Raw genomic sequence first — 57,671 nt, 5'->3', positions numbered from 1 at the left:
GCGGTCCAGCTCACCTGCCAGATAGCGGGTCAGCGCTTGGTTCACGTCATTGATGGTCAGCGCGGTGATCGTTTCCATCACCACGTTGTCGGCATCCCAATAGGTGTCGCTCTTCTCCATCACGACACGTTCGCCCAACTGATGCTCGACCAGTTTATAGGCGCCGTTGCCGACCAATGTGCCCGCATCGGTCCAGTCATCGCCATGTTCTTCGACCGCACTTTGCAGCACGGGGAAGATTGAGCCATGCACCAACATTTGCGGGAAATAGGGCAGCGGCGTGGTGATCTTGACCTCAAGAGTGTGATCGTCGACCGCGCGGATGCCCAGATCTTCGGCGGATGTGTCGCCTGCGATGATTTCAGGCGCGTTTTCGACCTGCATCAGCTCCATGTACCAGGCGTATTCCGACGCGGTCGCTGGGTCAGCCAAGCGGCGCCAAGAATAGACGAAATCGTTTGCGGTGACCGGCTCACCGTTCGACCACTTGGCATCCTTGCGCAGGTTGAAGGTATAGGTTTTACCGTCTTCGGAAACCTCATGATCCAGCGCCACACCCGGCACCAGTTCGCCGTTGCCGTCTTCGTTATACAGCCCCTCAAAAAGGTTGCGCAGCACGTCAGAACCTTCGACATCGGTGTTGATCTGCGGGTCCATCGACTTGATCGCGTCGAGCAGCCAGAAGGTGTAGTTTTGATCTTCGGCAAGGTTCACGCCCTCAGGCACATCGGCGGCCTGCGCCTGAAAGGCAAGGCCGAGCGCCAGTGCAGAGGATGCAAGTGTGGTGCGAAATTTCATGGTGACTCTCCGTTGTTTGGAAGTTCGTGTTCTGATTGAAAAGTAATCAATCGAAAACAGAGAGTACATGCAAGACGTTGCCTCGCGTAAGCCAAAGACGGCGGCATAGCGCCGAGCAAGAAACTCAGCACCAGCCTTATCGTCAATAATTTTTACCTGTCAGACCCAGACTTGATCCGGGTCAGGCAACGGAATCGCATCCAGCAATTTGCGTGTGTATTCCGCCTGTGGCGCGGCAAAGAGATCTGCGGTTTGCGCCTGCTCCACAATCTCCCCCTGATAGAGCACGATGATCTGATCACAAAGCCGCCGGATCACCGACATATCATGGCTGATAAAGGCCAAGGTCAGCCCCAGTTCGCGCACCAGTTCCTGCAAGAGGTTCAGCACCTGCGCCTGCGAGGATACATCAAGCCCTGAGACGATCTCATCCGCGAGAATGAACTCGGGCCTGAGCGCAATGGCGCGCGCGATGCCGACACGTTGCCGCTGCCCGCCTGAGAGTTCATGGGGATAGCGATTGGCGAAACTGCGCGGCAGCCCCACCATGTCCAGCGCCTCTGTCACCTTGGCGGGGATGCCGTCATGCCCCTGCACCCGCAGCGGACCGGCGATGATGCCCCCCACCTGCCGACGCGGGTTGAGCGAGGACATCGGGTCTTGAAAAATCATCTGCATCTGCGCACGCATCGGGCGCATGGCGTCCTCCTCCAAATGGGTAATGTCGCGCCCGTTGAAGATGATGCTGCCGCCCGTCGGCTCCAACAGCCGCAGCATGGCGCGGCCCAATGTGGATTTGCCCGAACCCGATCCGCCGACGATGCCAAGTACGGCACCTTTCGGCACATCGAAACTGAGCCCGCGCAGGATTTCGATCCGTGGGGCCGCGCCGAACAACGGTTTGCGGGTCATGTCGGGAAAAGACAGCCGCAAGTCTCTCACTTGGTACATCAAAGGCCCGCCCTCCGGTCGTGGTCCGTCACTTCGCGCTCAACCTGATCAATCACCGATTGCTGCACCGGGGTCAGCGACCCTTCGGGGTCTTTGTAACTTGGTGTCGCCGCCAAGAGTGCCGCGGAATAGGGATGTATCGGATGCATGAAAAACCGCCGCATCTGCGCCTCTTCCACGACCTTGCCTGCATAAAGCACGCTGAGCGTGTCGCAGACCTTGGACACGACGCCAAGGTCGTGGGTCACGAACAAAAGCGCCGTCCCATGGCGCGTCTGCATGTCGGCTATCAATCGGAGGATCTGCTTTTGCACCGTCACATCCAAGGCCGTGGTCGGCTCATCTGCGATAATGAGCTTCGGCTCGGCAGCAAAGGCGGCGGCAATCAGGATGCGCTGGCGCATGCCGCCCGATAGCTCATGCGGGTAGCTGCGCATCACGCGCGCCGGGTCGGGGATCTGGACCTCTGCCAACAGCTCCAGCGCACGCGCCTCAGCATCCACGCGGGACCAACCGAGGATATCCACCAACCGCCGGGTGATCTGCGGCCCAATGCGCCGCGCGGGGTTGAGTGCGGTCAGCGGATCTTGTGGGATCAGCGCCGCCGATGCGCCGATACGGCGGCGACGTTCAGCCGGGCGCAGGGTTTGCAGATCGACCCCATCAAGCCAAATCTCGCCCCGCGTCACCGCAAGCGCACGCGGCAAAGTGCCCAGCACGGCCTTGCCGATCATCGACTTGCCCGCGCCGCTTTCGCCCACCAGCCCATGCACCTGCCCCGCCGAGACGCTGAGCGAGACATTGCGCAGGATCGGCGCGCCGCCTTTCAGCGTGACGCAGAGGTTGCGGATTTCCAGAAAGGCATTCATCGCAGCACCGGATCAAAGCGGTCTTTCAACCCTTCGCCTAGTTGAGAGAAGCTGAGCACCGTCAGAAACAACGTGACCAACGGAAAGACCAACACCCACCACGCCTGATGGACCGAGGTGCGCCCTTCGGAGATCATGCCCCCCCACGTGGGGCTATCGGTCGAGATCGACAGGTTCACGAAGCTCAGGATTGCTTCGACGATTACGGCAATGCCCATCTCTAGCGTCAGAAGCGCAATGATCGTGGGCAGCACGTTCGGCAAGATCTCGGTTAGCATCGTTCCCATCCGTTTGCGCCCCGCGACTTGGGCAGAGGCGACATAATCCATCGCGCCTTGGGTCATCGCTTCGGCCCGGATCACGCGGGCGAAACGGGTCCAGTCGATCACCACGATGGCGATAATGATTGAGGTGAGGCCGGTGCCCAGTACCGCGATCAGCAGAATGGCGAAAAGTACCGGCGGGAAGGCCATCCAGATGTCGACAAAGCGGCTGATGATCCGATCCGGCCAGCCGCGATAGTAGCCCGCGATCAACCCCAACCCCGTGCCGATCACGCAGGTCAGCGTGCCCGCCACCAGCGCCACAATCAGCGCCAGACGCGCGCCATGAATGATACGGCTCAGCACATCGCGGCCCAGTGAGTCCGACCCCAGCCAATAGCCCGGCTCGGCCCCTGCCTCCCAAAATGGCGGCAGGCGTGAAGTGAAGAGATCCTGCGCCAGCGGATCCTGCGGGGCGATCCACGGTGCCAGCAAAGCTGCCAACACCAGCAGGATCAGCCAACCGCCCGATAGCCAAAGCCGCAGCCCGATGGGGCGTTTTACATCACCTCTCGCATCACGCATGGCGCAACCTCGGGTTCAGCACGACATAGAGCATGTCGACCGCTAGGTTCACGAGGGTGAAAATCAGCGCAAAAAGGATCACGATGCCTTGGATCAGCGGCAGGTCGCGGTTGATCACAGCGTCGATTGCCATATTGCCCAGGCCTTCGTAGCTGAACAGCCGCTCGATGATGACAGTGCCGCCGATCAGAAAGGTAAACTGCACCCCCACCAAGGTCAGCGTCGGCAGAATTGCATTGGGCAGCGCATCGCGGGTGATGACATGGTGTTCGCCATAGCCATGGGTGCGCGACAGGGTAACGTAATCAAGATGCATGGTTTCTTTCAGGCTTTGCTTGAGCAGCTGCGCGATGATCGCCGACAATGGGATTGCCAGCGCCAGCGCGGGCATGAACATGTGGCCGATCAGGTCGCCCAGCACGTCAAAACGCAACCGCAGCAGGGCTTCGAAAAGGTAGAAATTGGTGGTGAAATCAATGTTGAGTGCCGGGGAAATGCGGCCAGAAATATGAAACACCGGCCAGAGCACGCCAAAGAGCAGGATCAACACCAGCCCCCAAAGGAAATCCGGGATCGACAGCGCCATGCCGGACGATACGTCAATGGCCCCCTCTTTGCGGGTATTGCGCCAGCGCGTGCCAGTCAGCGCCATCGTCCCTCCGATCACCACCGCAATCAGCAAAGCGACAATGCTTAGCTCCAGCGTTGCGGGCAGACGGTTTAACACTAACGAACTCACCGGTTGTCGCAGCGAGATCGATGTGCCGAAATCACCCTGAACCACCCCGCCCAGCCAGATCATGAACTGCTCAAAGATCGACTTATCAAACCCATATTGCGCCTGAAGCCGGGCGATATCGGCCTCTGTCGCGCCGGGGGGGAGCATCATGGCAATGGGGTTGCCCGGCACGACACGGATCACCACAAAGATGATCACGGCCACACCAAAGAGCGTGATGGCGGTGCTGAGCAGCCGCATCAATATATTACGCAATAGGGTCATTTTGCCTCTGAAGGTTGGGGGGACGGGGCGACAAACGCCGCCCTGTCAAATCCAGCTTGCGTTAGGCGCGGGTCATCAGATGCGGCAGCAGCGCGCCTGAGCGGTGCGGCACCACATTCACGCCCGCGACATGCAGGATCGGCTGGACATATTGCAGCAGCGGGATCACCTCCGCGTTCTCCGCGATATGACGGTCAACGGCTTTCCAACCTTCGATGCGCTTGGCCTCGTCCTTCTCGCCCCAAAGCGGCAGGATCATGTTAAAGGTCTCTTCCCCATCCCAAACCGAATGCGGTGAAGGCCCGAACATGGCAAATCCGGTCGAGGTTGTCGGATCACCCACCGAGTTGCCCCAGTTATAAAAGGCTGCCGGTGCCAGCGTATCCGCCGCGCGCAGTTCATAGTGTTTGGCGATCTCATAGACCTCGATCTCGGCCTCGATCCCGACCTTGCGCCAGAGCCCGACAATGGCCTGCACCATCTCGTAATCCTTAGGCTTGAAGCCCTTAGTGGTCTGGATTTTGAACTTCACCGGATTATCGACGCTATAGCCCGACTCTGCCAGTAGTTCCTTGGCCTTTTCCATGTCGTGACCGACGGTGATGGTCTCATCATAGGCGGCATAGTCTGGGGTCTGCATCGTGTCGATTGCCACACCGTAGCCCGACAGCAGCCGTTCAATGATAAGACCCTTGTCGATCGCCAGCGCTGCTGCTTTGCGCACGTTCGGGTCGGTCATCACATCGATGTCATTAAGGAAGATCATCCCGATGTCGGAAATCGGCTCGGCCACACCTTCGATACCGTCTTTGGCTTTCAAGCGGTCGAACTCTTCGTAAGGCACTTCGAGCGTGACATGGCTGTTGCCCGATTCAATCTCTGCCACGCGAGAGGCCGCGTCGGTCACGAATTTGATCGTCACATTCTTGAACGCAGGCGCGCCGCCCCAGTAATTCTCGTTAGCCTTGAGCCGGACAAACGCATTGCGCTCGAATTTCTCGACCATATAGGGGCCGGTGCCAATGGGCGCGGCCTCAAACCCGTCTGCGCCGACTTCTTCATAGTATTTCTTGGGCAGAACATAGCCAGTCAGGAATGACATCCACTTAAAGAACGTCGGCTCATATTCCTTCACATCGGCGGTAACGCGGTTGCCCTCGGCGGTGATGTTTTCGACCTTGCCCCAGATAAATTGGATCGGGTTGCCTGTCTCGGCATTGGCGGCACGCTCAAGCGACCATGCAACATCTTCGGCGGTGAAAGGATCGCCGTTGTGCCATGTCACCCCGTCGCGGATCTCCATCCAAATTTTGGTCTGATCGTCGTTCCAGCCATAATCGGTGATTAAGCCTTGGCCAAACGACAGGTCGGGGTTCTGCGGGATGTAGAGATCAAAGATCGACTGATAGAAGCCTTGGATCGTCGGGTTCACAGCCGAAGGGCCAACGGTCGGATCCCAGCTGGGCAGGTTGACATTATAGGCGATGACCAATTCATTGATCTCTTGGGCCAAGCTGGGCAGGCCGACAGTGGCAAAGGTTGCCGCCGCGGCGCTGGTCTTGAGTAGGCTACGTCTGGATAGTTTCATTGTCTTTCTCTCCCTGAGAATTGGTTATTTTTAGTTTTTTGTTATTTTCCGGCGAGTTTTCGGGCGAGCAGGGTGCCGGGCCCCGCCCCCGTGCCACCTCCGGGCCAGACAGCGGCACCGGTGTGGTAAAGCCCTCTGATCGGCGTGCTGCCATCGGCAAAGCCGCGCGCGGGGCGGTTCATGAAATGTTGATGCAGGTGGTGGCTGCCGCAGACCTGATCGCCGCCAATGAGGTTGGGGTTGTCGGCCTCCAGCATCGCGGGTGTCACCACATGGCGGTCGAGGATACGGGCGCGTGTGCCGGGGGCGTAGCGCTCCAGCAGATCAAGCGCGCGCTCAGCCATCGGCGCGGCGGCGCTCTCCCAATCCCGCGCCGCGATCTCACCCTTGGCATCGCCTTGGATCTGCCCCGGCACCATGCGGACCTGAAGCCAAAGCACATGTTTCCCCTCTGGTGCACGGCCGGGGTCCACCACTGTCGGCTGACCGCAAACGATAACCGGCTCATCCGGCAGTATCCCGGCCTTGGCCTGCGCATAGGTCCGCGCCATCTGGTCCATCGACGGGGCGAGATGCACATAAGCAAAGCGGTTCAACTCAGCCGCAGGCCAGCTCGGCAGCGCGTCCATCGCCAGATGGATCATCATCGTACCCGGCGCGTGTTGGAAGAACTTCATCGCCCTATCATGCCGCGCGTCCCCGCTGCCTCCGGTCAGGCGCAGCAGAGCCGAAGGCGCGACATTGGCGATCACCGCCTTGTCGGCCCCAATAAAGCGACCATCGAAAAGTGTGATCCCGGTCGCCCGGCCACCGGCCTCTTCGATGCCCGTTACCTCTGCGTTGCAGGTGACGCTGCCGCCGCGCGCTTCGATCATCCGTACCATCGCGCGGGTTACTGTATCGGCCCCGCCTTGGCCCAACACCATGCCAAAGGCCTGTGCTGCCATAGCTTCGAGATAGGGGAAAAGCGCGCCACCGGCGATGTCAGGGGCGAAATCCAGATGCATCCCCCACGCGGCGAAAGTGGCCTTTACCCGATCATCTTCGAATGTCTGATCCAACCAAGCCCGTGGCGACATCATCAAAAACTGCGCCAAGTCAAGGCTGCCGCCCGCCCCGCGTTTACGGAGCGTCGACCAACCGAGTTTGGCGAGGGATGTTGCCCGCATCGGGCTGCCAAGCAGGGCAAAAATTGTCTCAGCCTCAGCAGGAAAATCATCGCTCAGCCGGTCCCACGCCTCGGCATCCGCCGCGCTGAAACCAGCAATCCGCGCCCGGTTTAGCGCGCGGTCATTTGAAATGCCCAGCCAACGCCCGTCCGGAAACAGGCTCGCAAAAGGGTTCGCCGTGGGCGCAAAGCCCAGCCCATGGCGTGCAAGCTCTTCGCCGTGGTCCGTATGGAACGCTGACCCCGCAAAGAGCGACAGGTTCATCGCCGCCCAGTCATGCCGAAACCCCGGTTGCGTATAGGCGCCCGACTTGACCGCACCCCCCGGTTCGCCCGCTTGCTCATAAACCGCCACACGCCAGCCCTGCGCCGCCAGATGGCAGGCGCAAGCAAGGCTATTGTGCCCCGCGCCGATGATGACGGCATCAACATTTGATGTCATTTCCCAATTCTCCCTGAGCAAGATAATTGCAAACGCATATTTTTTTGTCTAGCTTTGTTTCAAGTATCTCGAACGTCACAAAACATTTGCGGAAGGATTGGGCATGACTGATGTCGATCACATCATCATTGGATCCGGCATCAACGCGCTGGTCGCGGCGGCACTGCTCAGCCGCAAGGGCGACAGCGTGCTGGTGGTCGAGCGCGAAGACCGGATCGGTGGCTGCATGATGACCGAAGAGGTCACCCTGCCCGGCTTTCACCACGACGTCATGGCCGCGACCTTCGTTCTATTTCTAACCGGCCCCGCCTATGGTGCATTGGGCGATGATCTTGCCAAACATGGGCTGGAATTCTGCCACAGCCCGCATCCCACCGCCGCCCTGCGCCCCAATGGTCAAGCCCTACGGCTGGAGATGGACCGCGCGACGAATGTCGCAGCCTTCAACGCGCGCGCGGCGGGGGACGGGGATCAACACGCGGCGGATGTGGGCGCGATTGAGGCGGACGCGGATTTTCTTTTTGCGCTTCTGGGGCAGCCGCTCTGGTCGCGCCAGTCTGCATGGCTGCTGGCAAAACAGGCGTGGAAAAAAGGGCTCGGCCCGCTTAAATCATGGTTCGGTGAGGCGTTGGAGCCGGGCCGTGCGTGGCTTGAGACGCGCTATGAAAGTGAAGACGTTCAGGCGCTTTGGGCGCCCTGGGTCTTGCATGTAGGACTGACACCCGAGGCCAGCTATGGCGGGCAAATGAGCCGGGTCATCGCCTTCGCGCTAGAGGCCGCAGGCGCGCCCGTGGTCAAGGGCGGCGCGGGACAGATGGCGGTGGCGTTCAAGAGGTTGATTGTAGCAAACGGCGGCGAAATCCGCACCGGCGTCGAAGCCAGCCGTATCCTTGTCGAGAACGGAGAGGCGCACGGGATTGAGACGTCCTCAGGCGGGAGGATCAACGCCAAGAATGTCATCGCATCCGTCGCGCCGGGGCAGCTTTACGACAGTTTGTTAAAAGATCAACCGCGCCCCGAACATCGCCGCAAATTCCGCCACGGGCGGGGTAATTTCCAATTGCACTATGCGCTGGATGGTGACCCCGATTGGGTTGCCAAGGGGCTAGAGGATGTCGCTTTGATCCACCTGACCGACGGCATCGACGCCGTCTCGCGCGCCTGTAACGAGGCTGAGCGCGGGCTACTTCCGGCGGTGCCGACAATCTGTGTCGGGCAACCGCATCGCCTTGATCCCAGCCGCTGCCCAGAAGAGAAGGCGGTGCTCTGGCTGCAAATCCCCGACGCGCCGCGCGTCATCAAGGGCGATGCTTCGGGTGAGATCGAAACCACCCCTGAATGGACCGAGGCGATGCGCGAAGCCTTCGCTGACCGGATCGAAGATATTCTACGCAAAAGCATCCGCAACTTTGATGAAATCAAACTCGCCCGGCACGCCTATTCGCCCGCCGATCTGGCCGCGATGAACGTCAATCTGGTGGGCGGTGACCCCTATGGCGGGGCCTGCACCTTGGATCAGTTCTTTCTCTGGCGGCCTTTTGCGGAACAGAAGAACTACGCCACCCCGATCAAGGGGCTGCACCATATCGGCGCCTCGACCCACCCCGGCCCGGGTTTGAGCGGGGGGTCTGGGTTCAACTTGGCGAAAGGGATGGGCGCTTAGCCGCGCGCGCCCCAAGTGTCGGACAGGCGGTATCCGTCGGGCCACGGATCGTCGGGGTCCAGCATGTGCTGGTGAACGCCCGTAATCCATCCCCTCCCTGAGAGTTCGGGCAAGATGGCCGGGTGATCGCCGACGCGGGTCTCGCCCAAGATACGCCCAGTAAAGGTTGAGCCGATCAGCGAGACCGTGGTCAGGCTGCCCTCCAAGCCCATCTCCCCCCGTGCATGCAACAGCGCCATCCGCGCGCATAGTGCTGTGCCAGTGGGGGAGCGATCCACCTTGCCCGGCTGGATCGCCACTGCCGCCCCGGCGCGCAGGCCGGTCTCGTCACGGGTCACTGGTCCGGCGAAAAGGCAGAAAGAGAAATGCTGCCAATCGGGGTTATCGGGATGCTCAAAGCGCATCGCAGCATTTGCGGCATTCGTGATCCGCACCCCGAGACGGGCAATATCATGGGCCTCATGCGCCTCAAGCGAGAACCCCATCGCAGCAGCATCAACGACGACGAAACTGTCACCTCCATAGGCGGTATCCACGGTGAGCGTGCCCAGCCCTTCGACCTCCAGCGGAACATCAAGGCGGGCCGCGAAGCTCGGCAGGTTCTGCACAAAGATACGCTCTGCCTTGCCATTGCGACATTCCGCGCGGACCTTCACCAGCCCACCCGGCGCTTCGAGGGTCAGTTCGGTCACCGGCTCAGTCATCGGCAGGATACCCCCGTCAAGCAGGACAGTGGAAACGCAGATCGAATTTGAGCCCGACATGGGCGGCGTGTCTTCCGGCTCCATAATGATGAAGGCCGCATCGGCGCGGGGGTCTTTCGGTGGGACGAGCAGGTTCACATGACGAAACACCCCGCCACGCGGCTCGTTCAGCACGAAATTGCGCAGCGTCTGGTCCCGCGCGATCCAACGGCTTTGCTCCCACAACGTCTCGCCCGGCGGCGGGGTGACACCGCCCACGATCACATCGCCCACCTCGCCCTCGGCATGGGCCGAGATCACATGAACCGTTTTGCTGCTACGCATCTTGCGTTCCCTTCTCTGCCAACCACATAGGCGGCTCTTCCGCAGCGGCACCAGAGACCGCCGCCTCTACGCAATCGGCGATACTGCCAAAGCGCACTGCGCGGCCCGACAGGCCCGGCGCGTAATGCGCGTATTTCCCAGAGTTGGTCATCAGCACCTTGGCGGAGGGCGGGAAGACCGGCTCGGCAATTGAACACCAACAAATGTCTGGCACCACCTGTACCCCCGCCGTTTCAAGCCGCGCCACGGTGCCGTCGGCCCGCGCGGCTTTCAGAGTGTCATGGCCAAGGGTGACGATGACCGCCGTATCGGGATGACGTTTTCGCCCGGCCAAAGCTGTATCCAAAGCGTGGCATTCGGCATGAGAAAAATGCGGGCTGCCGAAGGCGATGAGGTCGACTTTCGCAGACCCTGCGTTGAACTGTTGCCAGACCCGGCGCAAATCTTTGGATGTGATGCGCAGGGTATCGGCCTCGGACACTGGGGAAAGATCAGCTTCGGGCGTAATCCCCGCCACATGAAGCATCGGCGCAGCAGAAGTCGTACCGAAAGCAGCACAAAGCCCCTTCAGGTCATCCTCATTCGGCGCGGCATTCTCTAACCCGCGCAAAACCGGGATCCGATCCGCTGCCGCTTGTCCGGCCAGCCAGCCCAGCATTGGCCAGATTGCCTCGTCATACTGCGCTGGCAGTTCTACTTCGATCACCTTACGCGGGGCACGGTGGGCGTCTAGGTAAACCCCGGAAAGCGGCGCGCGCCCGGTCAACGCGATACAGAGATCGAGGAAATCAGGATGTTTCACCGTCCGCGCGCCAAGCACGCTATTGGCATAGATCACCGCGTTGGACTCCGACCACGCGATGAACTCCCCCCGTTCGGGCGGGGCGGGCAGTTGGTAAGGCGCGCAGGTGAAACTGGGGCGTGCGCCCATGGTAACATAGGCATCGGCCAGCCGGCTGGCCGGCAGGCCAAAATCTGGCGGCACGCCTTGGGCGCGCCAGTTGCCGTGATCGACCGAGATCGCGTTCATCGTGGTCGGCACGCGCACCTGTGATCCCATATCGGCCATGGTCTGCGCGAAAAGCAGGTTGGCCGGGCTGGCGTAGATGCAGCCGTCGATATGCACGCGCGTCACGTCGACCAGCCTCTCGGCCCCCTGCCCGCGTGCCATGGTGCAGGTGATCTCCATCGCCAATTGAACTGCCGGACCGTCGGCCCCATCAAGCATTGCTTGATCCTCAGCGGTGAGATGCAGATCGCGGGCGGGATGGTCAGACAGCGGCAAATCCCACGCATCGGTGCTGAGCATCTCAGGCGTGATCCGCGCGTTTCGCGCCTTGGCAAGCAGGTCGTAGTCCTTTGCGCCGAGCCGCAGCACCGCCAGCGGCTTGTTGAACATCTTCCCCGCGATCAGCGCACCCAAGGTCAGGATATCCTCGGCCTCCCGAAAGACAAGGGCGGCGGGGGCATGGCCGTTCAGCGCCAGTTCCAACAAGACGCCACTGCCGGTACAGGAACCCCGGCTCGTGGGCATCAACACGATTTTCCCCGCCAGCGACTGCCCGCAAAGCGGGTGATGCGCGTCGATGACCTTGCCACTGGCCGGATCGACGCCGCCCCAGAAACTCAGCCCCTCGGAGGAGACGAGCACCGCGCCTTGGGCCTCGGCGGGAACGATGATTTGCGCCATGGGGAGCCCTTCCAAATCAGGTGACAACGAAGCCGTGCGCGAAGGGGTCGCGCTCGTCGATAAAGATTGTGTTAAAGCCGGTGACCCGCGCCCAACCGGCGATAGAGGGGATGATCGCGGGCTTTCCCGCTACTTCCGCGGCCGCTTCGACCCGGCCTTTGAACATCGACCCGATGATGGATTCATGCACGAAGTCGTCGCCCACCTCCAAGTTCCCCTTGGCCGCGAGTTGCGCCATCCGCGCCGAGGTGCCGGTGCCACATGGGGAACGGTCGATCGCCTTGTCGCCGTAGAAGACCGCATTGCGGGCGTGGGCCTCGGGCGCTTGGGCGTCACCGGTCCAAAGGATGTGGCTCAACCCGTTGATCGCGGGGTGTTCGGGGTGGATGAATTCGTATTTCGCATTGAGTGCTGCGCGAAGTTTTGGGCTGAGGCCGACCAATTCAGAAACCGAGAAATCCGCCAGGTCGCGAAAATTCTTCTGCGGCTCGACGATGGCATAGAAATTGCCGCCATAGGCCACATCAACCACCACTTCGCCCAAGCCGTCGACCTCGGCCGTCAGCCCTTCGGAATGGAGGAAGGCAGGCACATTGGTCAGGCGCGCCTCTTCGACGAAACGCCCCTCTTGGCGGTAGGTCACATCGACCCGCCCGGCAGGGGTCTCAAGGCGCAACTGTCCGGGGGTGGCGGGCGTGACCAACCCGTTTTCCAGCGCCATGGTGACGGTGCCGATGGTCCCGTGACCGCACATCGGCAGGCAGCCCGAGGTTTCGATGAACAGAACGGCGATGTCGCAGTCCTCGCGCGTTGGTGGGTAAAGGATCGCGCCCGACATCTGGTCATGGCCACGCGGCTCGAACATCAGGCCGGTGCGGATCCAGTCGTATTCCGCCAGAAAATGCGCGCGCTTTTCCAGCATGTTCGCGCCCTTAAGCAGAGGCGCGCCGCCGGTGACGAGCCGTACCGGATTGCCGCAGGTGTGGCCGTCGATACAAGGAAATGTGTGTTGCGTCATGTCAGCCTCTAAAAGCGCGCAGGAGAGAATGGGGTAAGGTCGATGCCGGGGTCTTGGCCGGTCATCAGGTCAGCGATGATGGCAGCGGTGCCCGCTGATTGAGTGAGGCCGAGATGGCCGTGGCCAAAGGCGCAGACCACGTCCGAGCGGTTTGGCAATGCGCCGATGGCAGGCAGGCTGTCGGGCAGCGAGGGGCGAAAACCCATCCATTGCGTGCCGCCCGAGGTGTCGAGCCCCGGCAGGAAGCGTTTGGCCTTTTTCAGCATCGCTTCGGCGCGGGCAAAGTTCGGCGGCAGGTCTAGCCCGCCGAGTTCCACCGCCCCGCCGACGCGCAGCCCGTGGCCCACCTTGCTGATGACAAAACCATGGCCGCCGAAAGTGATCTGGCGTTTGAGGTCGAAGGCCCCGGCGGGCAGTGTCGTGTTATAACCGCGCTCGGTCTCCAGCGGGATTTTCGCGCCAGCGGTCCGCGCGAGGTGATGCGAATGCGCCCCTGCGGCCAGCACCACGCGGCCCGGTATGAAGCCATCTGAGGTCTCGACCCCGCCCGCGACGAGACGTTCGGCGCGGGTGATAGTGATCTCGCCGCCCCCCGCCCGGAAGCGGTCGGCCATCGCCAACACATAGTCGCGCGGGTCCGAGATCGACTGCCATTCAGGCGTGAAGGTCGCATGGGTGAAGCTGGGCGCAAGACCGGGCTGATAGGCCGCGATCTCATCGCCCTTGAGATGGGTGAAGGCGATCCCCGCCTCTTCGCGGGCCTGCCAGCCGGGGAGCGACGCCCGGAACTCGGCCTCGCTTTCATATACCTGCAACTGTCCGTCGTGCCGCAGCATATGGGCCAGACCGCTTAACTCCAGATGCGGATCGAGTGCGGCCTGCGACAGCTTCATCAGCGCGGTCTGCGCCACGGTCGAGGCACGGACCTGCGCGGGCCAACTCGCTTTCCAAAACCGCCACATCCACGGCGCGATCCGCCCGGCATAGCGCGGCGGCACGGAAAGCGGCCCCAGAGGATCAAGCAACCATTTCGGTGCCTGCCGGATCATCCGGGGCGAGGCGAGCGGCAGGATCTCGGTGAAGGCAAAAGCACCCGCATTTCCCGCCGACGCCCCCGCTGCCGGACCTTCGCGGTCGATCACCTGCACGGGCAGCCCACGCGCCTGAAGCGCCAGCGCGATGGACAGGCCCACCACGCCCGCGCCGACAACCGTCACCGGGGTTTGGTTCATTACCGGACGCTCGACAGAAATTGACGGGTCTCTTCTTGCTGCGGATCGCCAAAGATTTGATCAGGCGCGCCAATCTCGGCCATGACGCCCTTGTGAAAGAACGCCACCCGGTCCGACACATCGCGTGCGAAACTCATCTCATGGGTGACACAGATCATCGTCATCCCCTCATCTGCCAGCAATTTAAGCGTGTCCAGCACCTCGCCCACCAGTTGCGGATCAAGCGCCGAGGTCACCTCGTCAAAGAGAATGTAATCGGGCGACATGGCCAATGCACGTGCAATCGCCATGCGCTGCTGCTGCCCGCCCGACAGGCGGCTGGGGTAAACATCGAGCTTGTCGGCCAGACCCACATGTGAAAGTTGCTGCACCGCGATTTCTTCGGCTTCCTTGCGGCCCATGCCCTTCACTTTGCGCGGGGCCAGCGTGACGTTTTCAAGCACCGTCAGATGCGGGAAGGCGTTGAACTGCTGGAACACGATGCCGATCTTGCGGCGCAGCTTGTTCAGATCGGTGTCGCGGGCGTGAACCTCGGTGCCGTCGACCACGATGCGGCCGCTGTCGATCGGCTCCAACCCGTTGATGCAGGTCAGCAGCGTCGATTTGCCCGAACCAGAGCCGCCGATCACCGAGACGACCTCGCCCTTTTGCACGGTCAGGTCGATGCCCTTGAGCACCTGTAGTGCGCCAAAGGACTTATGGACGTTTTCAATCTCAATCATTTTCTTGCCACCTTTTTTCCAAGCGGCTGCCAAGCCGGGCAATGGGGAAACTGAGCGCGAAATAGATCGCACCCGTCACGAGCAGGATGAACATCGGCTCTTGCAGGCGTGTCACCAAAATCTGCGAGGACCGCAGCAATTCGATGATGCCGAGCCACATCACCAGCGCACTGTCTTTCATCACGCCAAGCGTTAGGCCGATCCAACTGGGCAAACCAACCCGCAGCGCCATGGGAAAGACGATCTGCGTGAGATCTTGGCCCCATGTCATGCCGAGCGACCGCGCCGCACGACGGGTGACCGAGGGCACCGCCTCAATCGCGCCGCGCACGATCTCGGTGCAATAGGCCGACGTGTAGAGGCCCAGCACGATGCAGGAGGTCACGAAGGGGGAAATCCCCCATCCCGCGATGGCCTGAAACGCATTGGCGAGGATCAACTGGATCAGCAGCGGAACCGAGCGGAAGATATCCAGCACGAAGGTCAGCGGCAGGGCTGCCCAAGGGCTGATCTGGCTGCGCAGCACCCCGAAGAAGAGCCCCAGCAGCGTGCCGCCCACCACCGCGAAGGCGGTGACCGAAAGCGTCACGCCCGCGCCTTTGAGCATGAACAACAGGTCGTTGAAGGTCAGAGCCGTATCAAACATCTATTCTCTTCCTTCAGTAGCGAAACAGGCGGGCGGCGAGCAGCCGTGCGCCGAGCATCACGGCTTTGGCAATCACGTAGTAGATCACCGCCGCCAATGCGAAGAATTCAAAGGTCCGGAAGCTGCGCGCATTGAGGTCTTGGGTGACCCCGGCAAGGTCCGAATTCAGCCCCACCGTGACGCCCAAAGAGGTCATCAAAATCGCCCAGATCATCTGGTTCGTCGTCGGCAAAAACGAGATACGGAACATCTGCGGCACGATAATCAGGCGAAACGCCTTGGCCTGCCCCATGCCCAGTGACCGCCCGGCGCGCAGTTGCGTTGCGGGAATGGCACGCATCGCACCGCGGAACGTCTCGCACAGGTAGCCCGCGTTGTTGAACGCGATCCCGGCCAGCAGTGCGGCATAGGGGCTGAGGTAAATCCCGAAAGACCCAAGCCCGAAATGCGCCATGTAAATTTGAAAAAGTGCGGGTGTGTTACGTGCCACTTCGACCCATGCGGTCGCAGGCGCGCGCAGCCAGCGTGTTTTGGAATCCCGCGCCACGGCCAGCAGCACGGCAATGGTCACGCCGATCAGCATCGACAGGATCGATATCTGTAGTGTGACCAGTGCGCCTTCCAGCATCTCTGGGAAAGCGCGAAAGGCTTGTCGCCATTGAAAGGTGTAGTTGCCCATCTCTTGCTCCGATCAGCGGTTATCGGCAGTGGGGGCCGCAAGCTGCGGCCCCCGCATCCATCAGCGATAGGCTTTGGCGATGGTCAGGTCAGGCGCGTCGCCACCGACCCATTTGTCGAAGAGTTCCTGATAGCGACCCGAGCGGACCTGCTGGTTCACGAACAGATCGAGATAGTTCAGCAATCCGTATTCCTGACGCAGGCCGATCAAGCCGACGTAGTCCACGTCAAACGGCGCGTCGCCCGCGATGGTCAGACCTTCGAATTTGCCGCCGTTAACGATGGAGGACGCCACGGTGGAGGTCACTACGGTCGCGTCGATCTGGCCTTGAGACAGGGACAGGAACACATCCGCTTGGCTCTGGTAGGAGCGGAAGCTGCCCTCGTCCCATGCCTCGAGCTGCTCTTCCAGCGCGATGGCCTCGAAGGTGCCCGCAACGGAGCCGACGGTTTTGCCCTTGAGGCTTTCAAAGCTGTCGACGCCAGCGTCTTCGCGGGTTAGCACGACATTGGTGAAGGCGAAATACGGGACCGAGAAGCCAACCGTCTTGGCCCGCTCCAGCGTATCGGAGGTGGAGGCAACGCCCACATCTGCGCGGCCCGAGACGAGCGCGGGAATACGGTCGGGGAATGGCGTCTCGACGATCTCGGCTTCGACACCCAAGGCGGCAGCCAGATCGTTGCAGTAATCTACGTCAAAGCCGACGGGCGTGTTCGTGTCATCGCGCGAGCCCATGGGCGGAAAGTCCAGCACCACGGCGCAGCGCAGCGTGCCCGAAGAAATGATGTCGTCCAATTTGTCGGCCTGAGCGGCGGAGCCGATAACGGTGACGGCCACAAGGCTCCCGGCGAGTTGCGTGAATTTCATAGATATCTCCCTCTTGGGTTGGTCGCCCCCGACTCTCGCTGGGCGGGGTGCGGGGTGGTGTAAAGGAACAATGTCTTCATTAAAAATACAATATGTATTTTTAACTTTTACCGGTGTGTCGACATATTTTTGATACATAGAGACGCCGTCGTCATTGTTTGGGGATGGGATAGGGCCGCAGCCGCCCGCCCTTTTCGGGTTAAAATGAAAAAGCCGGGCGTGCGCCCCGGCTTTCTCGTCTGGGATCACTCCGCCGCGTCTTCCGGCAATAGTGCCTTCGGCAGGTTCTGATAGGACACGGGCCGTAGGAACCGCCGGATCGAAAGTGTGCCAACACTGGTTGCACCAAAATTGGTGCTGGCCGGGTAAGGCCCGCCGTGGACCATAGAATCCACCACCTCAACGCCCGTCGGGAACCCATTCGCCAACAGGCGGCCCGCCTTACGCTCCAGAACCGGCATCAGGGTGCGTGCTGCATCAATATCGGCGTCGTCCATATGCAGCGTGATCGTCAACTGACCCTCCAACTCAGCCGCTAATGCGCGCATTTCATCGATCGAAGCGACCCGCACCACCAGCCCAAGCGGGCCAAAGACTTCTTCATGCAGCGCTGGATTGGCTTTGAACTCTGCGCCCGTGGTCTCGAACAGGGCGGGGGCGGCATTGCGGCCTGAGCTGTCGGCCACATGCACTTGGCGCAGGCTTTGCGCGGCCTTGAACGTGTCGCGGCCCGCACAGAAGGCCTGCGCGATACCGTCGGTCAGCATGACCTGTTCGGCCACGTCTTGCAGTGCGGTGGCGGCACTTTGCACGAAGGCGTCTGCCCCTGCCCCGTCGATCACCACGGCAATGCCCGGATTGGTGCAGAACTGGCCTGCGCCCATGGTCAGGGACGCGGCCCAGCCTTTGCCCAGTTCCTCGGCCCGTGCCTCCATCGCGGCGGGGAGCATGAACATCGGGTTGACCGATCCCAATTCGCCAAAGAAGGGGATCGGCTCTGGCCGCGCGGCGCAGAGATCGAACAGCGCCCGGCCCCCGGCGAGGGACCCGGTGAAGCCCACGGCCTTGATCAGCGGATGCTGTACCACGGCCTGACCGACAGCGCGATCGCCGCCTTGGATCAGCGAAAACACCCCGCGCGGCATGCCGCAGTTTTCAACCGCCGCATGGATCGCTTCGGCCACAATCTCACCAGTGCCGGGATGCGCGGAGTGACCTTTCACAACGACAGGGCAGCCTGCCGCCAGCGCCGCCGCCGTGTCACCACCCGCGACCGAGAATGCCAGCGGGAAGTTCGACGCACCAAAGACGGCAACAGGGCCGATGGGGCGTTGCACCATAGTGATCGCCGGGCGCGGCGCGGGCTGACGCTCGGGCATCGCTGCGTCAAAGCGGCGGTCGAGGTATTCGCCCTTTTCGATATGCGCGGCGAAGAGGCGCAGCTGGCCAACTGTCCGGCCCCGCTCCCCTTCCAGCCGCGCTGCGGGCAGGCCGCTTTCTTGGCTGCCTATTTCGGTGATTTCGGCGCCACGGGCGTCGATCTCATCGGCGATGGCGTGCAGGAATTTGGCGCGTGTGGCCCGGCTGGAATACCCGTAATCCCAAAAGGCCGCTTCGGCCGCGAGGCATGCGCGTTCGACCAACTCCACCGTTCCGACTGAGAAATCATGCGCCGGGCCATGTGCCGGGCTGGAGCTAAAAAGCTCATCGCTGGCGCGCCATTCGCCTGCGATCAGGTGTTTTCCATGCGGTGTATAATTCATGCCATATCCTTTCATTCGAGCCTGCGGCCCGATGTCAGCTTGCTTCCGTTAGCACCTGAATACAATATGTATGCATGATTGCAACCCAAGCCCTGCGAGGACCCGGATGGCCGATATAACTTTGACCCACGATGAACTCTACGCGATTGTTCGCCAGATCTTTGAAGCCAGCAGCCTCTCTGCGTCGAACGCGGCGGCGCTTGCACGGGTGATCGTCGCGGGCGAAGGCGATGCCTGCAAATCCCATGGCATTTACCGCATTGAGGGCTGCTTGCGTACGATCAAGGCAGGAAAGGTGGTGCCTGACGCTATACCCAAGATCAGCCGAGATGACAGTGCGATTGTTCGGGTAAACGCGGGTGGCGGTTTCTCCAATGCGGCTTTCGAAGCAGGCGCCCCGGTACTTGCTGAACGTTGCCGCGCCACCGGTATTGCGGCGATGGTTATTAACGATTGCACTCATTTCGCTGCCCTTTGGCCTGAGATCGAAATTCTGACAGACATGGGACTGACGGCAATGGCGATGTGCCCTAGCTATGCCAGCGTCGCGCCGTCTGGCGGCACTGAGCCGTTGATGGGTACCAATCCATTTGCCTTTGGCTGGCCGCGCGCGGGCGCTGATCCTTATGTCTTTGACTTTGCCACCAGCGTGGCCGCGCGGGGCGAGATTGAATTGCACAAGCGCGCCGGCACCCCCCTGCCCGAAGGCTGGGCAATCGCGCCGGACGGCAGCCCCACCACCGACCCCGAAGCCGCGCTCGCTGGGGCCATGTTGCCTTTTGGCAGCCACAAGGGCTCGGCCATCTCCACGATGATCGAACTGCTCGCCGGGGTTATGATCGGTGATTTGACCAGCCCCGAGGCACGCGACGCCCTAGGGTCGCTTAGCCTTGCCCCTGCCCATGGGGAGCTGATTATCGCTTTTGACCCGGCCCGCTTCGCCGCCGGACGTCCGGGGGATCCAATGGCCCGCGCCGAACAGCTGTTTGAGGCAATCCTCGGCCAAGGCGCACGGCTGCCCTCCCAACGCCGTTTTAAAGCCCGAGCCGCAACGCGGGCAGAGGGCATTCCCCTGACGGCTGCTGAGAAAAAAAGTCTCGACCAACTTTTGGCGCAAGGGCTGGATGCGGTCTGAAAAAAGCGGCTCACCGCGCAGCCGGTGGGCCGATCCGATGGAAAGATGTGGAAGAGTGAGAGAACCGCAAACAAGCACTAGCGTTCCGGTCTAAAATTCATGCTATGGCAGTTTACCGAGCCTTCGTGTTCAGAGAGATTCGCCGCCGTGGCCGCGCATTCTCAAACAAGGCTCTTCTCATTCCAAAGGACCGAAGGAATGCTTACACTACACGCGATGCCGGCTGCATTCAGCAAAAGCGAATGCGATGCCATCATCAAAAGGATTTCGGACGCACCGACAGATGAAGCCCTGTTGGTGGGCCGGAACAGAGATCACAATCTGCGAAAATCCCAACTTGTCTGGACCGATGAAGTAGAGGGCACGGAATGGGTGATGGAGCGGCTGATTGATCTGGTGCGCACAGCCAACCGCGCGCATTTTGAATTCGACCTGACCGAGTTCGCCGAAAGCCCTCAGGTTGCAATCTACAAAGCATCCGATAGCGGGCATTTCGTCTGGCACTCCGACATCGGCAGCGGTCTGGCCGCCGGGAGACGCAAGCTGACACTTGTCCTACAGCTCAGCGATGCCGACAGCTATGAGGGTGGTGACTTGGAGGTCATGCCGGGCGCTCATACCCTCACGGCTAACCGGACGCAGGGCTGCGTGAGCATTTTCCCCAGTTTCACGCTGCATCAGGTCACGCCGGTCACAAGTGGCACGCGCTATTCGATGACGGTGTGGGCGCACGGGCCAGCATTCCGGTAAACCTATGCTTTGTAAGGCGGTTGTCCGGGCGCAAGGCAGCCTGACCCCATGACTTAAGGGACAGCCAAGACGTGGCGGAATGTCACAAAAGAGCGGCGATCCTGCGGAAATCAAGGCGAAATTTTGAGCAATGGCCGAAGAAGACGAAGCCAATCGGCGGTTTCCCGCGCTGCCGTGCAGCAATTCGCTGAAAATTACAGATTCAAGTTTCCAGCGGTGCCGAAAGCATTAGATAGGGAAAAAATTGCACACTCTTAACGTGTCTCTCGGAGTAATACATTGTCGGTTTCTAGCACTAAACGAATTGAAGGAACGAAGAACGATGGCTTGGAGCGGCGTCAGTTTCTGACGCTCTCGGCTGCGTCTTTTGCTGCGGCCCTTTTACCTATGCGTAGTCAGGCGCAAGAGGTAGCCAAAGCGTCCTTCAGTTTCGATAATCTTGTCAACGAGATGCGCCAGTTGGCACAATCGTCCTATGCCGCCCCTGAGCCTGTTGAAGGTTTCCTCGCCGACCTTGATTACGACGCCTATCAGCGGATCCGTTTTCGTCCAGAACAGGCACGCTGGCAGGAAAAGGGTGTTACCTTTAGGTTGCATGCCTTCCACCCCGGCTGGCTCTTCAAGGAGGCGGTTAAGATTAACGAAGTCGATGGCGACGCAGTGGCGCCAATGGGCTTTACCACAGCCGATTTTGAATATGACAACGATGACCTCGCCCAATCGGTGCCACCCAATGCCGAGATGCCGGGAGTGGCTGGTTTTCGGCTGCATACACCGCTGAACCGCGCCGATGTTTTCGACGAGCTGATCGTTTTTCAAGGGGCCAGCTATTTCCGCGCGCTTGGCAAAGACACCCTTTATGGGCTGAGCGCACGCGGCCTTGCCGTTAACACCGGACTGTCAGAAGGGGAGGAATTCCCCCGTTTCAGCGAGGTTTGGCTGCGCCGACCTGAGCCGGGCGATACCACGGTGATGATCTATGCTGCCCTCGATAGCCCCTCGGTCACTGGTGCATATCAGTTTGCCGTCACACCGGGTGAGACGACGACCGTTGAAGTCACAATGCGCCTTTTCCTGCGCAAGGATGTCAAACAGCTTGGCATCGCGCCACTTACCTCGATGTTCCTGCATAACGGCGCGGACAAGGGTGATTTCGACGATTTCCGCCCCTCGGTGCATGACAGCGAAGTCTTGGTGCTGAACGTCGGTAAAGACACGACCCTCAGCCGGCCGCTGAACAATCCACCGCGGCTTGCAAGCTCGTATTTCGGGGCCGAGAACCCGCGCTCCTTTGGGTTGGCCCAACGCAACCGGGATTTTGAGCATTACCTAGATGCGCAGGCCCATTACGAGCGCCGCCCCTCACTGATGATCGAACCGATGGGCGATTGGGGCAAAGGCATGGTGCGTTTGGTTGAGATCCCTTCGGACTTGGAAGGCAACGATAATATCGTCGCTTATTGGATTCCTGAGGCCGATACCCTTGCCGGGGACGAATTGGGCTATAGTTACCGTATGCACTGGGGGATGAACCCACCGGGTGCGACACCTCAAACCCTTGGCCGTGTGGTGCGGCTACGCTCTGGCCACGGCGGGGTGGCAGGTGTTGAAGCAGATACTGAAACGCGCAAATTCGTTATTGATTTTGCCGGCGGCCAACTGAGCGATATGCCAAGCGACGCAGAGCTGGAGCCTGTTGTCAGCGCGCAGAATGGTGAAATAGTAGAGGCAATCCTAAGCCGTGTAGATGGCAGAAATGAATGGCGGTTGGTGCTGGAATTGCGCGCCGAGGCTGACGCCATCGTCGAGATCAAGGCAGTTCTATCGGGATATGACCGAAATCTTACAGAGACATGGGTGTACCAATGGATCAACGCATGAGCACTAACGAGGGGGAGCCCCCCTATTCGGTAATGACAACGACAGTGGAGGATTGGATGCCCCCGGTCGCCCCCCTTGTCATGCCTCGTCAAACATTGGAACGGCGCGCCCAACGGGCTGGGATCGCTGAACTGACGCGGGCCTTGTTGCTGCGCCGCAAGGCCTAAGCTCAATGACACTCCAGCAACGGCAATTGGCGGCGGATACCCCCACCCGCTTCGCACGGGCGCTTGCCGTGACCATTTCACTTGGCTGTGCTGCCCTGGCTTCGATGCTATTGGCAGAGGCAGCCGCACGGGATGGTTTCAGCGGTTGGGATGGCATCCGCGCTGTACTTGTTTTTGTCACGACGGCTTGGCTCGCTTGGGGCGCGTCGCTTGCGTTGATCGGCTTGTTCGGGGGCAGATCAACCGCTCCTCGCCCCAACCTTCATGCGCCGCAGCCCCGCACCGTGATCGCCGTGCCGATCTGCAACGAAGACCCGCTAACCACATTCGCACGCATCGCAGCCATCGACCGGTCTGTCGCACGGGCCGATGTGACCGCAGATTTTGTCGTCCTGTCCGATACACGCGATGATGGGCTTGCGGGCAAAGAACAATTCGCATTTGCCCGATTGCTGCGCGAAACGAATGGCGCGGGGCGCATTTTCTACCGCAGGCGGCGCGACAATTCGGGGCGCAAGGCTGGCAATATCGAAGAGTTCATCCGCACTTCGGGCGGGGCCTATGAACTTGCCGTGATCCTTGACGCAGACAGTCTGATGGAGGGCGACACAATCCGGGCGATGATTGCCCGTATGCAGTCCGATCCGCAGCTTGGCTTGTTGCAGACCCTTCCCAAAATCATCGGCGCGCGGTCCTTTTTTGGCCGCGCTTTGCAGTTTGCCTCATGGTTTCATGGCCCGATCTTCACCCGTGGCCTTGCGCGCATGCAAGGCCCGACTGGGCCGTTCTGGGGCCATAACGCAATTATTCGGGTACAGGCTTTCGCGGAAAGCTGCGCCCTCCCTGAGCTTTCCGGCCCGCCCCCATTGGGCGGCCATATCCTAAGTCATGACTATGTAGAGGCCGCGCTTCTCGCCCGCGCAGGCTGGAAGGTTGAGGTTGATGAAACCTTAGGTGGCTCATTCGAGGAAGGTCCGGAAAACGTGCTTTCTTTCGCCAGAAGAGAGCGTCGCTGGTGCCAAGGCAACCTGCAACATTCCCGGCTGATCTTCGCCCCCGGACTTGCGGGTTGGAGCCGTTTTGTGTTCCTCCAGAATGTGACCGCCTATGTTGTCTCCCTCCTCTGGGCGGCGTTTTTGGTCACCTCGGCCATCAGCACGCTATACGCGCCGCCGCCGGAGTATTTCCCCGGGCCGTACCAACTCTTCCCCGTATTCCCTGACACCAGCACTCGCGAAATTACGTTGCTGGCCTTGGGCGTTCTGGGCCTTTTGGTGGTGCCAAAAATGCTGATCCTTCTGCATGCCATCTTGTTTGATCGCGCACGAGATTTTGGCCGCAGCCTGCGCATGGCGCTTTCCGTGCTGACCGAGATCATTCTGACCACGCTTTTAGCCCCGTTGATGCTGCTTTATCATAGCCGTGCCGTGGTACAGGTTCTATCGGGGCAAGACGGCGGCTGGCCTGCTAATCAGCGCAACGAAGGGCAACTTAACCTGCGTGATGGTTGGGCGGCAGGCTATTGGATCGTTTTGGTCGGTGCGGCGATCATCGCTGCGGTGCAGTGGCTGGCGCCTGACCTGACAATCTGGCTGCTGCCAGTGGCTGTCCCGATGCTGTTTGCCCCCTTTCTCATCGCTTGGACCTCTCTTCCGCTGAACCGTGTCCTGTTCGCTGTGCCAGAAGATGCGGCCCCCATAGATGTCGTTACAGAGTACGATAGCATCTGCGATGTCTGGCGCCTGACATGGAATGATGAACACTTGATGCCCAAAGCCCCTTCGCCGGACCTAACACATGCAACAGCATAACCCCGGCCTACCCCCTGCGGCTGCTGCCGTCGGGACCCTGCGCGTGGGCAAAGCCCCCCGCGATCCGCGCATTGATGTGTTTCGCGGCATCGCGCTGGTAATGATTTTTATCAATCACGTGCCTGGGAACCCCTATGAGTATTTGACCATCCGCAACCTTGGGTTCGCCGATGCTGCAGAGGCGTTTTTCCTCATGTCCGGCATCGCCGCAGGTCTGGCCTATACGCCTAGGTTTATTGAAAAAGACCGCATGAGCCATGGGCTCTGGCGTGCAATTGCGCCGTTGTGGAAACGCGCTTGGTCGCTGTACGTCGTGCAAATCGCGCTTTCTGCATTTGCATTGGGCATCTTTGCGGCGGCGTTTCAGATCACCACGCAGGCTGAGTTCCTGACCAAGATTAACATGCGACAGGTGTTTCAAAACCCGACCCAAGCTCTGATCGGCATCCCGCTTTTGACGCATCAGTTCGGCTATGTGAACATTTTGCCGGCCTATTCGGTTCTGCTCGTTTGTGCCCCGGCGGCGATCATGCATGGGCTACGTTCGCCGCGGCTCCTGTTGGCCCTGTCGCTTACCCTATGGCTCGTGACCGGTATTTACCGCCTGAACCTTCCAAACTATCCCAATCCGGGCGGCTGGTTTTTCAATCCCTTCGCATGGCAGGCGATTTTTATCTGCGGGCTGCTCGTGGGGCTAAGCCAACGCCAAGGCTATCGGTTCTTTCCCCAATCCAGAGCGTTGTTCTGGCTGTCAGTCACAGTGCTGCTGGGGATACTTGCATGGAAATACGTGCCGGGATTGGGTCAGTTCTTGAACCTTCAGATGCATCATTTGCGAGAGGCTGGCGTGCCGTTCAACCTAACGTCGCATGACAAAACCTATCTCTCGGCCCCTCGGTTTATTCATATTCTGGCTTTGGGGTATTTCTTGTCGCAACTTCCCACAGTGACCCGCATGGCAGCGCATCGGATGGCCAGCCCCTTCCGTCTGATTGGACAGCATGGGCTTCTTATCTTTGCAAGTGGGACCGTTCTGGCACTGCTTTGTCAGACTGTGATGCTTGCCGAACCGGAAGCCGTGTGGATGGTTTGGGTTCTACCCGTACTCGGAACAGGCGCGCTTTTGGGCATCGCGCGGATTGCCGAAGCCTCACGGCGGGTGCTGTCTGCCCCAGCGACAGCAGCGGAACGACAGCCCGCCTTAACTGGAACAGGGTTTGAAAAACCGCCTACAGTGCAATCAAAACCTTAACTTGAACGGGCGATGCTAATCCCGGCGCCCCCATTTGCGCCATGCCATCCAAGCAACACCCAACCCGCCCGCAATCAACGCCAAATGGCGCGGGCGGATACCGCGCCCGGTCGAGGTATCCTCCCCGGGATGATAGCGCGGGTCGAGAAGACGGGTATTGGCCAGAAAGCCACCCATCACTGTTTCGGTGTCTCGAAAGACCGCGCGCAGCCCCCGGCCTTTCTTGCCGTTGAGGGTCTCAATCATTCCGATCATTGATCCCGTCCGGGCCGATACCTCGGCCACGCGCTCTGGCGTTTTACCCAGATGTTCACCGATCAGTCGGTTCCGGAACCCTTCGATCACCTGCGAAGGCTGCTCAATCGCGACGTCGCATTCCGTGTCAAACCCCATAGAACGGTTATTGAGGTTGCTAGACCCCAATCGCAAAAGGTGGTCGTCGATGATCATGATCTTCGCGTGTACATAAATCGGCTCCCCTGCTTCGGTGACGGGGAAATAAATGCGGAAACGGTTTTGATGGTCGGCGCGTTTAAGCTCTTCGACCAACCGTTCCCGCAGGACATGCATGGCGTCATCTTCCAACTGCGATTCCGCATCGCGCGGGTTGATGATAACAATCTCCGGGCCATCATCTTCGGCCAGCCGGGCCTTCAACGCCTCGCAAACTGATTCTGCGGCCAGATACTGAGATTCAATATAGATATATTCGCGCGCAGACCTGATTCCTGAGAGGTAGAGTTGCTCAATCTCGTTGATCAGGGGTTCTTCGTCGAATGGCGGCTCGGTCCGGGCGATCCCCACATCAACCTCCTCGGCATCCACGGGCAGACGGTCGGGCCATTCTGACTGCGGCATATCGCGGGGCCGTTCAATCTCATCCCCCGTGGCCCGCAGCCATCGGCGACGAGAGAGTTCGCCGAACGCCGCGGCGGCAGGGCCAGACATGGCCGAAGTTGCATCATGCCATGGGTCGGATGGTGTGCCATCTTTACGAATTCGGCGCGGATCGTTCGGCAGGTGCTCAGGCGTATCCCAGCGGTCTTCGGTCGCGTCGATCCCGCCGCAGAAGGCCAGCGCATCATCGGCCACGACGATCTTTTGATGGTGACAGGCGCCAAAGGGGTGGTGGCCATCCAACGCGAAATGAATCCGATCACCCCCGAATAGGCTCAGCGCAAGCGACGGTACCAGACGCCCCGGCGCGGCCAACACCGCGCCATTCCATTTCAGCAGATAGACATTCAGTTCCGGCGTACGCTCAACCACCGCTTCGACAAAGGCACCAAGTTGATTGGGGTAGCCGTCTGGTGCGTTGCCGTCTTCGTCACTTTCGCCCGGCAGCATTTCGAGTTCAAAATCAAAATCCCAGCCGACCAGCATCAATTGTTGCCGCGCCCCGAGGAAGATTTCACGCAAAACGCGGAAGTAATCCGCCGCATCCACGATGAGACCAAAACGGTCAGCCCGCGCGACGCGCCATGTTGTGCTGTCGTTGAAAAGGCTTTGGATGCTTGCCCCATCGGTCGGGCGCCCGTGGCCCGCCTGTGCCAAACTCAAATCGCCGCGCACGGTAATGTCCCTTCCGGTTTGGTCCTACAAGGCTAAACGCCCACCGCAGGTGGAAGTTGCATGTGTCAAAAAATATCGCCCGAAAGGCCCGTTCAGACAGGCTGCGCTTCAGATAGTTCGCGTTGCAGCCGGGCTTCTTCGGCGGCCTTTGGCGTAGTGAACCGCGCCAGTAGGAAGTAGGCGACAGGCGTGAGATATAGGGTAGAAAGCGTGGCCATGCCCAAACCGCCGACGATCACCCAACCCAATGCCTCGCGCGCCTCGGCCCCCGCGCCCGAAGACAGGATCAGCGGCACGCCCCCCAACACGGTTGAAGTCATCGTCATCATGACCGGGCGCAGCCGGATCGTCGAAGCGCCAAAGATCGCCTCATGAATATCGGCACCCTGATCGCGTAGCTGATTGGCAAATTCGACGATCAGAATCCCATTCTTTGCCATGATCCCGATCAGCATCACCAAACCAATCTGGCTATAGACGTTCAAGCTTTGCCCCGTCATCAGCAGTGCAAAGATCGCACAGGCCAACCCCAATGGCACTGTCGCCATCACCACGACTGCCGAGATGAAGCTTTCAAACTGCGCGGCAAGCACGAGGAAAACCACAAGAATCGCAAAGCCGAATGTCACAAAAAGCCCCGAGCTGGTCTGATCCAATGCGGCGGCCTCGGCCAAGGGCACGATGAGGTTTTCATCGGCGAGCACTTCATCGCCGATTGCCCGCACTTGCACCAACGCATCACCCAGCGACAGGCCCGGTGTCAGCCCGGCAGAGATCTCGACCGAACGGTTCTGATCTTCACGGTCCAACTCGGGTGCCACTGCGCGTTCCTCTAGCGTCACGAAACTGGCCAGCGAAATCATCTTCCCCGTACCGGATTGCACAAAGACATTCTCAAGGTCGCGCGGGTCGTTCACGGGGTCTGAGGTCGACAGCATCTGCACCCCATAGCTGGTATCATCGATAAACACCGACGCGACCTCCCGCCCATCAAGCATGGCCTGCAAAGCCTGACCCAAACCGGTGATATCAACACCCAAATCGGCGGCCAATGTCCGGTCAATCTGAACGAACAACTGCGGCTGTGTGCGCTCATACTCCAACCGAACCTGCCCCATAGCGGGGTCTGTGCTCAGTCGGTCAACCATAGCCTGTGCAACCTCGGACAGTTGCTCATAGTTGTTCCCAGTGATCGCAAAAGACAGCCCCCGCCCTGCACCGCGAATACCAAGCGAGTTGGGCTGGATCGCAAAAGCCCGCACCCCGACGATGCCGCGCAGCTTGCCGTTCATTTCGCCCACGATCTCATCCTGCGCGCGTTCGCGGTCCGCCCAACCGGCAAGGGTAAACACCATGAACCCCCGATTATCCGCGCCAAATCCGGTGATAGAGAAGATGTTCGTTACCTCTCCGGTTTGCTGAAGCGGGGTGATAAGGTCTTCGATCTCGCGCATTTTGCCTTGGGTATACTCAAGCGACACACCCTGCGGGGCAGTGACGCTGAGCAGAGCAACGGCCCGGTCTTCACGCGGGGTCAGCTCTTGGCGAATTTCGCCTGAGACCAACACCGCCGTCAGCGCCACGAAAGCGGCGATCAGCACCACAACATAGGGCATCGCCAGCGCCCAGCGAAGCGTCGCGGCGTAAAGTCGATAAAGCCAGTTGCCAAGCGCCACCACCGGCCCACGCGGATTTTCGACCGCAGGCCGGGTCAGCAGACGACTGGCCAACACCGGACAAAGGCTGAGCGCCACGACCGATGACAGCATCACCGCGATGGCGAGGGTAAAGCCGAATTCACGGAACAACCCGCCCGCTTGGCCCGGCAGGAAAGACAGCGGAATGAAAACCGCCGCCAGCGTCGCCGTGGTTGTGACCACGGCAAAGAACACTTGTGATGTGCCCAAAACCGCTGCCGCCCGTGGCCCCATGCCTGCCGCACGCTGTCGCACGATGTTTTCCAAAACCACAATCGCATCATCCACCACCATGCCCGTGGCCAGCACCAAGGCGAGAAGGGTCAGGATATTGATCGAAAAACCAACAAGATAGATCGCCGCCAACGTGCCGATCAAGGCAACCGGAAGGGTCAGTGCCGGGATTAGCGTGGCGCGAAAATCACGCAAGAAAATGAAAATCACCGCGACCACGATGCCCACGGCAAAGGCCAGCGTGGACAGCACCTCGCGGATCGACCCTGAGATAAAGGTCGCGTCGTCAGAGGTTACAAAGATCCGCACATCATCGGGCAACGTGTCGTTCAACTCTGCCACCACGGCGCGTACGTCGTCTGAAATTTCCAACGTGTTCGAGGTTGCCTGCCGAATAATTCCGATGCCCAACCCCAATTGCCCGTTCGCGCGTAAGATCGTTTCTCCCTCGGCGGGACCGAGTGTCACCTGAGCAACATCGCCGAGCCGGACATTCTCCTTGATCTCCATCGCCTCAAACGCATGCGTGGTCGCGACGCTGGCTGTCGTGCGCACGTTGATCGACTGGCGGTCCCCCGCCAGATCGCCCGCAGGTGCGTCATAAGCGACATCCGCCAAAGCGCCTTGGATATCACCCAAGGTTAAGCCTCGGCTGGCCAGCTCTAACTGATCAATATCGACGCGGAAAAACGGCTCGCGGTCGCCGTAAACTTGCAAGTCCGCAACCCCGTTGACCGAGATTAGGCGGTCTTCGACCCGTTCCTGCACCAGTTTGGTCAGTTCCTCGGGTGAACGGCCCGTCGACGTCACAGCGATCCGCATCACCGGTTGTGCATTTGCGTCAGCTTTGACGATCTGCGGCTGTTCGGCTCCATCAGGTAGTTGGTTCACGATCCGCGCGACAGCGTCGCGTACATCGGTAGCGGCCACGTCGATATCGGTGCTGTCGTTGAACTCCAGCGTGACCCGACTGCGTCCGAAGCGTGAGTTCGATGATATTGCCCGCACACCGGAAACACGGCCCACCGCGCCTTCAATCCGCCCCGTCAGCTCTTGATCCACAGATTCAGGCGACGCGCCTGAGAATGTCGTGGTAACGGTTACGACGGGCCTGTCGACATTGGGCAATTCGCGAATTTCCGCTCCAAAAAGCGCGGCAATGCCCGCCAGCACGATCAGCGCATTCAACACAAAAGCAAGGATTGGCCGGCGGACGAACAGCGCGGTGCCAGCGCCGGTAGAAGGCGGTGGCGTACCTTCGCCAGATGCCTCGGCGCTCATAGGGTTTTCTTTTCTGCGGGGGCTGCGTCTGACTGCACGCTGCCAGACCGATTGACCTCTCGGACATCGCCGCCTTCGCGCAGGGTTTGCACGCCCTCGGTTACCACGACATCAGCCGCGGTCAGCCCCTCCGACAGGACCAACACGGAACCGCTGTTGCGCTGCGCGATTTCAACCGTGACTTGGTGCGTCTTGCCCTCGCGAACCGTCCAAACAAACGGCCCATCAGAAGACCACTGCACCGCCAACGGAGGGATCGCCAAAAGCGCCTCTCCGACAAATGTGAGGCTAACGGAAAAAGCCATACCAGCACGCAGTTGGTCATCTTCGTTGGGCACCCGGCCCTGCACCAAAAGGGTACGGCTGGCGCGGTCGATCACGCTGTCAATCGCGCTGACTTCGCCCTTAAGCGTTAGATCCCGCATACCAAGAGGAGTAACCGTGATCTCTTTGCCCAAGGCCAATTTGCCGACCACCCGTTCCGGCACGCGGAAATCAATCAGAATTTCGCTGCGGTCGGTGATCGTGGCAAGCTCGTCTTGGGCATTAACGCGGTCGCCTTCCTCAATGTCGGTGATCCCAACCCAGCCAGAGATCGGCGCGAGGATACGGCGTTGGGACAGATCAAACTGCGCTTGGCTCAGGGCGAGTTCAGCGCTTTCCAAGGCCAGTTCAGTCTCACGCAGGCGCACTTCGCTGACCGCGCCGGTGTTTTGCAACCGCTCAACACGCACTTGTTCGGTGCGGGCATTCTCTAGTTGCAATTCGGCCTGTTTTTGCGCAATCCGCTCGGCTTCATTCTCCAACAGAGCGATCACCGTGCCCGCCTCAATCAATTGCCCGGCGGGCAGATTGAGTTCGGTGATAACCCCTACAGCGTTGGACCGCACGGTCACTGACCGGCGTGCGCGGCCGTCCCCGATTGCGGTGATGCGGTCGGCCAACTTCTCCTCGCCCACCTCGGCGGTGACCACCAAAGACGGCCCGCCGCCGCCCCAGCCAGCACCGCCGCCGTCCGCTTCCTCCGGTGCGGGATCAATGCCCAAGAGTTCCAGCAAACCGGTATTGGCCACAAAGGGGCGCGACGCGGGTACATAGGTTAACATCACATAGAGCCCAGCAACGAGAACCAGCAAAAATACGATAAATTGGCGCAGAGATTTCACAAGAGTGCGCTTTCTAATGGCGTTACAAGGCGCATAATTGAGCATTCCCCCAGAAAAGGCACGTCAAATCTGCTTGATCGATGGCCAAGCATTCCACGAGGGAGCCGCTGGCTGATACGACTATGACGCGGAACCATGCCTGGTGGAAGAGCGTCAGGGTTGAATACTAGAAATTACAAATCAGCCGCACATATTTTGGGACCACCGGACCAAGCCAGCCTATGTCGAGGCCGGATTTAAGACCAAGGGGACATTATGCGCGCTACCGTTATGCCACTGGTGACATTGCTATTAGGCTTTTCACTTTTACAGATGAGCAATGGGTTGCAAGGCACGCTCTTGGCCATCCGCGCGGGGCTGGAAGGCTTTGGCGGGGTCACCACGGGCCTAATCATGTCGGGCTTTTTCGCTGGGCTAAGCATCGGCTCATTCGTGGCCCCGCGCCTAATCAGTGGCGTGGGCCATATCCGCACCTTTGCCGCGCTCGCCTCTGTCGCCTCGGCGGCGGCGCTGATGCATCTGGCCTTTATCGATCCGTGGGTCTGGATCGCCGTGCGCTGCCTGACGGGCTTTGCCTTTGCCGGGCTGATCATCGTCACAGAAAGCTGGCTCAATGCGTCGGTCAGTTCAGCACAGCGCGGCAAGTTGCTGGCGGTCTATGGCATGGTCGGCATGGCGTCGGGCGCGGCGGGGCAGTTTTTGCTTAACCTCGGCGATCCGGCTGAATTTATCCTCTTTGTTTTGGTCTCAATCGTGATGTCGCTCGCTTTGGTGCCGATCTCTTTATCGCGGGTCGAAGGGCCGCGTGCCGAAGGCGCACAAGAGCCGCCATCCCTGCGTCGCCTGTGGGGTCTGTCGCCCTATGGGGCGGTAAGCGCGGGGCTGGTGGGTGCCTCTATCGGTACGTTCTATGGGCTGGCACCCCTGTTTGCCCAAGAGATGGGATATGCCCAATCGCGTATCGCGCTGCTGATCGCCGCCTTTACCATTGGCGGGCTGGTCTTGCAGTTTCCGCTCGGTTGGATTTCTGACCGGATGAGCCGCCGTGGCTTGGGTATTGGCCTTGCGGCAGCTGGGGGTGCGCTGATGATGTTGACCCTGCCAATCCCCATTCCATCGGGGAGCATGTTGTTGGTGCTGGGATTTGCCATCGGCGGCTTGGTCCTACCCGCGCAGTCCATCGTCATCGCCCATGTCAACGACCGCGCGCCGGGGTCGGCGGTGGTCGCCGTCTCGGGTGGCTTGGTGCTGATGCAAGGCATCGGCGCGGCAATCGGACCGCTGCTGGCCGGTGTGTTGCTGGATACGCTAGGGCCACGGGGCCTGCCGCTGGCCCTCGGGGCGTTTCAACTTGCGATTGTCGCATGGGGCCTACTGCGCATGACCCTGCGCAGCGATCCTGAAACCCTAGAACGTCACGCCGCGCCGCCGCTGACCCCGAACTTTGTCGAAGGTGAATTGAGCCGCGAGGAATAGCGCGGCTCAGCCTTTTGGCCAGCTCTCGGGCACGTTGCTGCGCAACTCATCCAACCACGGTGTCGCCACAGAGTCCGACGGCGCGCGCCAGTCACCGCGCGGCGACAACGCGCCCCCGGCGCTGACCTTGGGCCCATTCGGCAAGGCCGAGCGTTTGAACTGGCTGGTGGCAAAGAACCGGTGCAGGAATTTCTCGAGCCAATGGCGGATCGTTTCGAGGTCATAGGCATTGCGTTTGGCCTGCGGGAAGCCATCCGGCCAGCGCCCCTGTTCGGTATTATGCCAAGCGTGCCACGCCAGAAAGGCCACCTTTGATGGCGCGAGCCCGTAGCGCATCGTGTGAAAGAGGAAGAAGTCGTTCAACTCATAGGGGCCGATCATCGCCTCGGTGCTTTGAATTTCCTCACCCTCTCCGGCGGGGACCAGTTCGGGGGAAATTTCGGTCTCTAATATGGCGTCAAGCACCTTATCCGTCTCAGCGTCGAACTGGCCCGAACGGCTGGACCAGCGGATCAGATATTGGATCAACGTCTTCGGCACCCCGGTGTTCACGGCATAATGGCTCATCTGGTCGCCCACACCGTAGGTACACCAGCCAAGCGCCAACTCGCTCAGATCACCTGTACCGATGACAAAGCCTTGCCGCTGGTTGGCCAACCGGAAGAGGTAATCCGTGCGCAGCCCGGCCTGCACGTTCTCAAAGGTGATGTCATAGACCGGCTCCCCGTCTGAGAACGGGTGATCCATGTCTTCTAGCATCTGCCGCGCGGCTGGCCGGATGTCGATCTCATCGGCGCTGATGCCCATAGCGCGCATCAGTTTCCATGCGTTCGACTTCGTGCCCTCGGATGTGGCAAAGCCGGGCATGGTGAACCCTAAAATACGGTCGCGCGAGATGCCCATACGGTCACAGGCCTTGGCCGCCACGATCAGCGCATGGGTGGAATCGAGCCCGCCAGAAATGCCGATCACCATGGTCTTGCTCTTGGTCGCCTCGAACCGGCGGCGCAGGCCTTCAACCTGAATGTTGAACGCTTCATAGCAATCTTGATCCAGATGACTTTCGCGGTTCGGCACATAGGGGAAACGGCGCACCGGACGTTGCAGGCCTGCGTTTTCATAGTGCGGCTGATGGGTGAATGTTACCCGGCGGAATGTAGGTGCGCGGTGCCGGGCGGCGTCATGGAAACTGCCCGTTCGCATCCGCTCTGATTGAATGCGGCCGCAGTCCACATCGGCGATGGTCAGTTCAGGCTCCAGCGGAAAGCGGGTTGATTCCGCCAGCAGATCGCCCAATTCGTGGATCATGCCCTGCCCGTCCCAAGCCAGATCAGTCGTGCTCTCACCCGGACCGGCAGCGGAATAAACGTAAGCGGCAAAGGCGCGCATGGATTGCGACCGGCACAGAAGGTGGCGGTCAGACGATTTGCCGATCACGATGTTGGACGCCGAAAGGTTGGCGAGGATCAACGCCCCCCCAAGTGCGGCATCCGACGAGGGCGGCGCGGGGGTCCAAAGGTCTTCGCAGATCTCGGAATGGAAGATAAGGCCGGGCAGATCCGTCGCTTCAAAAATCAGATCATCGCCAAAGGGTACGCGACGCCCCGCCACGGTGATCTCTCCGCTGGTGTCACGGCCATGGGCGAACCAGCGCTTCTCATAGAACTCGCGGTAGTTTGGCAGGTAGGATTTCGGCACCACGCCTAACACCGCCCCGCGCGAGATTGCGATGGCACAGTTGTAAAGCCGCCCCTCGCGGCGCAACGGCGCCCCAAGTAGGATCACCGGCGTCATCTCGGCGCTGGCCTCAATCAATACAGCAAGGGCGTCTTCAACAGCATGCAGCAGCGCGTCCTGCATATGCAGATCGTCAATAGCATAGGAGGAAAGCGACAGTTCCGGGCAAACCAATAGATCGACGCGCGCCGCATCTGCACGGCGCATTTCCTCCAGCAGGCTATCACGGTTAAACGTCACATCGGCAGGCCGCACCCGCGGTGTGCAGGTGGCCACGCGGACAAAGCCATGACAGTGGTAGGCGGTAAAGGCGTCGGCTTGGCTCGTGCTCACGTCAGGGTTTCCTTCAATATCGTCATTTGGCAGCGTTCTAGGGTTATGGCGCGGCAGATTGACCCGATGAACCTTGTTACACCCTTCGCGTGCAAGCGCAAAATGCATGGGTTTCTCTTCGGTCTTCACGCGGGGCGTCTGATAGGGCTGTACATTGACCCAACCTCGCCTGCCTGCTTAACATTGCAAGAAATCAATCCGCGCGCATCCATAGACAGGACCAAAAGCGATGATCGACCTTTATACATGGACCACCCCAAACGGCCGCAAGGTCTCAATCCTACTCGAAGAATTAGGGATCGACTACAACGTGCATGCCATCAATATCGGCAAAGATGAACAGCACGCCCCCGCGTTTCTAAAGATCAGCCCCAACAACAAGATCCCCGCCATCGTCGATCATGAGGCCGGGGTCAGCTTGATGGAATCCGGCGCGATCATGTGGTATCTGGCCGAGAAACATGGCCGCTTCTTGCCCGAAGGTCAGGCGGCGCGGGCAGAGGTGATGCAATGGCTAATGTGGCAAATGGGCGGTTTCGGCCCCATGGCCGGACAAGCGCATCATTTCTTGCATTTCAACCCCGGCAAAGCCGCCTATGCCGAAGAGCGGTTCGGCGCTGAGGTCGAACGCCTCTACTCCGTGCTCGACAAACAACTTGAAGGGCGCGACCATATCTGCGGCGAATATTCGATCGCGGATATGGCCTGCTGGCCTTGGGTTTCGCGCTATGAATGGCAGCAGATTGACCTTGCTGACTATCCTAATGTGCGTGCGTGGTACCAACGCCTGCGGGCGCGGGACGCGGTGCAAAAAGGCTACCATGTCCCCAAAGTGATGGGCGACATCCCCGAAGGGTAAACGCGCCCACTCCGCGCCCTTTGCAGGACTGCAACGTGGGCGGGAACCATCTTATAAGTTGAACGGTTGCACTCGCATGGGAAGTGCTGCCGTTCGCGCAAGCTGCCCGGTCCATGAATGGGGAGTGAGTCGTGACGCTTGATTTGATGGTTTTTCATATTGCCAGTTGTCGGGCCCTGTCATGAACGGTGCGCCGCGTTTCGATCCATTCCCGCCCGCATCCCAAGTTAACGTTTTGAACGATGCCGCCAGACATGCGTTGCACGCGTCAGCACGGAAAGAGGAAACCGGCGAGCGGCCCATCGGCACATCTATCGCCATTCTTCGTGACGCCGGACTGATGCAGGAGGACGGCGCGACCACGCCGCTGCGCACCGTTCACGCGCTGATGCAGATCGGCGCGGCCAATCTTAGTGTCGGGCGGTTGTGGGAGGGCCATGTAAACGCGCTGCGACTCATCCGTTTGTACGGCAATACCGCGCAAGCAAGCCACGCTATAGAACTGGCGCGGCATGGCGGCCTTTTGGGGGTATGGGGCGCAGATGGTCACAAACCTGCTATGATTAGCGACGGTGCGTTGCAGGGCGAAAAGGTTTTTGCCTCAGGCCTTGGCACTGTCACCCATGCGCTCATTTCGGTGAACTCTGGCCCCGAAGTACAACTGGCGCTGATTGACGTGACCGACCCGCAACGCGGCGATGCTTCGCAATGGAATATGTTGGGCATGCAGGCCACGGCCTCGGGCAAATACGACCTTTCCGGCATAGCCGTCACTGAGGAAAACCTTATCGGCGCCCCTGGCGACTATTTGAAAGAGCCGCATTTTGTCGGTGGGGTTTGGCGGATAGCAGCACTTCAGGCCGGTGCCGCGGCAGGGCTGATTGACGCGGCGGCAACCGCTCTTCGCGACATGGACCGGTTAGAGGCTGACGCCCAACTGGCACGGCTGATGCAGGTATTGATGCGTGTCTGGGCCGGGATGGCATTGGCGGAACGCGCAGCACTTGCCAGTTTGGATAACGCCCCAGAAGAGACCATCGTTAGCACCTCAATCGCCGCACGGATTTATACCGAGGAAGTCGCTTTGGAGGCGATCAAGGCGGTGGAACAAAGCCTCGGCTTGCGACACTTCGCGGCAGCATCCGAAACTGGGCGCATGGCGCGTGACCTGTCGGTTTACCTGCGCCAAGCCGCACGGGATGCGTTTTTGCAACGCGCCGCACGCCATGCCCTTTCCAGCGAAGAAACAATCTGGGGGGTCTTTAAATGAGCGGAAACTCAGCCCTCCACCAAGCCCTCTCGGGCCACGAGAAGATCGTGGTTCTGGCCCCTCATCCTGATGACGAAACCCTTGCATGTGGAGGCTTGCTCGCCCGTGCCTTCGCGGATGCAGGCGCGCATGTGATCTGCCTGACCGACGGCAGCGCCAGCCATCCGTCCTCGGTTAACTGGCCACCAGCGCGATTGGCCGCTGAACGCCACATTGAGTTGGTCAAAGCAGTTGAAATCTTGGGCGGCACGGCTGACGACGTGACATGGCTCGGCTTGCCCGACAGCCGCCTGCATGAGGTCGCTGGAACCGAAGTATTGGCAGCGCTTACCGACGTGATCGACAGACACAAAGCAAAGCACGTCTTTGTGCCGTCCCGCGAAGACAAGCATTGCGACCATCAAACCACGGCGCAGAATGCCGAAAGCCTGCGGGGAAAGCGGCCCGACCTGCATTTCCACAGCTACCCGGTCTGGAGCCGTTGGGACGATCCAGAGTTTGCACAAAACACCGCGCAATATGACCCTATCCGCCTCGATATCTCTTCGGTACGTGAGGCCAAGATCGCGGGGCTCCGGGCCCATCGCAGCCAGCTTGGACAGATCGTGCAGGACGACCCCGACGGCTTTGTCTTGCCCGAAGCCATGTTCGACCTCTTTGCCCAGAACGACGAAATTTTCTGGAGGATGCCGTGATGGGTGTGGGGTTGGATCACCTGCAAGGGCTTTATGCACAAACCAGCGATCCTTGGGGGTTTGAACATAGCGCTTATGAACAAGCCAAGTTTGCAGCAACCCGTGCGGCGCTGTCACAAAGCGGATACCGCTCGGCCTTTGAGTTTGGTTGCGGCAACGGTCAATTGGCGCGGCATCTAATCGACCTCTGCGCGCGCTATACCGGGATGGACGCGGTAGATACTGCCTTGCGCGCCGCGCGGCAGGCGGTTCCCCAAGGCCGGTTCGTTCAGGGCTTCTACCCCGGCCCCCTGCCAGAGGGCGATTTTGACCTGCTGATCCTGTCAGAGGTGCTGTATTTTCTTGATCACGCGGGGCTGGAACAACTGGCAACCGACATTCAGGCCCGATGGCCAGAGGCCGAGATCATCTGTGTGACATGGCTTGGCCCCACCGGAAATCCGCTTCAGGGAAAGGAGGCGATGCAAGGATTTGCACAAGCAATTGCAACCCATGATTTCGCCCGCCTGAGCCAAACCGACGACTACCGCATCGACCGGGCACTACCAAGGAGGCGCGAATGAGTTTCGAGCGCTGCAAGGATACCGCGATTATCATCCCCGCCCGCAATGAGGCAGAGCGGATTGGCGATTGCCTCACCGCGCTGGCACCGCAGTGCACCGACCGGGTCCGTGTGATACTTGTAGTGAACAACACCGACGATGACACTGGCGCAGTAGCGCAGGCCATCGCTTCGCATCACAGTCTTGATTTGACCGTTCTTGACCTCACCTTCGCCCCCGGCATGGGAGTTGGTGCTGCCAGACAGCGCGGCTCCGCCTTGGCGTTAGAACAGATGCCCCACCTGCGCCACATCCTGACAACCGACGCTGATTGCCGTGTCAGCCCCGATTGGATCGCGCAGAGCCTTCACCATCTGCAACGAGTTGATGCCATCTGTGGCAAAGTTACGTTGAACCCCAAAGAGGCCGACTGCTTGGCCGGATTAGACCCGCATTTACACCACTATGAAGTTGCTTACCGCGAATTGGTGATTGAGCTCTACGCCCGCAATGCCCCCAATTGTGCCGATCTGCGCGGAAGTCACGGTGGGGCCCCCGGTGCCAGCCTTGGTTTCACCCGCGACGCCTATGAAACCGTTGGCGGCTTTGCCCCAATCCCCTGCGGTGAAGACCGTCAGATAATCCGCGCCTTGAGGGCGTTGGGAAAATCGGTGCTTCATGCGGATGATATTTGGGTCGAAGCCTCATGCCGCCTTGTCGGGCGGGCCGAAGGCGGCATGGCCGATACATTACGCGACAGGCTTGCCGGAGTGGATTATCTGGCCGACGACTGCCTGCCCAATGCAACACTTCTGCTTCACCAGCTACGCCAGGGCGCGCTGGCAGTCTGGCCCCCGCAAGTACCGCCCTCTCAGCGTGTGCGCGTACGCGACCTACCTACACATATAGCGGTATTGTCGTCATTTCTGCACAGGCAGGCAGACGGGTCTACATCCACCGACCATCCGGTCCCAGACCATTTTCGGCCCGTCGAGAATTTTCGCGAACTGACTGCAAATGCTAGGGAACCCTCGGCTCTCGGGGAGGTTGAACTCTCGTAGGGGCAGGCAATTGCTCCCCGTTATTGGGCGGCTATTTCGGCCCGCCATACATTAGCAACAAATCCTCCCGATTATTTCCGGGGGCGCTGTGGAGAAAGATCATGACAGACAAAGAACTTGGCAAAGGCGGCGACCCCCGCCAGCAAACCACGGACCGCGAAAAGACAATGACGACCGCGCAGGGCGGTCCGATCGCGGATGATCAGAACTCGCTCAAAGCAGGCCCGCGCGGCCCGGTCCTGATGGAAGACCACGTTTTTCGCGAAAAGATGTTCCACTTCGATCACGAGCGCATTCCAGAGCGCGTCGTTCATGCGCGCGGCTACGGGGTGCATGGGCATTTCGAACTGAAAGAAGCGATCCCCGAACTCTCTTCCGCCGATATTTTCCAGCGCGTCGGTGAAAAGACCCCGACCTTCACCCGTTTCTCCACCGTGGCAGGCAACAAAGGCTCTTTCGATCTGGCCCGCGACGTGCGCGGCTTTGCGACGAAGTTCTATACCAAAGAGGGCAACTGGGACCTCGTTGGCAACAACATCCCCGTTTTCTTTATCCAAGACGCGATCAAGTTCCCCGATCTCATCCACTCCGTCAAACCCGCCCCCGACCGCGGCTTCCCGCAGGCGCAGTCGGCGCATGACAACTTCTGGGATTTCGTCTCGCTCTCGCCTGAAGCGATCCATATGACGGTTTGGCAGATGTCCGACCGGGCGATCCCGCGCTCTTTCCGCTTCATGGAGGGGTTCGGTGTCCATACCTTTCGACTGGTCAACGCCGAGGGGAAATCTCATTACGTCAAGTTCCACTGGAAGCCAAAGCAGGGTGTGCAATCGGTGGTTTGGAACGAGGCGCTCAAAATCAACGGCGCGGACCCTGACTTCCACCGCCGTGACATGTGGGATGCCATCGACGCGGGCGACTACCCACAATGGGATCTGGGCATTCAGGTCTTTGACGACGAATTCGCCGACAAGTTCGAGTTCGACATCCTCGACGCGACCAAACTGATTCCCGAAGAACAGGTACCGGTGCGCATCATCGGCACGCTGACGCTGGATGCCAACGTCGACAACTTCTTTGCCGAGACAGAGCAGGTGGCCTTTTGCACACAGAACATTGTGCGCGGAATCGACCACACCAACGACCCACTGCTGCAAGGGCGGAATTTCTCTTACCTCGACACACAGATCAAACGTCTCGGTGGGCCGAACTTCACCCATATTCCGATCAACGCGCCGAAATGCCCGTTCCATCACTTCCAGCAAGACGGCCATATGGCGATGCACAATCCCAAGGGCCGCGTGAACTATGAGCCGAACAGCTGGGGCGACGATGGCGGCCCGCGTGAGAACCCCGAGATTGGGTTCAAAAGCTACCCCGAAGAGGTCAGCGGCACCAAGCAGCGCGTCCGGTCCGAGACCTTTGCCGACCACTACAGCCAAGCGCGGCAGTTCTACATCAGCCAGACCGAGATCGAGCAGCAGCATATCGCGGCGGCCTACACTTTCGAGCTGTCGAAATGTCAGGAAGAGCGCATTCGCCTAAGGATGTTGTCGCATCTGATGAACGTGCATGACGATCTGGCCAAACAAGTGGCCGAAGGTCTCGGCGTGACCGAGATGCCGGAACCCGCGACCCCGGCCCGTACGCCAATCACCGATTTGCCTGCTTCTGACGCGCTGAGCATTTTAAAAAACCCGCCAAACACCTTTGCAGGCCGAAAGCTGGGCCTGTTCCTCACGAATGGCGCCGATGTGGCGGTGGTCGAAGCGCTTGAAAAAGCCTTTGCCGATGAAGGCGCGATGGTCGCGATCGTGACGCCGCATATCCAAGGGGTTACCCTGTCCGATGGCAGCACCAGAGCGGCGGATGAAAAGATCGACGGCGGACCGTCAGTTGTGTTTGATGCCGTGGCATTGGTCTTCGGCGAAGAGAAAGCCGATCAGATCGCCAAGAACAAACCTTCGCAGGACTTCGTCTCTGACGCCTTTGCCCATAACAAGTTCATCGCCTGGACCAAAGCCGCCGACCCGCTGCTTAGCGCCGCAGGCGTAGAGAAGGACGAAGGCACCACAGAAATCTCTTCCGACAACGCCGGTGGCTTCCTTCAAACTTGCCGCAAGCTGCGCTTTTGGGAGCGCGAGGAAAAGCTGAACTGGGAATAATCCGTTAATGGTCGGGGCAGCGATGCCCCGGCCTTCTTAACTAGCGGCGATGGACTTGTGATGATGGCGAAATCGCATTCGCGGTGTCTTGAAGGCGCGGCAAAATCTCGGCCCTAATCCGCTCGCGGGTCCAGGTGTGCGATGATACCGAACATTGAACAGCCGCAAAGGCCCGCCCATCAGGGCCGGTGATCGGGCAGGCGACGCCGATCTCTGACAAAATCATCTGATCGCTGGAGATCGCATAGCCCTGCTGCACGGCCTCATTAACACTTAGGCGGATTATATCGCGGTCGAGCGTTGTGCGCGCGGTAAAGGCTTTGAGCGGCCAAGTTTCAATCGCCTCTTCCCGGTCTTCGGGCGAGAATGTCGAGATGATCGCCCGCCCCGCCGATGTCGAAAGCGCAGGCAGCCGCCGCCCGATCACCGTAGCTGCGAAATAAGTGCGCTGGCACGGCAAACGGCTGACGTAGATGATATGATCCGTGGAAAGCTCGGCCAGATTCACCGTTTCGCCGATCTCTTGACTAAGGTCGATCAGCTTGGGAATCGCCTGCCCGACCAGTTGATCCGACCAGTAATAGGCATAAGCCAATTCAAGCCACGCGTGGGACGGCCGAAACCGGCGGGTACCCGGATCTTTGTCCAGCATCCCTTCGATATGCAGCGTATTTGCAAGACGTTGCACCGCGCTTTTGTCCAGCCCGCTACGCTCTGCCAGTTCTACCAGTGACAATTCCGTATGCGATTCATCAAAAGCACGGAGCAGCCGAAGCCCTTTGGCGAGCGATCCAACGTAAAGAGTATTTTGCTTCTTTTCCAATCACCTGCCCCGAAAAATTACCCCGATGTTCAAACCGGGGCTTGACGCTTGCCAAGCTGTTTGCGTTTAATAATCGTATAGCGATATCAAGTATTATTATATGATACGCTTCGCAAGGTAAAAACCATACGAAACCAAATTCGTAAACCAACAGGGAGCTGACTATGAAATCTACGGTCCTGAAATCAACCATCACCGGGCTTATCCTCGCCGCTACGTCGGGCACCGCCTGGGCAGACAAGGCTGACGACACGCTGAATGTTGCCTTCACCAAAGAGCTTGAGAACGTCGACAGCTATTTCAACTCATCGCGCGAAGGCGTTGTTTTGCAGCGCGCGGTTTGGGACGGATTGATCTACCGCGATCCAGTCAGCAACGAATACATGGGGAACCTCGCCACCGAATGGGAGTGGATCGACGACACGACCATCGAATTTAAACTGCGCGAAGGTGTGAAATTCCACGATGGCTCTGACTTCAGCGCCGACGACGTGGTATTTACCGTTAACTACGTCGCCGACGAAGCCAATGGCGTAAAAACACAGCGCAATGTGAACTGGATGAAATCGGCCGAGAAGGTCGACGACTTCACCGTGCGCATCATGCTGAAAGAGAACTTCCCGGCTGCGATTGAATTTCTTTCTGGCCCCGTGTCGATGTACCCCAGCGACTACTACGAAGAAGCCGGCCCCGAGGGCATGGGTCTGAAACCGGTCGGCACTGGCCCCTACAAAGTGACCGAAGTTGTCCCCGGCCAGCACTTCAAACTGGAAGCCTATGACGGCTACCACGACAGCCCCAAGGGCAAGCCTAGCATCAAGAACGTAGATATCCGCACGATCCCAGATGTGAACACGCAGATGGCGGAACTGTTCAGCGGATCGCTTGATCTGATCTGGCAGGTGCCTTCGGACCAAGCCGAGAAACTAGCCGCGCGGGACGAGTTTCAGGTCTCCAACGAATCCACCATGCGTGTAGGTTATCTGACGCTGGATGCAGCGGGTCGTTCGGAAGACAGCCCCTTCACCGACGTTCGTGTGCGCAAAGCAGTGAACTATGCGATCAACCGTCAGGAACTGGTCGACGCGCTGCTCAAAGGTAAGTCCAAAGTCGTCTACACCCCCTGCTTCCCCAGCCAGTTCGGCTGTGACGAAGACGCGGCGGTCGAATATGAGTACAACCCCGAGAAAGCCAAGGAACTGCTGGCCGAGGCAGGCTATGAAGACGGCCTGACCATCGACTTCTACGCCTACCGCGACCGTGAATATGCCGAGGCGATCACCAGCTATCTGAACGCCGTGGGCATCGATACCAACTTCAAAATGTTGCAGTATTCCGCCCTGCGCGAGCAGAACATGAAGGGCGAAACCGTCGTGTCGTTCCAGACATGGGGCAGCTATTCGATCAACGACGCCTCTGCCATGGTCAGCCAGTTCTTCAAACATGGCTCACTTGACTATGCGATGGACGATGAGACGCTGGAATACCTCAACATCGCCGACAGCTCGACCGATGAAGCGGTGCGCAAAGAGAACTACACCAAGGCGATCGAACGCATCACCGAGGAAGCCTATTGGGCGCCGATGTTCTCCTACAACACCAACTACGTGACCACCAACGAGGTGGAGTACACGCCCACAGCCGACGAAGTTCTGCGCTTCACCACGGTTAGCTGGAAGTAAACCAACCGGCAGGGGCGCCATGACCGGTGCCCCTGCCATTGCCTTTTCCGCACCCCACCCAGACCCACGCGGCAGGCCCTCCGCCTGCGGCGCAGCCTCAAGGTAGTTGCACCCGTGCTTCAATTTATTCTCAAACGATTGGGACTGGCCATTCTTGTGGCCTTCACCGTGTCGTTTATCAGCTTCAGCCTGCTGTTCCTGTCGGGCGATCCCGCCGCAGCACTTGCGGGCGAAACCGCCAGTGGCGAAGATATCGAGGCCCTGCGCCGCCTCTATGGTTTTGACCGTCCGATGCTGGTGCAATATGGCGAATGGCTGTTTTCGGCCATGCAGGGCGATTTCGGCGAGAGCTACTATTTCCGCCTGCCGGTTGCCTCGCTCATCGCCGACCGCCTGAGCGTGACGATGATACTGGGCGTCTGCGGCATCACCTTCGCGCTGCTGACTGCCGTGCCGCTTGGCGTGATTGCCGCGATCCGCCTCAATTCGATCATTGACCGTGTGGCCCTGTTCATCTCGGTCGCGGGCCAAGCGATGCCGAGCTTCTGGTTCGGTCTGATCCTCATTGTGGTTTTCGCCATCCAACTTGGCTGGCTGCCGCCCTCGGGCACCGAGACTTGGCGTCATTTCATTCTGCCGACCATCGTGCTGGGCTACTACGCGATGCCCGCGATCATGCGCCTGACCCGGGCAGGCATGCTGGATGTGCTGAACTCTGACTACATCCGCACCGCGCGGGCCAAGGGTGCCAATGAAACCCGCGTGCTGTTCCGCCATGCGCTGCGCAACGCGATCATCCCGGTGGTGAGCCTTGCCGCCGTACAAATGGGTTTCATGCTGGGCGGCTCCATCGTGGTTGAATCGATTTTCGCCCTGCATGGCGCGGGCTATCTGGCGTGGGAAAGCATTGCGCGCAACGACCTGCCCACCGTGCAGGCGCTGATCCTGATTTTCTCGATGTTCTACATCGTTTTCACCTTCCTCGCAGACGTGCTCAACGCATGGCTCGACCCCCGCATGAGGAGCAGCTGACATGATCACCGCTGGTACACATGACAGCCTTTTGGATGAAATCACGGGCCCGACACCCGGCCAAATGCTGCGCAAGCGCGTCTTTGGGCACCAAGGTCTCCTGATCGGGGCGATCGTTCTAATCATCCTCACGATCATCGCGATCCTCGCCCCTTGGATCGCACCACATGACCCCTATGCGCAAAGCCTGATGACCCGGATGGAGCCGCCTGCGTTCCTTGGCGGCGATTGGGAACATCCCTTGGGCACCGACCACCTTGGCCGCGATTACCTGTCGCGCCTGATTTACGGTGCGCGGATTTCACTGTTGATCGGGGCCGTGGCGGCGTTGATCTCAGGCGTGATTGGCACGGCCATGGGCGTCGCTGCGGGCTACTTCGGTGGCAAAGTCGATGCGGTCGTGACCTTCCTGATCAACGTACGTCTGGCGATGCCGGTGGTGCTGGTGGCCCTCGCGGTCGTGGCGATCCTTGGCGGCTCGCTTCAGGTCGTGATCGGCGTTCTGGGTCTGCTGCTCTGGGATCGTTTCGCCGTGGTGATGCGCGCCTCGACCATGCAGGTGCGGCGGCGCGAATACGTGGCGGCGGCTCAGGTCATCGGTGCCTCGACCCCGCGCATCCTTTTGTCTGAGATCATGCCCAATATCGCCAACAACCTGATCGTCGTCGTAACGCTGGAAATGGCCCATGCGATCTTGCTCGAGGCGGCACTGTCCTTCCTTGGCCTCGGTGTGCAACCGCCAACGCCGAGCTGGGGGCTGATGGTCTCTGAAGGCAAAAACATGATGCTGTTCGAGCCTTGGCTCGTCCTGATCCCCGGCGCTGTCCTTTTCGTGCTGGTGCTGGCGATCAACCTGATGGGCGATGGTCTGCGCGACGTGACCGCCCCCGAAAACCGGAGCTGACCCATGACAGAACCTCTTTTGAGTGTCCGCAACCTGCGGCTCGACATTCCCACGGGCGGCGGCACCCTGCATGCGGTGCGTGGGATCGACTTTGATCTTAACCGTGGCGAAACCCTCTGCATCGTCGGCGAAAGCGGGTCGGGCAAATCGCTCACCTCGCTCGCGCTGATGGGGCTCTTGGGCAAATCTATCAAGCGAAACGCGGATCGGATGACCTTTGATGGCACCGAGCTGACCACCGCCAGCCAAGGCCAGATGCGCAAACTGCGCGGGGCGCGGATGGCGATGATCTTCCAAGAGCCGATGACCTCGCTCAACCCCGCCTATACGATCGGCGACCAACTGGCCGAGGCGCTGTTGCTGCACCGCAAGGTCAGCCGCCAACAGGCCCGCGCACGGGCGATTGAACTGCTGGAAAAAGTCGGCATCACCGCCGCAGAGAGCCGTCTGTCGCAGTATCCGCACCAGCTCTCGGGCGGACTGCGCCAACGCGTGATGATCGCCATGGCGCTGATGTGCGAGCCGGAACTGATCATCGCGGATGAGCCGACAACGGCGCTCGATGTGACCATTCAGGCGCAGATCCTGCGGCTGCTGCACGATCTGGGACGCGAGATGAACATGGCCGTGATCCTGATCACCCACGACCTTGGCGTCGTGGCGCGGGTCGCCGACAAGGTCGCCGTGATGTACGCGGGCGAGTTGGTTGAGACCGGCCCGGTGGGCGATATCTTCAACGCGCCTTCCCATCCTTACACCCGCGGCTTGCTGCGCTGCATTCCCCTGCCCGGCAAGACCGACCGCGGCGCGAAACTGGGGACCATTCCGGGCATCGTGCCCTCGCTGGTGGGCGAGGTCGAAGGCTGCGTCTTCCGCACCCGTTGCCCCCATGCGGTGGCCGAATGCCGCGGCGACATCCCGAAAAGAGAGGACGGCAACCACGCCTTCCGCTGCATTTTCCCCGATGGCAAACGCCATTCCGAGAAGGAGCTGACCGTATGAAGGACAGCGTAAACACCCCCCCGGTGCTGGAGCTTTCGGGCGTCAGCAAGACCTACCGGGTGAAACAGGGCATGTTCGGCAAGGTCAAACCGCTGACGGCTGTGAACGACGTATCGCTGCAATTGGGCAAAGGCGAAGTGCTGGGGCTGGTCGGCGAATCCGGTTGCGGTAAATCCACCCTCGCCAAGATCCTTTTGGGGCTGGAACAGCCCACCGCCGGTCACGTCAAGATCGACGGCGAAGAGATCACGCAGCAGGGCCGTCTGGCGCTGGCGCGGCGCATTCAGCCGATCTTTCAAGACCCTTATTCCTCGCTCAACCCGCGCAAAAGCATCTATGATGTGATCTCTCTGCCGCTGCGGGTGCATGGCATCGGGGATGAGGCCAGCCGCAAGAAGAAGGTCAAAGAGATCCTCGACGTTGTCGGCCTGCCGCAGCGGGTGATGAACACCTACCCCAGCCAAATGTCGGGCGGCCAGCGGCAGCGTGTGGCGATTGCCCGCGCGCTTATCATGAAGCCCGAAGTGGTGATCTGCGACGAGCCAACCTCGGCACTGGATGTGTCGGTGCAGAGCCAGATCCTCAACCTATTGGGCGAGCTGCGCGAGGAGTTTGGCCTGACCTATCTTTTCATCAGTCACGACCTCGCGGTGGTCGAACACCTCGCGACCCGCGTGGCGGTGATGTATCTGGGCGAGATCGTAGAGCAGAACTCGGTCGCCGGGCTTTTTGACGCGCCGCGTCATCCCTACACCAAGGCGCTTTTGAAATCCGTGCTGACACCCGAGCCGGGCTTGGGCGTGCCAGACACGCAGCTCGGCATGGCCTATCCAAACCCAATTGCGCCGCCGTCGGGCTGCCATTTTCACCCCCGTTGCCCCCGCGCGACAGAGCATTGCAAGGTCGAAGCGCCGCGCCACATCCCGATCCCTCAGGGCCATGTCGCTTGCCATCTGCACGATCCGCTCTCGCCCATGTACGAACAGGAGTAACCGAATGTCCCTTAACCTGTCGCACAGTTCGCAGACCCGTAAGGTCGTCATCGAAACCGAACATGGCGTCGTTGCGGCCCAGCACCGGCTTGCCGCACTTGCCGGGGCCGAAGTGCTGGCGGCAGGGGGCGATGCGGTGGATGCCGCCGTCGCCACATCATTTGTCATCGGTGTGTTGGAGCCGTGGATGAGCGGCCCTGCCGGCGGCGGGGCCATGATGCTTTGGCGCGCCGAAGAAGGTCAGGCCCATGCGCTGAACCACGGCATGCGCAGCCCCGGCGCGCTTGACCCTGCGAACTATCCGCTCAGCGGACGCGGCAAGGCAGGCGATCTGTTCCCATGGGAGCATGTCGAAGGCGACCGCAACGTGCAGGGTGCAACCGCGATTGCCGTGCCGGGTGTGGTCGATGGGCTGGGCCAAGCACATGATCGCTTTGGCAAGATACCCTGGGGTGAACTGCTGTCGCCCGCGATTGACCATGCGCGCAAGGGTCTGCTGGTTGATTGGTACGCCGCGTTGATCATCGCATCTTGCACGCGTGCCCTTGCCCAAGACGCTGATGCCGCTGCACTGTTCCTTGAGGACGGACAATGGCCAACGATCAGCGGCTGGACCGCGCTGGCCGAAAAGCGGCTGGATCAGTCGCGCATGGCCGACAGCCTTGATCAGATGGCGCGGCATGGCGCGCGCACGCTGTATGACGGTGATCTTGGCGCCGCGATGGCGCAGGATGTGCAAGACAAAGGGGGCTCTCTGTCGCGCGAAGACCTCCACGCCTACCGCGCCGAATTCCACGCGCCGCTTGATTTTGCCTACCGTGATGCACGTTTCCATGTGGTGCCGGGCCTTACTGCCGGGCCGACCTTCCGCGATACATTTGCGTCACTGGAGACCGAAGACCTCGGCAGCGCTCCCGGCCCCGACAGTTATGCCGCGATGGCTGCGGCGCTGAAAGGCGCTTACGCACAACGGCTCGGATCAATGGGCGACAGCGGCGAAAGTCCCGAGGCCCCGGGCTGCACCACGCATTTCTCGGTCGTCGACCGTCACGGCAATATGGTCGCACAAACCCAGACACTGCTGTCGATCTTCGGCTCGCGCGTCGTCTCCCCCTCCACCGGATTTTTAATGAATAACGGCATCATGTGGTTCGATCCAGTACAGGGCCGCCCAAACTCGCTCGGCCCGAACAAACGCTGCTTGATGAACGTCTGCCCGGTGATCGGCGAACAGGGTGAAAAACGCTTTGCCTTCGGTGCCTCCGGCGGGCGCAAGATCCTCGGCGCGGTTGCGCAGTTGTCGTCCTTCGTCACCGATTTCGACATGTCGCTGGAAGACAGCTTTCACGCGCCCCGGATCGACGCTTCGGACGTGAACCAACTCATCGCCGACGAAGACCTGCCGCGCGATGTGCTGGACCGTCTGCGCGAAGACAACACTGTTGCCGAAACAAAGCGCACGATCTTCCCCTATGCCTTTGCCTGCCCCGCTGGGGTGATGCGCAAGGGGGAGCGCAATTCGGGCTGCACAGAAATCATGACCCCCTGGGGCGACGCCGTTTCCGAAGATATGACAAAGGACAATTGAACATGAGCCGCGACAGCGCGATTAAAGCGATCTCTTCGTATTTCGACGAAGGAATCTTCCAATCGGAACTGGCCAACCTCGTCTCTTATGAGACGGAAAGCCAGAACCCAGACCAGGCCCCTGAGCTAAAGCGTTATCTGATTGAAACGATGGAGCCGCGCCTGACCGCGATGGATTTCGTCTGTAGCTTTCACGACAACCCCGATCCACGCGGCGGCCCGTTCCTTGTGGGCGAGCGCCACGAGGGCGACGATCTGCCCACAGTGCTGACCTATGGCCACGGCGACGTGATCCGCGCCCAGACCGACCAGTGGCGCGAGGGGCTGCATCCGTTCAAATTGGTTGAGGAAGGCGACAAACTGTATGGCCGCGGCACCGCCGACAACAAAGGCCAACACCTGATCAATATCGCCGCTCTCGAGGCCGTGCTGAAAACGCGCGGCAAGCTGGGGTTCAACTGCCGCATCGTGATTGAGATGAGCGAAGAGACCGGCAGCGCGGGTCTGCCTGAGTTCTTCACCGAACACCGCGAGAAGCTGACGGCGGATGTGTTGATCGCCTCGGACGGGCCGCGCCTGCAACCCGATGTGCCGACCATGTTCATGGGCTCACGCGGCGGGGTCTCTTTTGATCTGATCATCGACAAACGCGACGGGGCGCATCACTCGGGCAATTGGGGTGGCTTGCTGGCCGATCCGGCGATGATCTTGGCCCAAGCGCTGGCGACCATCACCGACAAACGCGGGCAAATCCAGATCGCGGAATGGCGGCCCGACAGCCTGACCCCCTCGGTCCGCGCGGCGTTGAAAGACCTGCCGATCGAAAGCGATGACGGCCCCGCCATCGACACCGACTGGGGCGAAGAAGACCTGACCCCGGTCGAGCGCGCCTATGGCTGGAACAGCTTTGCCATTCTTGCGATGAAAAGCGGTGTCCCCGAAGCGCCGGTCAACGCGATCTCGGCCCATGCAACTGCCACTTGCCAATTGCGCTATGTGGTCGGCACCGATCCCGAAGACATCTTGCCCGCCCTACGCCGGCACCTTGACAAACACGGGTTTGAGGAGGTGCGGATCGAGCCGCACGACCGCGGGTTCTTCCGCGCCACGCGGTTGGATGCAGATCACCCTTGGGTCAAGTTCGTCGCGGAGTCTTTGACAAAGAGCGCGGGCAAAGCGCCGCATATCCTGCCGAACCTTGCAGGGTCACTACCCAACGACAGTTTCAGCGACATTCTGGGTCTGCCCACCGTTTGGGTGCCGCATTCCTATCGCAGCTGTTCGCAGCACGCGCCGGATGAACATGTGCTGAAACCCGTCTGCCGCGATGCGCTGCGCGTAATGGCGGGCGTGTTCTGGGACTTGGGCGACGGCAATACCCCGCCGCGCGAAAAATAGAGAATATTGCGGGCGGGGGCGTATCGCCCCTGCCCGTCGTTTACATCGCTGCGCGAATACAGGCTTCAAGGACGTCTTGGCTCAGGTCGCAGGGGTTGGCCCGCATAGAGGAAGACGTCGCTGCCTCACGCGCGGTCTTACTCAGGTCAGCGTCTTGGGAAATCCAACGGTTCAGACGGTCGACCTCCCATTCATCAAGCAGGTCCGCGAGGGCGTTGAACGTGCCAGTTTCCGGCAGATCAAACCCCTCTGCCAGCCATGTTTGCACCTCAGAGAAACGCGCGGATGACCCGAGCATATCACTATTGGCCGCCAGCACCGGCCCCAAAAGACGCCCACAGATCACCCCATGCGGCGCGCCAAACTGTCCACCGATCACACCGGCCAGCCCATGGACTGCGCCGAGGCCCGCATTCGCCAGCGCCAGACCACCCGACAGGCTGATATAAGCCATCGCATCCCGCGCGACAGGGTCTTCACCCGCTGCCAGACGTTTGAGCGCGGCAATCCCCTGTGGAATCGCGGCACGGCAGAGCGCATCGCTGAGCGGGTTGGCTTTGCTTGAAAGATAGGGCTCGATCACCTGCACCAACGCATCAAGGCCCGACCCCAATGTCACGCCGCGCGGCGCACCATCCGTCAGCGCAGGATCGACCAAGGCCAAACGCGGCAGCATTCGGTCGTCACGCAGGCTGACTTTTCGCGCGGACTCAGGGACGCTGATGACCGCGTTTTTCGTGACCTCTGCCCCGGTGCCTGACGTGGTCGGGATCGCGATCATTGGCAGTGGATCAGCCTTTAGCGGTTTTCCGGCGCCCACGACTTCGAGATGCTCCATCACGTCGCAATCCGAAGGGATCAGCGCCGCTGCGGCTTTGGCAAGGTCGATGACCGCCCCGCCGCCAACGCCAAGCACGACATCCGCCCCGCGCCCAGCCAGCACGGCGGCGCGCACGTCTTCGACCGATGGCTCACCACTGCGGCGCACTTGGGTCACGTTGCATCCGGTCGCCGTTAACGCTCGCGCCAGATCATCGACCCATGCGACAGAACTGCCGCGCAACAGCAGGACTTGTCGGCCGTAACGCCCCGCGGCGGTGACCGCCTCGGCCGCGACACCACGGCCAAAACGGATATGTCCGGCAGTGGCGAAACCGAAGGGGGCAAGCGTCTCCATCAGAATTGCAACGTCGCTTGAACGGCACGCTGCCAAGCGCCGTATTTCTCTTCGCGGGTGGTTTCATCCATCTGCGTTTCAAACCGTCGATCAAGCGCCCACTCGCGTGCAAAGCCTTCCATGTCCGGATAGATCCGCGCCCGTTGTCCCGCCAGCCATGCCGCACCAAGCGCCGTGGTTTCCAGCACGTCAGGCCGATCAACCGAAGCGCCGATCACGTCGGACAGGAACTGCATCGCCCAGTCACTGGCACTCATCCCGCCGTCGACACGTAGGGTGGCAATCTCACCCGATTGCCCTTGCGCGTCCCAATCCGCCTGCATCGCCTCTAGCAAATCGCGGGTCTGGTAGCCGACGCTTTCCAGTGCCGCGCGGGCAAGTTCAGCAGGGCCGGAGTTGCGCGTGAGCCCATAGATCGCGCCGCGACATTCGGCGTTCCAATAGGGCGCGCCGAGGCCGACAAAGGCGGGGACCAGCACGACGTTTTGATGCGGGTCGGCTTGCTCGGCCAGCCCTTGGGTCTCGCTTGCCTCCCGGATCATTTTCAGCCCGTCGCGCAGCCATTGCACCACGGCACCGGCAACGAAGATCGAGCCTTCGAGCGCATAGGTCGGCTTGCCGTCGAGTTGATAGGCAATGGTGGTGAGCAGCCGATTGGTCGAGGTCACCGCCGTCTCGCCCGTATTCAGCAGCGCAAAACAGCCCGTGCCGTAGGTCGATTTCATCATGCCGGGCTGGAAACAGGCTTGGCCAATGGTCGCCGCCTGCTGGTCTCCTGCCACACCAAGGATCGGAATCTCGCGGCCAAAAAGGTCAGGTCGTGTGGTGCCGAAATCCGCGGCGCAGTCTTTGACCTCGGGCAGCATCTCGACAGGAATGTCGAACATTTTGCAGATCGTCGTGCTCCACCGGCCCTTGTGAATGTCATAGAGCATGGTGCGCGCGGCGTTGGTGGCATCGGTCACATGGCGCGCGCCGCCGGTGAGTTTCCAGATCAGGTAGCTGTCGACCGTGCCGAAAAGCAACTCGCCCGCTTGTGCGCGGTCGCGCGCCCCGTCGACGTTATCCAAAATCCATTTCAGCTTGGTGCCGGAGAAATACGGATCAGCCAGCAGGCCCGTGCGTTCAGTGATGATCTTGTCATCGCCACTCTCGCGTAAGGCGCGGCAGAAATCGGCAGTGCGGCGGTCTTGCCAAACGATGGCGTTATAAACTGGCTGGCCGGTCTTGGCGTCCCAGACCAGCGTCGTCTCACGTTGGTTGGTGATGCCAATGGCGGTGATGTCATCGGGGCGCAGGCCCGCCTTTTCAATCACCGCGCGGCAGGTGCCCGCAGTGGTCGACCACAGATCCCCGGGATCATGCTCAACCCAGCCGGAACGGGGAAAATGCTGCGGAAACTCTTCTTGGGCGGTGGCCGTCACCGACATGTTACTGTCAAAGATGATCGCCCGTGAGGACGTGGTTCCCTGATCAATGGCGAGGATATGGGTCATGGCGCAGCCCCCGGTTGTCTTATGAAATGAAAAAGGGGCCGGAGCGCTGATGCGCCCCGGCCCCCGAAAGTTGGCTTACTGCCAGGACTTGATCAGCTCTTCGTAGCTGATTGTTTCGGGCTCGGGGTCTTCGTTGTCGAGCTTGGCAACGGGCGAACCTTCCTGCTCAAGCCAGTAAGAGGCTTCACGCTCTTCGTTCATTTTCGGACCCAGATCACCTTGGACGCCTGCGCGCTCAAGACGTTCCATGACCTTTTCCTGCTCGGCGCAGAGGCTGTCGAGTGCCTCTTGTGGGGTTTTCGCACCGGACATTGCGTCGCCGATGTTCTGCCACCACAGCTGCGCCAGCTTGGGGTAATCCGGCACGTTTGTCCCGGTGGGCGACCATGCGGTGCGCGCGGGCGAACGGTAGAATTCCACCAAACCGCCGAGTTTCGGCGCACGTTCGGTGAAGCTTTCGTGCTGGATGGTCGACTCGCGGATGAAGGTCAGACCGGCGTGGGCCTTTTCAACATCGACGGTTTTCGAGGTCACGAACTGCGCATAGAGCCATGCGGCCTTGGCACGGTCGACGGGGGTGCTTTCCATCAGCGTCCAGCTGCCCACGTCCTGATAGCCAACCTTCTGGCCATCTTTCCAATAGGCCCCGTGCGGGCTGGGGGCCATACGCCACTTAGGCGTGCCATCGTCGTTCAACACAGCCTTGGCGCCATCGTTTACCATATCGGCGGTAAAGGTGGTGTACCAGAACATCTGCTGAGCAATCGCACCCTGCGCAGGGACCGGACCCGCTTCGCCAAAGGTCATGCCAGCGGCCGCAGGCGGTGTGTACTTTTCAAGCCACTCGATGGATTTGGTGATCGCATAGACCGCCGCCGCATCGTTGGTCGCACCGCCGCGGGTCATGCAGGAACCAACAGGCTGCGAATTTTCGTTCACGCGGATGCCCCATTCGTCAACCGGCAGGCCGTTCGGCTCGCCTACGTCGCCGCCACCAGCCATGGACAGCCACGCATCAGTGTAGCGCCAGCCAAGGCTCGGGTCTTTCTTGCCGTAGTCCATGTTGCCAAAGACTTCGACGCCGTCGATGGTGCGGCCTGTGAAGAACTCAGCGATGTCTTCGTAAGCGGACCAGTTGACCGGCACGCCCAAATCATAGCCATATTTCTCTTTGAACTCGGCCATCAAGTCGGGGTCGGTGAACCAGTCGTGGCGGAACCAGTAAAGGTTCGCGAATTGCTGGTCGGGCAACTGGTAGAGGTCGCCGTCTGGTGTGGTGGTGAAATCCAGTCCGATGTAATCTTCCAGATCGAGACCGGGGTTGGTCACGTCCGCACCCTCATTCGCCATCCAGTCGGTCAGGCTACGCGCCTGTTTGTAGCGCCAGTGCGTGCCGATCAGGTCAGAGTCGTTGACATAGGCGTCATAGATGTTCTCGCCCGACTGCATTTGCGTTTGCAGTTTCTCGACCACGTCACCTTCGCCGATTAGGTCGTGGGTGATGTTGATCCCGGTGATCGCGGTGAAGGCCGGGGCCAGCACATTGGCTTCGTATTCATGGGTGGTGATGGTCTCGGACACGACTTTGATGTCCATGCCTTTGAATGCTTCGCCAGCGTCGATGAAGAACTGCATCTCCGCTTCCTGCTCTTCGCGGCTCAGCGCGGAGCGTTCGATTTCCTCGTCGAGGAATTTCTTCGCGGCATCCATATCCGCGAATGCTGGCCCGGCGAGCAGACCGAGCGTGACCGCAAGTGCGGTACTCGATTTCATGACAGATCGTTTCATTATGTCCTCCCTAGACATTTGGTCGTGTCGTATGGCTGCCCCGATTAACCGGGATCAGCCGTGATAGCGCCTAGACCCAGCGAAATACGGCTGCGGCATAGGCAAGGCAGACCAGCAGCGCATAGGGCTGCGGCCCCGCCTCGAAACCCAGCCAGATCAAATTGATAAAGGCCGAGCCGAGAAGCGTGATGAACAGACGGTCACCACGGGTTGTTTCGATCCTAAGAATGCCGGTGCGCGGCGTCTCAGGAAATTTGATCGCGAGGATCGTGAAAGTGATGAGTAACAGCGCGATGACACCGAAGAAGATCGCGGTGGGCATGGTCCAAGCCATCCAAGACATGAGCGGCCTCCCTTTATACGCGCCCGAGGGCAAAGCCCTTGGCGATGTAGTTGCGGACGAAATAGATCACCAAAGCGCCCGGTACGATTGTGAGCACCCCGGCGGCGGCCAGAACGCCCCAGTCGAGGCCCGAGGCGCTCACGGTGCGCGTCATGGTGGCGGCGATGGGTTTCGCGTCGACCGAAGTAAGCGTCCGCGACAGCAGCAATTCGACCCATGAGAACATGAAGCAGAAGAAGGCCGCGACACCGATGCCGCTTGCGATCAGGGGCGTGAAGATGCGGATAAAGAAGCGCGGGAAGGAATAGCCGTCGAGATAGGCGGTCTCGTCAATCTCCTTGGGCACGCCGCGCATGAAACCTTCCAAAATCCAGACCGCCAGCGGCACGTTGAACAGGCAATGCGCCAGCGCCACGGCGATATGCGTGTCGAAGAGCCCCACCGAGGAATAAAGCTGGAAGAACGGCAGCGCAAATACGGCAGGCGGGGCCATGCGGTTGGTCAGCAGCCAGAAGAACAGATGCTTGTCGCCCATAAAGCTGTAACGCGAAAAGGCATAGGCAGCCGGCAGTGCCACGGCGAGCGAGATCACGGTGTTCAGCACCACATAGATCAGGCTGTTGACATAGCCCATGTACCAGCTTGGATCGGTGAGGATCTTGGCGTAGTTCGCCAGCGTCAAATCACGCGGGTAGAGCGAGAAGGAACCGAGGATTTCGGCGTTGGTCTTCAGGCTCATGTTGATCAGCCAGTAAATTGGCAGCAGTAGGAAAAGCAGGTAGAGCGTCATCACCACCACAGACCCTTTGGGCCGGAAGCGGCTGCGCCGGGCGCGTTTGTCGGCGGTCACGTCACCCGGAATGGGCGCGGCACCGGGGGCTTGCACGGTTGTGTCGGTCATCACACACCATCCCTTTTGTCGAGGTTGACCATCACGGTGTAGAACACCCATGAGATCAACAGGATAACGAGGAAATACATCAGGCTGAACGCCGCTGCGGGGCCGAGGTCAAACTGGCCAATGGCCATTTTCACCAAGTCGATCGACAGGAAGGTCGTGGCATTGCCCGGCCCGCCTCCGGTCACGACGAACGGCTCTGTATAGATCATGAAACTGTCCATAAAGCGCAGCAGAATCGCGATCATCAGCACGCCTGCCATCTTAGGCAGTTCGATATAGCGGAACACGGCCCAACGGCTGGCTTGGTCGATCTTGGCAGCCTGATAGTAAGCGTCCGGGATGGATTGCAGCCCGGCATAGGCCAAGAGCGCCACCAGCGAAGTCCAGTGCCAAACATCCATAACCACGACGGTAATCCAGGCGGCGGTGATGTCTTGGGTGTAGTTATAGGTGATGCCCAGCTTGTCGAGCGTGTAGCCCAAAAGGC

48 protein-coding genes (2 of these 48 cut by a window edge) are annotated in these 57,671 nt (G+C 60.2%); 21 read left to right on the top strand and 27 right to left on the bottom strand.

The window, feature by feature from the left end; genetic code table 11:
• The 7 genes from DSM110093_RS19995 to DSM110093_RS19965 all read right to left on the bottom strand — a co-directional run.
• Positions 1 to 798: the beginning of a peptide ABC transporter substrate-binding protein gene (locus DSM110093_RS19995; protein WP_243268475.1), read on the bottom strand. Its footprint begins 819 nt before the window's first position; only the first 798 of its 1,617 coding nucleotides appear in the window; it begins with the start codon at positions 796 to 798; its stop codon lies beyond the left edge, outside the window.
• A 159-nt stretch (positions 799 to 957) separates the two neighbouring features.
• The gene (locus DSM110093_RS19990; protein ID WP_243268473.1) at positions 958 to 1,749 is read right to left on the bottom strand and encodes an ATP-binding cassette domain-containing protein; all 792 of its coding nucleotides are present in this window, start codon (positions 1,747 to 1,749) and stop codon (positions 958 to 960) included.
• On the bottom strand, positions 1,749 to 2,618 hold the full coding sequence (locus tag DSM110093_RS19985; RefSeq protein WP_243268472.1) for an ABC transporter ATP-binding protein: 870 nt from the start codon (positions 2,616 to 2,618) through the stop codon (positions 1,749 to 1,751). Before DSM110093_RS19985 ends, DSM110093_RS19990 begins: the two co-directional genes overlap by 1 nt.
• Positions 2,615 to 3,466, bottom strand: coding sequence for an ABC transporter permease (locus DSM110093_RS19980; protein WP_243268471.1), 852 nt, complete (start codon positions 3,464 to 3,466; stop codon positions 2,615 to 2,617). The genes DSM110093_RS19985 and DSM110093_RS19980 overlap by 4 nt, the downstream gene beginning before the upstream one ends.
• Positions 3,459 to 4,469, bottom strand: a complete 1,011-nt coding sequence (locus DSM110093_RS19975) for an ABC transporter permease (RefSeq protein WP_243268470.1) — start codon at positions 4,467 to 4,469, stop codon at positions 3,459 to 3,461. The genes DSM110093_RS19980 and DSM110093_RS19975 overlap by 8 nt, the downstream gene beginning before the upstream one ends.
• 61 nt (positions 4,470 to 4,530) lie before the next feature.
• Positions 4,531 to 6,057 (bottom strand): ABC transporter substrate-binding protein, encoded by a 1,527-nt coding sequence (locus DSM110093_RS19970; RefSeq protein ID WP_243268468.1) that lies wholly within the window; start codon positions 6,055 to 6,057, stop codon positions 4,531 to 4,533.
• Positions 6,058 to 6,098: 41 nt separating this feature from the next.
• Positions 6,099 to 7,667: an NAD(P)/FAD-dependent oxidoreductase gene (locus DSM110093_RS19965; protein ID WP_243268466.1), complete on the bottom strand. Its 1,569-nt coding sequence runs from the start codon at positions 7,665 to 7,667 to the stop codon at positions 6,099 to 6,101.
• A 103-nt stretch (positions 7,668 to 7,770) separates the two neighbouring features.
• On the opposite strand from DSM110093_RS19965, the gene DSM110093_RS19960 reads away from it, so the two are divergent.
• The gene (locus DSM110093_RS19960) at positions 7,771 to 9,330 is read left to right on the top strand and encodes an NAD(P)/FAD-dependent oxidoreductase (RefSeq protein WP_243268464.1); all 1,560 of its coding nucleotides are present in this window, start codon (positions 7,771 to 7,773) and stop codon (positions 9,328 to 9,330) included.
• On the opposite strand, the gene DSM110093_RS19955 is transcribed toward DSM110093_RS19960, so the two are convergent.
• The 9 genes from DSM110093_RS19955 to DSM110093_RS19915 all read right to left on the bottom strand — a co-directional run bounded on the left by DSM110093_RS19955 (position 9,327) and on the right by DSM110093_RS19915 (position 18,975).
• Entirely contained in the window at positions 9,327 to 10,358 is a 1,032-nt protein-coding gene (locus tag DSM110093_RS19955; protein ID WP_243268462.1) for a proline racemase family protein, read from the bottom strand. The genes DSM110093_RS19960 and DSM110093_RS19955 overlap by 4 nt on opposite strands.
• Entirely contained in the window at positions 10,351 to 12,048 is a 1,698-nt protein-coding gene (locus tag DSM110093_RS19950) for an aconitase family protein (protein ID WP_243268460.1), read from the bottom strand. The genes DSM110093_RS19955 and DSM110093_RS19950 overlap by 8 nt, the downstream gene beginning before the upstream one ends.
• A 16-nt stretch (positions 12,049 to 12,064) precedes the next feature.
• Positions 12,065 to 13,066 (bottom strand): 4-hydroxyproline epimerase, encoded by a 1,002-nt coding sequence (locus DSM110093_RS19945; protein ID WP_243268459.1) that lies wholly within the window; start codon positions 13,064 to 13,066, stop codon positions 12,065 to 12,067.
• 8 nt (positions 13,067 to 13,074) lie between these two features.
• A complete protein-coding gene (locus DSM110093_RS19940) occupies positions 13,075 to 14,298 on the bottom strand; it encodes an FAD-binding oxidoreductase (protein WP_243268457.1) in 1,224 nt (407 codons plus the stop codon).
• Complete coding sequence (locus tag DSM110093_RS19935) at positions 14,298 to 15,020, bottom strand: amino acid ABC transporter ATP-binding protein (RefSeq protein ID WP_243268455.1); 723 nt, start codon at positions 15,018 to 15,020, stop codon at positions 14,298 to 14,300. The genes DSM110093_RS19940 and DSM110093_RS19935 overlap by 1 nt, the downstream gene beginning before the upstream one ends.
• Entirely contained in the window at positions 15,013 to 15,666 is a 654-nt protein-coding gene (locus DSM110093_RS19930; protein ID WP_243268454.1) for an amino acid ABC transporter permease, read from the bottom strand. Before DSM110093_RS19930 ends, DSM110093_RS19935 begins: the two co-directional genes overlap by 8 nt.
• A 13-nt stretch (positions 15,667 to 15,679) precedes the next feature.
• Positions 15,680 to 16,345 (bottom strand): amino acid ABC transporter permease, encoded by a 666-nt coding sequence (locus tag DSM110093_RS19925; RefSeq protein WP_243268452.1) that lies wholly within the window; start codon positions 16,343 to 16,345, stop codon positions 15,680 to 15,682.
• 60 nt (positions 16,346 to 16,405) lie between these two features.
• On the bottom strand, positions 16,406 to 17,212 hold the full coding sequence (locus tag DSM110093_RS19920; protein ID WP_243268451.1) for a transporter substrate-binding domain-containing protein: 807 nt from the start codon (positions 17,210 to 17,212) through the stop codon (positions 16,406 to 16,408).
• 245 nt (positions 17,213 to 17,457) lie between these two features.
• Positions 17,458 to 18,975 carry an aldehyde dehydrogenase (NADP(+)) gene (locus tag DSM110093_RS19915; protein ID WP_243268449.1) on the bottom strand — a complete coding sequence of 506 codons (1,518 nt, stop codon included), beginning with the start codon at positions 18,973 to 18,975 and terminating at the stop codon, positions 17,458 to 17,460.
• 106 nt (positions 18,976 to 19,081) lie between these two features.
• Between DSM110093_RS19915 and DSM110093_RS19910 the strand changes: the two genes are divergently transcribed.
• The 6 genes from DSM110093_RS19910 (at position 19,082) to DSM110093_RS19885 (ending at position 25,971) form a co-directional block, all read left to right on the top strand.
• Complete coding sequence (locus DSM110093_RS19910; protein WP_243268447.1) at positions 19,082 to 20,110, top strand: Ldh family oxidoreductase; 1,029 nt, start codon at positions 19,082 to 19,084, stop codon at positions 20,108 to 20,110.
• Positions 20,111 to 20,308: 198 nt separating this feature from the next.
• Entirely contained in the window at positions 20,309 to 20,860 is a 552-nt protein-coding gene (locus DSM110093_RS19905) for a 2OG-Fe(II) oxygenase (RefSeq protein WP_243268446.1), read from the top strand.
• A 327-nt stretch (positions 20,861 to 21,187) separates the two neighbouring features.
• Positions 21,188 to 22,741, top strand: coding sequence for a glucan biosynthesis protein G (locus DSM110093_RS19900; RefSeq protein WP_347568658.1), 1,554 nt, complete (start codon positions 21,188 to 21,190; stop codon positions 22,739 to 22,741).
• Positions 22,738 to 22,908 carry a hypothetical protein gene (locus tag DSM110093_RS19895; protein ID WP_243268443.1) on the top strand — a complete coding sequence of 57 codons (171 nt, stop codon included), beginning with the start codon at positions 22,738 to 22,740 and terminating at the stop codon, positions 22,906 to 22,908. The genes DSM110093_RS19900 and DSM110093_RS19895 overlap by 4 nt, the downstream gene beginning before the upstream one ends.
• Positions 22,909 to 22,913: 5 nt before the next feature.
• The gene (gene mdoH, locus DSM110093_RS19890; RefSeq protein ID WP_243268440.1) at positions 22,914 to 24,719 is read left to right on the top strand and encodes a glucans biosynthesis glucosyltransferase MdoH; all 1,806 of its coding nucleotides are present in this window, start codon (positions 22,914 to 22,916) and stop codon (positions 24,717 to 24,719) included.
• A complete protein-coding gene (locus tag DSM110093_RS19885) occupies positions 24,706 to 25,971 on the top strand; it encodes an OpgC domain-containing protein (protein WP_243268438.1) in 1,266 nt (421 codons plus the stop codon). Before mdoH ends, DSM110093_RS19885 begins: the two co-directional genes overlap by 14 nt.
• A gap of 15 nt (positions 25,972 to 25,986) precedes the next feature.
• Here DSM110093_RS19885 and DSM110093_RS19880 read toward each other — a convergent pair whose 3' ends face one another.
• The 3 genes from DSM110093_RS19880 to DSM110093_RS19870 form a co-directional block, all read right to left on the bottom strand.
• Positions 25,987 to 27,543: a phospholipase D-like domain-containing protein gene (locus DSM110093_RS19880; protein ID WP_243268435.1), complete on the bottom strand. Its 1,557-nt coding sequence runs from the start codon at positions 27,541 to 27,543 to the stop codon at positions 25,987 to 25,989.
• 92 nt (positions 27,544 to 27,635) lie between these two features.
• Entirely contained in the window at positions 27,636 to 30,755 is a 3,120-nt protein-coding gene (locus tag DSM110093_RS19875) for an efflux RND transporter permease subunit (RefSeq protein WP_243268434.1), read from the bottom strand.
• Positions 30,752 to 31,921: an efflux RND transporter periplasmic adaptor subunit gene (locus DSM110093_RS19870; protein ID WP_243268432.1), complete on the bottom strand. Its 1,170-nt coding sequence runs from the start codon at positions 31,919 to 31,921 to the stop codon at positions 30,752 to 30,754. The genes DSM110093_RS19875 and DSM110093_RS19870 overlap by 4 nt, the downstream gene beginning before the upstream one ends.
• Before the next feature lie 255 nt (positions 31,922 to 32,176).
• On the opposite strand from DSM110093_RS19870, the gene DSM110093_RS19865 reads away from it, so the two are divergent.
• A complete protein-coding gene (locus DSM110093_RS19865) occupies positions 32,177 to 33,397 on the top strand; it encodes an MFS transporter (protein ID WP_243268430.1) in 1,221 nt (406 codons plus the stop codon).
• 6 nt (positions 33,398 to 33,403) lie between these two features.
• Here the strand turns inward: DSM110093_RS19865 and DSM110093_RS19860 are convergent, their stop codons facing one another.
• Positions 33,404 to 35,467 (bottom strand): NAD(+) synthase, encoded by a 2,064-nt coding sequence (locus DSM110093_RS19860; RefSeq protein ID WP_243268428.1) that lies wholly within the window; start codon positions 35,465 to 35,467, stop codon positions 33,404 to 33,406.
• Between the two features lie 229 nt (positions 35,468 to 35,696).
• Between DSM110093_RS19860 and DSM110093_RS19855 the strand changes: the two genes are divergently transcribed.
• The 6 genes from DSM110093_RS19855 to DSM110093_RS19830 all read left to right on the top strand — a co-directional run bounded on the left by DSM110093_RS19855 (position 35,697) and on the right by DSM110093_RS19830 (position 42,059).
• A complete protein-coding gene (locus DSM110093_RS19855; protein WP_243268427.1) occupies positions 35,697 to 36,326 on the top strand; it encodes a glutathione S-transferase N-terminal domain-containing protein in 630 nt (209 codons plus the stop codon).
• A gap of 181 nt (positions 36,327 to 36,507) precedes the next feature.
• On the top strand, positions 36,508 to 37,596 hold the full coding sequence (locus DSM110093_RS19850; protein ID WP_243268425.1) for an acyl-CoA dehydrogenase: 1,089 nt from the start codon (positions 36,508 to 36,510) through the stop codon (positions 37,594 to 37,596).
• Positions 37,593 to 38,291, top strand: coding sequence for a PIG-L deacetylase family protein (locus DSM110093_RS19845; protein WP_243268424.1), 699 nt, complete (start codon positions 37,593 to 37,595; stop codon positions 38,289 to 38,291). Before DSM110093_RS19850 ends, DSM110093_RS19845 begins: the two co-directional genes overlap by 4 nt.
• Complete coding sequence (locus tag DSM110093_RS19840) at positions 38,291 to 38,854, top strand: methyltransferase domain-containing protein (protein WP_243268422.1); 564 nt, start codon at positions 38,291 to 38,293, stop codon at positions 38,852 to 38,854. Before DSM110093_RS19845 ends, DSM110093_RS19840 begins: the two co-directional genes overlap by 1 nt.
• The gene (locus DSM110093_RS19835; protein WP_243268420.1) at positions 38,851 to 39,894 is read left to right on the top strand and encodes a glycosyltransferase family A protein; all 1,044 of its coding nucleotides are present in this window, start codon (positions 38,851 to 38,853) and stop codon (positions 39,892 to 39,894) included. The genes DSM110093_RS19840 and DSM110093_RS19835 overlap by 4 nt, the downstream gene beginning before the upstream one ends.
• Positions 39,895 to 39,995: 101 nt before the next feature.
• Positions 39,996 to 42,059, top strand: a complete 2,064-nt coding sequence (locus DSM110093_RS19830) for a catalase (RefSeq protein ID WP_243268419.1) — start codon at positions 39,996 to 39,998, stop codon at positions 42,057 to 42,059.
• 40 nt (positions 42,060 to 42,099) lie between these two features.
• On the opposite strand, the gene DSM110093_RS19825 is transcribed toward DSM110093_RS19830, so the two are convergent.
• Positions 42,100 to 42,882, bottom strand: coding sequence for an IclR family transcriptional regulator (locus DSM110093_RS19825; RefSeq protein ID WP_243268417.1), 783 nt, complete (start codon positions 42,880 to 42,882; stop codon positions 42,100 to 42,102).
• A 164-nt stretch (positions 42,883 to 43,046) separates the two neighbouring features.
• Here DSM110093_RS19825 and DSM110093_RS19820 point away from each other — a divergent pair, with 164 nt between their 5' ends.
• From DSM110093_RS19820 to DSM110093_RS19790, 7 genes are all read left to right on the top strand, one after another.
• Positions 43,047 to 44,564, top strand: coding sequence for an ABC transporter substrate-binding protein (locus DSM110093_RS19820; protein WP_243268416.1), 1,518 nt, complete (start codon positions 43,047 to 43,049; stop codon positions 44,562 to 44,564).
• A 114-nt stretch (positions 44,565 to 44,678) separates the two neighbouring features.
• Entirely contained in the window at positions 44,679 to 45,596 is a 918-nt protein-coding gene (locus DSM110093_RS19815; RefSeq protein WP_243268413.1) for an ABC transporter permease, read from the top strand.
• Position 45,597: 1 nt separating this feature from the next.
• A complete protein-coding gene (locus tag DSM110093_RS19810; RefSeq protein ID WP_243268412.1) occupies positions 45,598 to 46,500 on the top strand; it encodes an ABC transporter permease in 903 nt (300 codons plus the stop codon).
• 3 nt (positions 46,501 to 46,503) lie between these two features.
• Positions 46,504 to 47,502 (top strand): ABC transporter ATP-binding protein, encoded by a 999-nt coding sequence (locus tag DSM110093_RS19805; protein WP_243268409.1) that lies wholly within the window; start codon positions 46,504 to 46,506, stop codon positions 47,500 to 47,502.
• The gene (locus DSM110093_RS19800; protein ID WP_243268408.1) at positions 47,499 to 48,494 is read left to right on the top strand and encodes an oligopeptide/dipeptide ABC transporter ATP-binding protein; all 996 of its coding nucleotides are present in this window, start codon (positions 47,499 to 47,501) and stop codon (positions 48,492 to 48,494) included. The genes DSM110093_RS19805 and DSM110093_RS19800 overlap by 4 nt, the downstream gene beginning before the upstream one ends.
• A gap of 4 nt (positions 48,495 to 48,498) precedes the next feature.
• The gene (locus tag DSM110093_RS19795) at positions 48,499 to 50,082 is read left to right on the top strand and encodes a gamma-glutamyltransferase (RefSeq protein WP_243268407.1); all 1,584 of its coding nucleotides are present in this window, start codon (positions 48,499 to 48,501) and stop codon (positions 50,080 to 50,082) included.
• Positions 50,083 to 50,084: 2 nt separating this feature from the next.
• Entirely contained in the window at positions 50,085 to 51,479 is a 1,395-nt protein-coding gene (locus DSM110093_RS19790) for a M20 family metallopeptidase (protein WP_243268406.1), read from the top strand.
• A gap of 40 nt (positions 51,480 to 51,519) precedes the next feature.
• Here DSM110093_RS19790 and DSM110093_RS19785 read toward each other — a convergent pair whose 3' ends face one another.
• From DSM110093_RS19785 to DSM110093_RS19760, 6 genes are all read right to left on the bottom strand, one after another.
• Complete coding sequence (locus DSM110093_RS19785; protein WP_243268405.1) at positions 51,520 to 52,656, bottom strand: iron-containing alcohol dehydrogenase; 1,137 nt, start codon at positions 52,654 to 52,656, stop codon at positions 51,520 to 51,522.
• Positions 52,656 to 54,152 carry a glycerol kinase GlpK gene (glpK, locus tag DSM110093_RS19780; RefSeq protein WP_243268403.1) on the bottom strand — a complete coding sequence of 499 codons (1,497 nt, stop codon included), beginning with the start codon at positions 54,150 to 54,152 and terminating at the stop codon, positions 52,656 to 52,658. The genes DSM110093_RS19785 and glpK overlap by 1 nt, the downstream gene beginning before the upstream one ends.
• Positions 54,153 to 54,227: 75 nt before the next feature.
• Positions 54,228 to 55,940 (bottom strand): ABC transporter substrate-binding protein, encoded by a 1,713-nt coding sequence (locus DSM110093_RS19775; RefSeq protein ID WP_243268402.1) that lies wholly within the window; start codon positions 55,938 to 55,940, stop codon positions 54,228 to 54,230.
• A gap of 70 nt (positions 55,941 to 56,010) precedes the next feature.
• A complete protein-coding gene (locus tag DSM110093_RS19770; protein WP_067936718.1) occupies positions 56,011 to 56,283 on the bottom strand; it encodes a DUF2160 domain-containing protein in 273 nt (90 codons plus the stop codon).
• Positions 56,284 to 56,296: 13 nt separating this feature from the next.
• Positions 56,297 to 57,184, bottom strand: a complete 888-nt coding sequence (locus DSM110093_RS19765) for a carbohydrate ABC transporter permease (RefSeq protein WP_243268400.1) — start codon at positions 57,182 to 57,184, stop codon at positions 56,297 to 56,299.
• Positions 57,184 to 57,671 carry the 3' portion of a sugar ABC transporter permease gene (locus DSM110093_RS19760; RefSeq protein WP_067628794.1) on the bottom strand. 385 nt of this gene lie beyond the right edge of the window, so 488 of the gene's 873 nt are visible here — the last part of the coding sequence; its start codon lies off the right edge, out of view; the stop codon is at positions 57,184 to 57,186. The genes DSM110093_RS19765 and DSM110093_RS19760 overlap by 1 nt, the downstream gene beginning before the upstream one ends.

This window comes from Sulfitobacter sp. DSM 110093 (assembly GCF_022788715.1).
GTDB lineage: Bacteria > Pseudomonadota > Alphaproteobacteria > Rhodobacterales > Rhodobacteraceae > Sulfitobacter.
Note: the sequence above shows the minus strand (reverse complement) of the source record. Positions and strands in the feature narration are given on the sequence as shown.

Excerpts from the sequence above, each read along its gene's own strand:
- DSM110093_RS19835 (WP_243268420.1), top strand. The coding sequence starts at position 38,851 with ATGAGTTTCGAGCGCTGCAAGGATACCGCGATTATCATCCCCGCCCGC.
- DSM110093_RS19885 (WP_243268438.1), top strand. The coding sequence starts at position 24,706 with ATGCAACAGCATAACCCCGGCCTACCCCCTGCGGCTGCTGCCGTCGGG.
- DSM110093_RS19795 (WP_243268407.1), top strand. The coding sequence starts at position 48,499 with ATGTCCCTTAACCTGTCGCACAGTTCGCAGACCCGTAAGGTCGTCATC.
- DSM110093_RS19865 (WP_243268430.1), top strand. The coding sequence starts at position 32,177 with ATGCGCGCTACCGTTATGCCACTGGTGACATTGCTATTAGGCTTTTCA.
- DSM110093_RS19920 (WP_243268451.1), bottom strand. The coding sequence starts at position 17,212 with ATGAAATTCACGCAACTCGCCGGGAGCCTTGTGGCCGTCACCGTTATC.
- DSM110093_RS19940 (WP_243268457.1), bottom strand. The coding sequence starts at position 14,298 with ATGAACCAAACCCCGGTGACGGTTGTCGGCGCGGGCGTGGTGGGCCTG.
- DSM110093_RS19945 (WP_243268459.1), bottom strand. The coding sequence starts at position 13,066 with ATGACGCAACACACATTTCCTTGTATCGACGGCCACACCTGCGGCAAT.
- DSM110093_RS19845 (WP_243268424.1), top strand. The coding sequence starts at position 37,593 with ATGAGCGGAAACTCAGCCCTCCACCAAGCCCTCTCGGGCCACGAGAAG.
- DSM110093_RS19950 (WP_243268460.1), bottom strand. The coding sequence starts at position 12,048 with ATGGCGCAAATCATCGTTCCCGCCGAGGCCCAAGGCGCGGTGCTCGTC.
- DSM110093_RS19850 (WP_243268425.1), top strand. The coding sequence starts at position 36,508 with ATGAACGGTGCGCCGCGTTTCGATCCATTCCCGCCCGCATCCCAAGTT.
- DSM110093_RS19910 (WP_243268447.1), top strand. The coding sequence starts at position 19,082 with ATGGCCGATATAACTTTGACCCACGATGAACTCTACGCGATTGTTCGC.
- DSM110093_RS19800 (WP_243268408.1), top strand. The coding sequence starts at position 47,499 with ATGAAGGACAGCGTAAACACCCCCCCGGTGCTGGAGCTTTCGGGCGTC.
- mdoH (WP_243268440.1), top strand. The coding sequence starts at position 22,914 with ATGACACTCCAGCAACGGCAATTGGCGGCGGATACCCCCACCCGCTTC.
- DSM110093_RS19895 (WP_243268443.1), top strand. The coding sequence starts at position 22,738 with ATGAGCACTAACGAGGGGGAGCCCCCCTATTCGGTAATGACAACGACA.
- DSM110093_RS19915 (WP_243268449.1), bottom strand. The coding sequence starts at position 18,975 with ATGAATTATACACCGCATGGAAAACACCTGATCGCAGGCGAATGGCGC.
- DSM110093_RS19970 (WP_243268468.1), bottom strand. The coding sequence starts at position 6,057 with ATGAAACTATCCAGACGTAGCCTACTCAAGACCAGCGCCGCGGCGGCA.
- DSM110093_RS19805 (WP_243268409.1), top strand. The coding sequence starts at position 46,504 with ATGACAGAACCTCTTTTGAGTGTCCGCAACCTGCGGCTCGACATTCCC.
- DSM110093_RS19820 (WP_243268416.1), top strand. The coding sequence starts at position 43,047 with ATGAAATCTACGGTCCTGAAATCAACCATCACCGGGCTTATCCTCGCC.
- DSM110093_RS19875 (WP_243268434.1), bottom strand. The coding sequence starts at position 30,755 with ATGAGCGCCGAGGCATCTGGCGAAGGTACGCCACCGCCTTCTACCGGC.
- DSM110093_RS19770 (WP_067936718.1), bottom strand. The coding sequence starts at position 56,283 with ATGTCTTGGATGGCTTGGACCATGCCCACCGCGATCTTCTTCGGTGTC.
- DSM110093_RS19790 (WP_243268406.1), top strand. The coding sequence starts at position 50,085 with ATGAGCCGCGACAGCGCGATTAAAGCGATCTCTTCGTATTTCGACGAA.
- DSM110093_RS19830 (WP_243268419.1), top strand. The coding sequence starts at position 39,996 with ATGACAGACAAAGAACTTGGCAAAGGCGGCGACCCCCGCCAGCAAACC.
- DSM110093_RS19765 (WP_243268400.1), bottom strand. The coding sequence starts at position 57,184 with ATGACCGACACAACCGTGCAAGCCCCCGGTGCCGCGCCCATTCCGGGT.
- DSM110093_RS19990 (WP_243268473.1), bottom strand. The coding sequence starts at position 1,749 with ATGTACCAAGTGAGAGACTTGCGGCTGTCTTTTCCCGACATGACCCGC.
- DSM110093_RS19985 (WP_243268472.1), bottom strand. The coding sequence starts at position 2,618 with ATGAATGCCTTTCTGGAAATCCGCAACCTCTGCGTCACGCTGAAAGGC.
- DSM110093_RS19930 (WP_243268454.1), bottom strand. The coding sequence starts at position 15,666 with ATGTTTGATACGGCTCTGACCTTCAACGACCTGTTGTTCATGCTCAAA.
- DSM110093_RS19960 (WP_243268464.1), top strand. The coding sequence starts at position 7,771 with ATGACTGATGTCGATCACATCATCATTGGATCCGGCATCAACGCGCTG.
- glpK (WP_243268403.1), bottom strand. The coding sequence starts at position 54,152 with ATGACCCATATCCTCGCCATTGATCAGGGAACCACGTCCTCACGGGCG.
- DSM110093_RS19905 (WP_243268446.1), top strand. The coding sequence starts at position 20,309 with ATGCTTACACTACACGCGATGCCGGCTGCATTCAGCAAAAGCGAATGC.
- DSM110093_RS19935 (WP_243268455.1), bottom strand. The coding sequence starts at position 15,020 with ATGATTGAGATTGAAAACGTCCATAAGTCCTTTGGCGCACTACAGGTG.
- DSM110093_RS19925 (WP_243268452.1), bottom strand. The coding sequence starts at position 16,345 with ATGGGCAACTACACCTTTCAATGGCGACAAGCCTTTCGCGCTTTCCCA.
- DSM110093_RS19855 (WP_243268427.1), top strand. The coding sequence starts at position 35,697 with ATGATCGACCTTTATACATGGACCACCCCAAACGGCCGCAAGGTCTCA.
- DSM110093_RS19810 (WP_243268412.1), top strand. The coding sequence starts at position 45,598 with ATGATCACCGCTGGTACACATGACAGCCTTTTGGATGAAATCACGGGC.
- DSM110093_RS19965 (WP_243268466.1), bottom strand. The coding sequence starts at position 7,667 with ATGACATCAAATGTTGATGCCGTCATCATCGGCGCGGGGCACAATAGC.
- DSM110093_RS19980 (WP_243268471.1), bottom strand. The coding sequence starts at position 3,466 with ATGCGTGATGCGAGAGGTGATGTAAAACGCCCCATCGGGCTGCGGCTT.
- DSM110093_RS19955 (WP_243268462.1), bottom strand. The coding sequence starts at position 10,358 with ATGCGTAGCAGCAAAACGGTTCATGTGATCTCGGCCCATGCCGAGGGC.
- DSM110093_RS19975 (WP_243268470.1), bottom strand. The coding sequence starts at position 4,469 with ATGACCCTATTGCGTAATATATTGATGCGGCTGCTCAGCACCGCCATC.
- DSM110093_RS19785 (WP_243268405.1), bottom strand. The coding sequence starts at position 52,656 with ATGGAGACGCTTGCCCCCTTCGGTTTCGCCACTGCCGGACATATCCGT.
- DSM110093_RS19840 (WP_243268422.1), top strand. The coding sequence starts at position 38,291 with ATGGGTGTGGGGTTGGATCACCTGCAAGGGCTTTATGCACAAACCAGC.
- DSM110093_RS19775 (WP_243268402.1), bottom strand. The coding sequence starts at position 55,940 with ATGAAACGATCTGTCATGAAATCGAGTACCGCACTTGCGGTCACGCTC.